48 protein-coding genes and 2 tRNA genes (1 of these 50 cut by a window edge) are annotated in these 57,388 nt (G+C 59.6%); 19 read left to right on the top strand and 31 right to left on the bottom strand.

Features of this window, described 5'->3' with window-relative positions; all coding sequences use genetic code 11:
- Positions 1 to 518: the 5' portion of an NEL-type E3 ubiquitin ligase domain-containing protein gene (locus FHL16_RS18760; protein ID WP_077748950.1), read on the bottom strand. It extends 4,768 nt beyond the left edge of the window; 518 of the gene's 5,286 nt are visible here — the first part of the coding sequence; its start codon is at positions 516 to 518; its stop codon lies off the left edge, out of view.
- Between the two features lie 237 nt (positions 519 to 755).
- Between FHL16_RS18760 and FHL16_RS18755 the strand changes: the two genes are divergently transcribed.
- Positions 756 to 1,883, top strand: coding sequence for a sensor histidine kinase (locus FHL16_RS18755; protein WP_077748949.1), 1,128 nt, complete (start codon positions 756 to 758; stop codon positions 1,881 to 1,883).
- Between the two features lie 141 nt (positions 1,884 to 2,024).
- Here the strand turns inward: FHL16_RS18755 and FHL16_RS18750 are convergent, their stop codons facing one another.
- Together FHL16_RS18750 and FHL16_RS18745 are read right to left on the bottom strand one after the other, a co-directional pair.
- Positions 2,025 to 2,330: a chaperone modulator CbpM gene (locus FHL16_RS18750; protein ID WP_077748948.1), complete on the bottom strand. Its 306-nt coding sequence runs from the start codon at positions 2,328 to 2,330 to the stop codon at positions 2,025 to 2,027.
- 23 nt (positions 2,331 to 2,353) lie between these two features.
- A complete protein-coding gene (locus tag FHL16_RS18745) occupies positions 2,354 to 3,301 on the bottom strand; it encodes a DnaJ C-terminal domain-containing protein (RefSeq protein ID WP_010464109.1) in 948 nt (315 codons plus the stop codon).
- 294 nt (positions 3,302 to 3,595) lie between these two features.
- On the opposite strand from FHL16_RS18745, the gene FHL16_RS18740 reads away from it, so the two are divergent.
- Positions 3,596 to 4,870: an Hsp70 family protein gene (locus tag FHL16_RS18740; protein ID WP_077748947.1), complete on the top strand. Its 1,275-nt coding sequence runs from the start codon at positions 3,596 to 3,598 to the stop codon at positions 4,868 to 4,870.
- A 59-nt stretch (positions 4,871 to 4,929) separates the two neighbouring features.
- Here FHL16_RS18740 and FHL16_RS18735 read toward each other — a convergent pair whose 3' ends face one another.
- From FHL16_RS18735 to FHL16_RS18720, 4 genes are all read right to left on the bottom strand, one after another.
- The gene (locus tag FHL16_RS18735) at positions 4,930 to 5,943 is read right to left on the bottom strand and encodes an AI-2E family transporter (protein WP_010464112.1); all 1,014 of its coding nucleotides are present in this window, start codon (positions 5,941 to 5,943) and stop codon (positions 4,930 to 4,932) included.
- Between the two features lie 246 nt (positions 5,944 to 6,189).
- Complete coding sequence (locus tag FHL16_RS18730; RefSeq protein ID WP_010464113.1) at positions 6,190 to 6,495, bottom strand: PsiF family protein; 306 nt, start codon at positions 6,493 to 6,495, stop codon at positions 6,190 to 6,192.
- Positions 6,496 to 6,593: 98 nt separating this feature from the next.
- Positions 6,594 to 10,994 (bottom strand): dermonecrotic toxin domain-containing protein, encoded by a 4,401-nt coding sequence (locus FHL16_RS18725; RefSeq protein ID WP_238706182.1) that lies wholly within the window; start codon positions 10,992 to 10,994, stop codon positions 6,594 to 6,596.
- Between the two features lie 148 nt (positions 10,995 to 11,142).
- Positions 11,143 to 11,925 (bottom strand): AraC family transcriptional regulator, encoded by a 783-nt coding sequence (locus FHL16_RS18720; protein WP_172962163.1) that lies wholly within the window; start codon positions 11,923 to 11,925, stop codon positions 11,143 to 11,145.
- Positions 11,926 to 12,022: 97 nt separating this feature from the next.
- Between FHL16_RS18720 and FHL16_RS18715 the strand changes: the two genes are divergently transcribed.
- Positions 12,023 to 12,910, top strand: coding sequence for a DMT family transporter (locus FHL16_RS18715; RefSeq protein ID WP_010464117.1), 888 nt, complete (start codon positions 12,023 to 12,025; stop codon positions 12,908 to 12,910).
- A 43-nt stretch (positions 12,911 to 12,953) separates the two neighbouring features.
- Here FHL16_RS18715 and FHL16_RS18710 read toward each other — a convergent pair whose 3' ends face one another.
- From FHL16_RS18710 to FHL16_RS18700, 3 genes are all read right to left on the bottom strand, one after another.
- The gene (locus FHL16_RS18710) at positions 12,954 to 13,844 is read right to left on the bottom strand and encodes an esterase/lipase family protein (RefSeq protein WP_077748945.1); all 891 of its coding nucleotides are present in this window, start codon (positions 13,842 to 13,844) and stop codon (positions 12,954 to 12,956) included.
- Between the two features lie 108 nt (positions 13,845 to 13,952).
- Positions 13,953 to 14,258, bottom strand: coding sequence for a DMT family transporter (locus FHL16_RS18705; RefSeq protein WP_077748944.1), 306 nt, complete (start codon positions 14,256 to 14,258; stop codon positions 13,953 to 13,955).
- The gene (locus FHL16_RS18700) at positions 14,258 to 14,896 is read right to left on the bottom strand and encodes an FMN-dependent NADH-azoreductase (RefSeq protein ID WP_010464126.1); all 639 of its coding nucleotides are present in this window, start codon (positions 14,894 to 14,896) and stop codon (positions 14,258 to 14,260) included. Before FHL16_RS18700 ends, FHL16_RS18705 begins: the two co-directional genes overlap by 1 nt.
- Positions 14,897 to 15,013: 117 nt before the next feature.
- Between FHL16_RS18700 and FHL16_RS18695 the strand changes: the two genes are divergently transcribed.
- Together FHL16_RS18695 and FHL16_RS18690 are read left to right on the top strand one after the other, a co-directional pair.
- The gene (locus FHL16_RS18695) at positions 15,014 to 15,916 is read left to right on the top strand and encodes a LysR substrate-binding domain-containing protein (RefSeq protein WP_077748943.1); all 903 of its coding nucleotides are present in this window, start codon (positions 15,014 to 15,016) and stop codon (positions 15,914 to 15,916) included.
- A 128-nt stretch (positions 15,917 to 16,044) separates the two neighbouring features.
- Complete coding sequence (locus FHL16_RS18690) at positions 16,045 to 16,575, top strand: ferritin-like domain-containing protein (RefSeq protein WP_077748942.1); 531 nt, start codon at positions 16,045 to 16,047, stop codon at positions 16,573 to 16,575.
- A gap of 102 nt (positions 16,576 to 16,677) precedes the next feature.
- On the opposite strand, the gene FHL16_RS18685 is transcribed toward FHL16_RS18690, so the two are convergent.
- A complete protein-coding gene (locus FHL16_RS18685; RefSeq protein ID WP_077748941.1) occupies positions 16,678 to 18,753 on the bottom strand; it encodes an AsmA family protein in 2,076 nt (691 codons plus the stop codon).
- A gap of 385 nt (positions 18,754 to 19,138) precedes the next feature.
- On the opposite strand from FHL16_RS18685, the gene FHL16_RS18680 reads away from it, so the two are divergent.
- The 7 genes from FHL16_RS18680 to FHL16_RS18650 all read left to right on the top strand — a co-directional run bounded on the left by FHL16_RS18680 (position 19,139) and on the right by FHL16_RS18650 (position 24,416).
- Positions 19,139 to 19,636, top strand: a complete 498-nt coding sequence (locus tag FHL16_RS18680) for a hypothetical protein (RefSeq protein WP_077748940.1) — start codon at positions 19,139 to 19,141, stop codon at positions 19,634 to 19,636.
- 174 nt (positions 19,637 to 19,810) lie between these two features.
- A complete protein-coding gene (locus FHL16_RS18675) occupies positions 19,811 to 20,443 on the top strand; it encodes a TetR family transcriptional regulator (RefSeq protein WP_010464134.1) in 633 nt (210 codons plus the stop codon).
- A 268-nt stretch (positions 20,444 to 20,711) separates the two neighbouring features.
- A complete protein-coding gene (gene ureE / locus FHL16_RS18670; RefSeq protein WP_010464135.1) occupies positions 20,712 to 21,212 on the top strand; it encodes an urease accessory protein UreE in 501 nt (166 codons plus the stop codon).
- Positions 21,209 to 21,883 carry an urease accessory protein UreF gene (locus tag FHL16_RS18665; protein ID WP_077748939.1) on the top strand — a complete coding sequence of 225 codons (675 nt, stop codon included), beginning with the start codon at positions 21,209 to 21,211 and terminating at the stop codon, positions 21,881 to 21,883. The genes ureE and FHL16_RS18665 overlap by 4 nt, the downstream gene beginning before the upstream one ends.
- 23 nt (positions 21,884 to 21,906) lie before the next feature.
- Positions 21,907 to 22,521, top strand: coding sequence for an urease accessory protein UreG (ureG, locus tag FHL16_RS18660; protein WP_077748938.1), 615 nt, complete (start codon positions 21,907 to 21,909; stop codon positions 22,519 to 22,521).
- 29 nt (positions 22,522 to 22,550) lie between these two features.
- Positions 22,551 to 23,123 carry a HupE/UreJ family protein gene (locus FHL16_RS18655; RefSeq protein WP_077748937.1) on the top strand — a complete coding sequence of 191 codons (573 nt, stop codon included), beginning with the start codon at positions 22,551 to 22,553 and terminating at the stop codon, positions 23,121 to 23,123.
- A gap of 165 nt (positions 23,124 to 23,288) precedes the next feature.
- Positions 23,289 to 24,416, top strand: coding sequence for an AGE family epimerase/isomerase (locus FHL16_RS18650; protein WP_077748936.1), 1,128 nt, complete (start codon positions 23,289 to 23,291; stop codon positions 24,414 to 24,416).
- Between the two features lie 133 nt (positions 24,417 to 24,549).
- Here the strand turns inward: FHL16_RS18650 and FHL16_RS18645 are convergent, their stop codons facing one another.
- The 8 genes from FHL16_RS18645 to amaB form a co-directional block, all read right to left on the bottom strand.
- Positions 24,550 to 25,317 carry an SDR family oxidoreductase gene (locus FHL16_RS18645; RefSeq protein ID WP_010464142.1) on the bottom strand — a complete coding sequence of 256 codons (768 nt, stop codon included), beginning with the start codon at positions 25,315 to 25,317 and terminating at the stop codon, positions 24,550 to 24,552.
- An 841-nt stretch (positions 25,318 to 26,158) separates the two neighbouring features.
- Positions 26,159 to 26,875, bottom strand: coding sequence for an ABC transporter ATP-binding protein (locus FHL16_RS18640; RefSeq protein ID WP_077748934.1), 717 nt, complete (start codon positions 26,873 to 26,875; stop codon positions 26,159 to 26,161).
- Positions 26,872 to 27,747: an ABC transporter ATP-binding protein gene (locus FHL16_RS18635; protein WP_077748933.1), complete on the bottom strand. Its 876-nt coding sequence runs from the start codon at positions 27,745 to 27,747 to the stop codon at positions 26,872 to 26,874. Before FHL16_RS18635 ends, FHL16_RS18640 begins: the two co-directional genes overlap by 4 nt.
- Positions 27,744 to 29,027, bottom strand: a complete 1,284-nt coding sequence (livM, locus tag FHL16_RS18630) for a high-affinity branched-chain amino acid ABC transporter permease LivM (RefSeq protein WP_010464149.1) — start codon at positions 29,025 to 29,027, stop codon at positions 27,744 to 27,746. Before livM ends, FHL16_RS18635 begins: the two co-directional genes overlap by 4 nt.
- A 3-nt stretch (positions 29,028 to 29,030) precedes the next feature.
- Entirely contained in the window at positions 29,031 to 29,945 is a 915-nt protein-coding gene (locus tag FHL16_RS18625) for an ABC transporter permease subunit (protein WP_010464150.1), read from the bottom strand.
- A gap of 168 nt (positions 29,946 to 30,113) precedes the next feature.
- A complete protein-coding gene (locus tag FHL16_RS18620) occupies positions 30,114 to 31,247 on the bottom strand; it encodes an ABC transporter substrate-binding protein (protein WP_010464151.1) in 1,134 nt (377 codons plus the stop codon).
- Between the two features lie 364 nt (positions 31,248 to 31,611).
- The gene (amaA, locus tag FHL16_RS18615; protein ID WP_010464152.1) at positions 31,612 to 32,895 is read right to left on the bottom strand and encodes an L-pipecolate oxidase; all 1,284 of its coding nucleotides are present in this window, start codon (positions 32,893 to 32,895) and stop codon (positions 31,612 to 31,614) included.
- Positions 32,896 to 33,051: 156 nt separating this feature from the next.
- Positions 33,052 to 34,542: an L-piperidine-6-carboxylate dehydrogenase gene (amaB, locus tag FHL16_RS18610; protein ID WP_077748932.1), complete on the bottom strand. Its 1,491-nt coding sequence runs from the start codon at positions 34,540 to 34,542 to the stop codon at positions 33,052 to 33,054.
- A 175-nt stretch (positions 34,543 to 34,717) separates the two neighbouring features.
- On the opposite strand from amaB, the gene FHL16_RS18605 reads away from it, so the two are divergent.
- From FHL16_RS18605 to nadE, 3 genes are all read left to right on the top strand, one after another.
- The gene (locus FHL16_RS18605) at positions 34,718 to 35,623 is read left to right on the top strand and encodes a LysR family transcriptional regulator (RefSeq protein ID WP_010464156.1); all 906 of its coding nucleotides are present in this window, start codon (positions 34,718 to 34,720) and stop codon (positions 35,621 to 35,623) included.
- A 236-nt stretch (positions 35,624 to 35,859) separates the two neighbouring features.
- Positions 35,860 to 37,095 carry a nicotinate phosphoribosyltransferase gene (pncB, locus tag FHL16_RS18600; protein ID WP_010464157.1) on the top strand — a complete coding sequence of 412 codons (1,236 nt, stop codon included), beginning with the start codon at positions 35,860 to 35,862 and terminating at the stop codon, positions 37,093 to 37,095.
- A 4-nt stretch (positions 37,096 to 37,099) separates the two neighbouring features.
- Positions 37,100 to 37,927 carry an ammonia-dependent NAD(+) synthetase gene (nadE, locus tag FHL16_RS18595; RefSeq protein ID WP_010464159.1) on the top strand — a complete coding sequence of 276 codons (828 nt, stop codon included), beginning with the start codon at positions 37,100 to 37,102 and terminating at the stop codon, positions 37,925 to 37,927.
- A gap of 178 nt (positions 37,928 to 38,105) precedes the next feature.
- Here nadE and azu read toward each other — a convergent pair whose 3' ends face one another.
- A complete protein-coding gene (azu, locus tag FHL16_RS18590) occupies positions 38,106 to 38,552 on the bottom strand; it encodes an azurin (protein ID WP_027921968.1) in 447 nt (148 codons plus the stop codon).
- Between the two features lie 344 nt (positions 38,553 to 38,896).
- Here azu and FHL16_RS18585 point away from each other — a divergent pair, with 344 nt between their 5' ends.
- The gene (locus tag FHL16_RS18585) at positions 38,897 to 39,484 is read left to right on the top strand and encodes an LOG family protein (RefSeq protein WP_010464168.1); all 588 of its coding nucleotides are present in this window, start codon (positions 38,897 to 38,899) and stop codon (positions 39,482 to 39,484) included.
- Positions 39,485 to 39,552: 68 nt separating this feature from the next.
- Positions 39,553 to 39,741 carry a hypothetical protein gene (locus FHL16_RS18580; RefSeq protein WP_007947526.1) on the top strand — a complete coding sequence of 63 codons (189 nt, stop codon included), beginning with the start codon at positions 39,553 to 39,555 and terminating at the stop codon, positions 39,739 to 39,741.
- A 135-nt stretch (positions 39,742 to 39,876) separates the two neighbouring features.
- Here FHL16_RS18580 and FHL16_RS18575 read toward each other — a convergent pair whose 3' ends face one another.
- From FHL16_RS18575 to rnr, 11 genes are all read right to left on the bottom strand, one after another.
- The gene (locus tag FHL16_RS18575) at positions 39,877 to 40,767 is read right to left on the bottom strand and encodes a transglutaminase family protein (RefSeq protein ID WP_010464171.1); all 891 of its coding nucleotides are present in this window, start codon (positions 40,765 to 40,767) and stop codon (positions 39,877 to 39,879) included.
- Positions 40,767 to 43,253: a circularly permuted type 2 ATP-grasp protein gene (locus FHL16_RS18570; RefSeq protein ID WP_077748931.1), complete on the bottom strand. Its 2,487-nt coding sequence runs from the start codon at positions 43,251 to 43,253 to the stop codon at positions 40,767 to 40,769. Before FHL16_RS18570 ends, FHL16_RS18575 begins: the two co-directional genes overlap by 1 nt.
- A gap of 88 nt (positions 43,254 to 43,341) precedes the next feature.
- Positions 43,342 to 46,617, bottom strand: coding sequence for a transglutaminase family protein (locus FHL16_RS18565; RefSeq protein WP_077748930.1), 3,276 nt, complete (start codon positions 46,615 to 46,617; stop codon positions 43,342 to 43,344).
- Positions 46,618 to 46,943: 326 nt separating this feature from the next.
- Entirely contained in the window at positions 46,944 to 49,247 is a 2,304-nt protein-coding gene (locus FHL16_RS18560; RefSeq protein WP_077748929.1) for a YgiQ family radical SAM protein, read from the bottom strand.
- A gap of 281 nt (positions 49,248 to 49,528) precedes the next feature.
- Positions 49,529 to 50,923, bottom strand: coding sequence for a replicative DNA helicase (gene dnaB, locus FHL16_RS18555; RefSeq protein WP_010464182.1), 1,395 nt, complete (start codon positions 50,921 to 50,923; stop codon positions 49,529 to 49,531).
- A 108-nt stretch (positions 50,924 to 51,031) separates the two neighbouring features.
- Positions 51,032 to 51,478, bottom strand: a complete 447-nt coding sequence (gene rplI, locus FHL16_RS18550) for a 50S ribosomal protein L9 (RefSeq protein ID WP_003197251.1) — start codon at positions 51,476 to 51,478, stop codon at positions 51,032 to 51,034.
- Between the two features lie 19 nt (positions 51,479 to 51,497).
- Complete coding sequence (locus FHL16_RS18545) at positions 51,498 to 52,391, bottom strand: hypothetical protein (RefSeq protein WP_010464187.1); 894 nt, start codon at positions 52,389 to 52,391, stop codon at positions 51,498 to 51,500.
- Between the two features lie 36 nt (positions 52,392 to 52,427).
- Positions 52,428 to 52,658, bottom strand: a complete 231-nt coding sequence (gene rpsR / locus FHL16_RS18540; protein ID WP_002551829.1) for a 30S ribosomal protein S18 — start codon at positions 52,656 to 52,658, stop codon at positions 52,428 to 52,430.
- Between the two features lie 28 nt (positions 52,659 to 52,686).
- Positions 52,687 to 53,109, bottom strand: a complete 423-nt coding sequence (gene rpsF, locus FHL16_RS18535) for a 30S ribosomal protein S6 (protein ID WP_003217491.1) — start codon at positions 53,107 to 53,109, stop codon at positions 52,687 to 52,689.
- A 315-nt stretch (positions 53,110 to 53,424) separates the two neighbouring features.
- Positions 53,425 to 54,192 carry a 23S rRNA (guanosine(2251)-2'-O)-methyltransferase RlmB gene (rlmB, locus tag FHL16_RS18530; protein ID WP_010464188.1) on the bottom strand — a complete coding sequence of 256 codons (768 nt, stop codon included), beginning with the start codon at positions 54,190 to 54,192 and terminating at the stop codon, positions 53,425 to 53,427.
- The gene (gene rnr / locus FHL16_RS18525; protein WP_010464189.1) at positions 54,189 to 56,819 is read right to left on the bottom strand and encodes a ribonuclease R; all 2,631 of its coding nucleotides are present in this window, start codon (positions 56,817 to 56,819) and stop codon (positions 54,189 to 54,191) included. The genes rlmB and rnr overlap by 4 nt, the downstream gene beginning before the upstream one ends.
- A gap of 226 nt (positions 56,820 to 57,045) precedes the next feature.
- Here rnr and FHL16_RS18520 point away from each other — a divergent pair.
- Positions 57,046 to 57,132 (top strand) — tRNA-Leu (locus FHL16_RS18520).
- Positions 57,133 to 57,298: 166 nt separating this feature from the next.
- A tRNA-Leu gene (locus tag FHL16_RS18515) sits at positions 57,299 to 57,385 on the top strand.
- Positions 57,386 to 57,388: the final 3 nt, after the last annotated feature.

The raw sequence follows: 57,388 nt of genomic DNA, 5'->3' as shown, positions 1-57,388 counted from the left end.
CTGATGAAGATGCCCGAGCCATCGCGAAACGCGCCCTCCTGCGTTTCGGGGGCCTCGAAATTATGCAGGGCCGCTTCCAGCAATGATGATTGCCTGAGCCGACTGGCATGGGTATCGATGCCAATGGCCAGATTGGCGGGGACGTACAGCCGAACCAGCGTCGCGTTGACGTCCAGTTCCAGGTTCAAATGCTCTTTCAATGCCTGGACCAGCAAGGGCTCGGCGAAGGCAAGAATGTCCTGCTGTACATTCTTCAGCGCCGCGTCCAATGGCCCCTGAAGGCGCCAGCGCTCGTCGATCAACTCCTTGAGGTACTGGCGATCAATGGCGCTTGAATTCAAATACCACTCAGGAAACTCCGGTTTCGAATGGGCAAAGGCAACCAGGCGTGAGGCGGGCGCGTCTTTGACCGGCGCGGGCAGTTTGCCCAGCAGATAATCACGATACACATTGTTATTCACTTCTCTTGCCTGCCCGGCAATGGCTGGCCGACCCGGGCTGTCCGAACGTTCACTCATTTCGCAAATCCTTATGCGACGAATTGAACCACCAGATTATTGGCTGGCGACGAAAACAAAAGCTCAAAAAACAACGCCAAAATCACGAATACATCAACGTCGCATTCGATTTAAGAATCTAAAAAACAGGCAATTACCACCCGAACCCCGTACAAAAGTGCTCCCCCGCGTAATGGTAGTTTTTAGCGGACAGCAAAGGGGCTAAGATGCGCCAGAATTCCCATCAGGAAACCGGACATGCGCCTACCCGATTTCATCAGGCAACACGTAGACCGTATCGTCGATGAATGGGAGCAGTTCGCCAGCACCATTACCCCGGCGGCCGAGCACATGGACAAGGTCGCCCTGCGCGATCACGCCAAGGTCATTTTGCTGGCCGCCGCGCGTGACATGACCACCGCGCAAACCTCCAGCGAACAGATGGCCAAGGCCAAGGGCGAAGGCCCGGAAAAAACCCCGAGCCTGGACGAGGCCGGTGCCAGTCATGGCGAACTGCGGCATACCGTGGGGTTTGATCTGGTACAGATGACATCGGAATTCCGTCATTTGCGTGCCTGCGTCATCCGTTTGTGGGTCGACAGCCTGGCGTCTCCGGACATGGCCTATTTCCAGGACATGATCCGTTTCAACGAAGCCATTGACGAAGCACTCGCCGAATCCACCGCGGCCTACGCCGAGCAGGTCAATCGTTCGCGGGATATCTTTCTGGCGATCCTGGGGCATGACCTGCGGGCACCCTTGCAAGCGGTGAGCATGTCCACCGAATTACTGCTGCGCAAAGCCAAGCTTGAAGGCGATGCGCTGACCTGCGCGGTCAACATCAAGCACGGCGCGCGGCACATGGCGGCGATGGTCGGCGATTTGCTGGAGCTGGTGCGCAGTCGCCTGGGTAAAAGCCTGCCGATCGAACGGGCACCCATGGACCTGGCCGATGCCGCCCATGCGGCGATTGCCGAAGCCTGCGCCGGTAACCCCGAGTGCGATCCGACGGTCCACGTAAAGGGTGACACCCGAGGCGCCTGGGATGCCGGACGAGTGAGTCAACTGTTGCAGAACCTGATCGGCAACGCCTTGCAGCATGGGTTGAACAAGCGTGACGTAACGGTGACCCTGACGGGCGAGCCGGACACGGTTCGCCTCACAGTGCATAACTATGGCGCTCCGATCCCTGAGGAAGCGATCGGCACGATTTTCGATCCGCTGGTGCGCAGCGCTGACGAGCAGCTCGGCCAACCCTCCACCAGCCTTGGTTTGGGGTTGTTTATCGTCAAGGAAGTGGTCGATGCACACGGCGGGACGATCGAGATCAGTTCCAGCGAAGCGGACGGCACGCTGTTTACCGTGGTGTTGCCGCGCAAGGTTTAATACCACGGACCGCGTCATCGTTCATCGCCAGCAGGCTCGCTCCCACAGTTGACCGTATTGCTTCTGGAAGAACCCGATCCAATGTGAGAGCGAGCCTGCTCGCGAAGGGGCCGTGTCAAACGACACAAAACCAGCAGAACACTACTCGACGACCAACCGCCCCAACCGCTGCTTGAGCATGCGATTCTCCGCCCGCAGCTGCTGGACCTCTTCAAGCAGGTCCAGCGCCAGGGCGACGCCTTCCCACTCCAGCTCCAGATCGCGCCGCAGCTTGGCGGCGCGCTTGGCCAGAGCCAGCTCGTAATCGTTGAAAACCCAATCCTTGGGCTGCTTGCCCTGAGGTTCGAGGATGCCGTGCTCGACGATTTCGATCACGTAGACGTCCGACAGCTCGGTCGCCTCACAGAATTCTGCCATGTCCAGTTGAACGATCAGGGGGTTGCTCATGATGGGCTACTCCGTCTCTTGGATCAGAAATTTTCTCTCGGGTCGAAAGCGGCTTTTTTCGCCAGTTCTTCCCACAGCGCCTTGACCTCGTCGCTCGAAGTCTTGGGCATCACGGCCTTCAATTGCACGAACAGGTAGCCACGCTCGCCCGCCTTGTTCAGCAGACCGTGCCCCTTGGCGCGCATGCGCTGGCCGTTCTGGCTGCCGGCCGGGACCTTGAGGTTGATCTTGCCGGTCAGTGTAGGCACGGCGACTTCGGTACCCAGCGCCAACTCCCAGGGCGCCAGCGGCAAGGTAATGATCAGGTTCTCGCCTTCAACGTCGAATTTTGGGTGCGGCGCAAAGCGAATGATCAGGAACAGATCGCCGTTGGCCCCGCCACCGATGCCCGGCGCCCCTTGGCCCTTGAGGCGGATGCGCTCGCCGTCGGTCACACCGGCCGGGATTTTCACGTTCAGGCTTTTGCTGGTGTTGCTGACGTGCTGGCCGGCCGCGTTGTACTGCGGCACCTGGAAGGAGACCTTCTTCGACTCGTTCGACAGGCTTTCTTCCAGAAAAATCGGTAGTTCCATTTCCACGTCTTGCCCTCGGCGCCCGGCACTGCGGCCCGACTGTCCACCACCAAAACCCGGACCACGGTTGCCGAAGATCGAACTGAAGAAGTCCGAAAAATCGCCCGTGTCCTGACCACCGCCGAACCCACCGCCGCCACGGCCCTGCCAACCCGGCGGCCCCTGGAACGGTTGGCCGTGCTGGCCGTATTTGCGCAAGTCGTCATATTCGGCGCGCTTGTCGGCACTTTTCAGCGCTTCATAAGCTTCCGAGGCGTCCTTGAACTTGGCCTCGGCGTCCTTTTCCTTGCTGACATCGGGGTGGTATTTGCGCGCCAGTTTCCGATAAGCCGCCTTGATCGTCTTATCGTCCGCGGTCGGTTCCACACCGAGAATCTTGTAATAGTCTTTGAAGTCCATCTAAGGATCACCATCCGTTATCGATATCGCGCCGTCACCGTAGTCTGCGCGTATTTCCAGGCGCCGGGTTGACCGATCTCAAGTTTGTGACCGGGTAGCGCGTCAGAAGTTTATCGGCAGCAGTGGGCGGTTCTTGCGACCGTCCGATGGCTGCCAGGCTCAATGCAGACAAGTTTGGGGCATCCGGCCATCTTATCAAGGCGCCATTGGTGTATTTAGCGGATAGTCGGCCTTCGAATCTGCGCCGCACTGACATACACTGCGCGGCCGTTTTTTAACCGGAACCTGAAAGTCATGAAAAACGCATCTCCAGCCCGTGCCTGTGGTATCGACTTCGGCACGTCCAACTCCACCGTCGGCTGGCTGCGCCCCGGCATGGAAACGCTGATCGCGCTGGAGGACGACAAGATCACCCTGCCGTCGGTGGTGTTCTTCAACATGGAAGAACGCCGCCCGGTGTACGGTCGGCTGGCGCTGCACGAGTACCTGGAAGGCTACGAAGGCCGGCTGATGCGCTCGCTCAAGAGCCTGCTGGGCTCCAAGCTGATCAAGCACGACACCAGCGTCCTCGGCACGGCGATGCCGTTCAAGGACCTGCTCGGGCTGTTTATCGGCCAGTTGAAGAAGCGCGCCGAGACGGCCGCCGGTCGGGAATTCGAGGAAGTGGTGCTGGGCCGCCCGGTGTTCTTCGTCGATGACGACGAAATGGCCGACCAGGAAGCCGAGAACACCCTGGTGGACGTGGCGCGCGCCATCGGCTTCAAGGATGTGTCGTTCCAGTACGAACCGATTGCGGCGGCATTCGACTACGAGTCGACCATCGAAAAGGAAGAGCTGGTGCTGATCGTCGACATCGGCGGTGGTACCTCCGACTTCTCGCTGGTGCGCCTGTCCCCGGAGCGCCGCACCCACGACAACCGTCACGACGACATCCTCGCCACCGGCGGCGTGCACATCGGCGGGACCGACTTCGACAAGCAGTTGAGCCTGCAAGGCCTGATGCCGTTGTTCGGCTACGGCAGCCGCATGAAGAGCGGCGCCTACATGCCCACCAGCCACCACATGAACCTGGCGACCTGGCACACCATCAACTCGGTGTACTCGCAGAAGTCGACCCTGGCCCTGGGCAGCATGCGCTACGACATCGAAGACACCGGCGGTATCGATCGCCTGTTCAAGCTGATCGACCAGCGCGCCGGACACTGGCTGGCCATGGAAGTAGAAGAAACCAAGATCCAGCTGACCCACGCCGACAGCCGCCATGTGCCGCTGGACCGCATCGAGCCGGGCTTGAGCGTTGAGCTGAGTCGCGCACTGTTCGAGTCGGCCATCGACAACCTGCTGGAGCGCGTGCGCAACAGCGTGACCCAACTGCTGAACGACGCCAACGTGCGGGTCGATCAGGTCGACACGGTGTTCTTCACGGGCGGTTCGAGCGGCATTCCGGCGCTGCGCCAAAGCGTGTCGGCGATGTTGCCGAATGCGCGGCATGTGGAAGGGAACATCTTCGGCAGCATCGGCAGCGGGTTGGCGATCGAGGCGATGAAGCGTTACGGCACGATGGACTGATTCGCAACCCGAGGAAGTGATCGTTCCCACCACAGAGCGTGGGAACGATCATGGGGTGGTTACACCATTCCCACCTGCTTCAACTCGCTCTTCAGGTACGCGTAATAAATCGGCCCCGCCACCACCCCCGGCAGGCCGAACGCGGCCTCGAACACCAGCATTGCCAGCAGCAACTCCCACGACTTGGCACTGATCTGCCCGCCGACAATGCGCGCGTTGAGGAAGTATTCGAGCTTGTGGATAAAAATCAGATAACCCAGCGCCGCCATGGCGACCCAGATCGACAGCGACAAGCCGACGATGGTGATCAGCGTGTTCGACATCAGGTTGCCGATCACCGGTAACAGACCGAGCAGGAAGGTCAGCACGATCAGGGTTTTGGTCAGCGGCAGCTGGACGCCGAACATCGGCAGGATCACCGCCAGGAAGATCCCGGTGAAGAAGGTGTTGAGCAGGGAAATCTTGATCTGGGCGAAGACGATGTTGCGAAACGCCTGGACCAGCAGGTGCAGGCGGTCGAACAACGCGGCAGCCAGCGGCTTACGCTTGGTCACGTCCGGTATGCGCTGCAAGGCGATGATCGCCCCGAGCACCATGCCGATCAGCAGCGTCACAAACATGTGCGCCGCGTCCTTGCCGACCAGTTGCAAGTCGCTCAGGTGCTTGCTCATCCACTCGCCGATGGCCACGCGAAACTCCGCGGCACTGGCCGGAAGATAGGCGTCGATGAACGGCGGCAGCTGCCCGCGCGCGCGGTCAACCACGTGCATGAATTTGTCGAGCGATGCGCCCGGGTTTTCCGCCTCGTGCAGCAAAAAGCTGATGGCGCCGGCAAAAATCAGGGTCAACACGCTGACCACTAACGTCCCCAGCAACGCCACCGCCAGCCAGCGCGCGCGTCGACCTTCGATCAGCCGCTGCAACTGCGGGGTGAGCATGTTGACCAGTTCGAACACCAGCAACCCGGCCAGCAGGCTAGGCAGCAGTCGCAGCGGGATCACCAGCAGCAAACCACCAAAGATGATGACCCAACTGATCAGCAGCAAAACGTGGCGTTGAGAAAACGTTGGCATACAGCCTCAAAACGAACGACGTAAAAGGATTGGCAGTCTGCCAGCGTTCGCAGGCCAGCACTAGGGATTGTGTAGGGCGACCTTAGTGGGGCGTGGGCGATTTTTTATAGCGACCATGCTGGCCCCTTCGCGAGCAGGCTCGCTCCCACATCAGTCCTGCGAACACAGTTCCATTGTGGGAGCGGGCTTGCTCGCGAAGGGGCCCTCACAGCCACCACAATCTGCCGCCCGTTATGACTCAGTTATTTATTTTTTCTTCAGGCAATCACTCATGAATGCTTTGCGCTCATCACCCTTAAGCGCTTTGGTCGCCGCATCGGCGTTGCAGGTTTTCATTTTCTCTTGCTGAGGGGTCAGAGTCTTGGCGTCATTGGCGGCCGGTGCCGCCTTGAGGCAGGTGCTCATGAAGGCTTTGCGCTCGTCGCCCTTGAGGCCTTTCGCGGTAGCGTCAGCGTTGCAGGTGGTCATCTTGTTCTGTTGCTCAGTGGCGGCGAAGCCCTGGGCACTAAGCAGCAAACCGATCATCAACAAAGGGACACGCAACATCATCATGGAGTTTTCTCCTTGTTGCCGCACCGAGGGGCGCGGCCTCAATCTGGAGTGTAGACAACCCCTGTTACACATTCATCCACCGACGCAACCGATGGCCCTCAATCAGCCTCCGATTCCAGAAGATCTTTAAAGGCTTCCCGGTATCGCTGATAAGCATCAACCCGGTTATCAATGACCGACGCGGGCATCCGCTCGAACAAGACCGGCGTGCCCCCCTCGACCGCATAAGTCTGTCCAAGCTCACGCAACGACGTCCATTGGGCATATGCCGCACCCTCCTCATAGAGCTTGTTGATTTTTATCTGCCGGAACGTGTTCGCCTCGGAAACCGCAGGCAATACCGCCGGCCCTGGCGCGGCTTCATTGATAAAGGCGTACTCGACCACGGCCGACCCGGGGGTCAGTGTGGTCACCGGCGGCATTTCGAAATTGAAGTGTGCATTGCTGGCCAAGTGCGCTGCGGGAAATTCCGGCCACGAGTCAGCGACGACCAGAGCATCGAGATTGCTCAGATCATCTCCTATCACTACATATTGATGATCAAAACGGGTGGCCCTGACAATGTGAATGCTGGACGTCCGGGGCTGGCTGGCGAGAATCGAAAACGTGACCTTCGAGTTCTCCGAACAATTCCCGCCCTTGATATCAATGGCTTTGCGAGCGGCCTCAGCGGTGGTCAATTTTGCAGAGAACCCGCCCTCCTCAAGGTCCATCCCTCGCAGGCCTTTGATTTTGGCAATCGCCGAACCGCCGTTTTCCCACATGCTTGGCAACTGATTCCCCGATAACGGCAGGAGCTCCTTGGCTCGATAGATCGCGTCCTGCGCCATTTTCAAGTTGGCCATGGTTTGAGGCGATACCTGAACCGGCCCTTCGGTCTCGACCACGGCCTGGGAAAACCACTCCCCATAGCTGCTTAAATCAGCCAGCTCCGGACTTGGCGTTACACCGTTCTCCCGGACTGAATGTAACAGCGCCTGGTAAGCATTGACCCGCCCGGTCTGTTCCAGATTGCGCGCATTCAACCCCAGGTTTCGTTCCAGTTCAGTGAGCGGCACCAGGCCCTCTTTGGTAAACAGGCGCCCGGTCAACGCGTTGAACTGCTCTGGCAGCATCAGCTTCTGCAGATCAGGCAACGCCTCGATACTTTGGACGATCCGCAGGCCTGGCCCGGCCTCTCCGGTCGCATTGGCTGCGTTCAGCGCCTCGAAAAGGTCGAAAAGATAATCCTGTGGAAGGCTGTCGTGAATCAGTTTCAGGCCGCGCAGATAATCGAATCGCTTGAATGCCGAAACAGAAGGATGGAACGCTACCGTGACCAGGTCGCTGTATTGGCCGCCGATGTCTTCCAGGACTGCACGTTCGCCGCCCGCGCCCGGCGAGCCACCACGCAGGCGCATCAATTGAGGATCGTAAGTGAGCGGGTCAAGAACCGGCAGACCGTCCAGCACCTTCAGCAACTGATAGGGCTGCAATGCGTTGTCGCGCAGGGCCAGCTTCAGTTTGGCCCCCTGGCCGATATAGATGTTCAGCGCGTTACGCTCGGCGTCCGGCAACGCCTGCAAAATAGCGGAAAACAGATCCATGCCCGAATGCAGGGCATTTGCGTCTTCGTCATAAGCGACGAATGTCGAGTCATGAAGCTCGACGAGCGTACGGCGAATCCCTGCGTCGTCCTGGCCGATACTGTCGAGCAGGGTTCCGTCGTACTCGAACCGTCGGACCTCAATGCGCACATCGGGATTCCAGCCGCGAAGATGCTCAAGGGAGTGCAGCGCCAGCCGGTCCATGTCGGGACTGTCGACCGAGTCGAGGTAAAAACCTTCATAAGCACGGCTCATGCGCACGTCTCGCAGCGCCCAACGCGCGAGGTTTTCCAGCCTTGCGGGCAACTGCCCGCGCTCAATCGCCTGGACTTCGGAGGGCGTGGCGATGGACAGCAACTCCCGGGCGACAGTACCAGGCAGGCCCGGCACTTGGGCCTGGATCGTTTTTGCGCTGTCACTCGTGGCAGCTTCGACACGACGATAACGTGCATCGAACAGCGACGTGCGCTTGCTCCTGGCCCGTATCGCCAACTCGGCCCGCAGATTTTTGGCGTTCAGTTCCAGCGTGCTGGGCGTGATATGAAACTCGACGTCCAACAAGGTGTTCAGTTGTGCTTCATCCAGGTGCGATAACAGCGTCTTGAGCAGATCGACGTCAGCCAGACGATTGCTGTTTATCTGGACACCCGGCCCGCCCGCGCGACCGATGACCCGAAGCACTTCGCCCCTGGCGTCTACCAGCTCAATCGCATTGCCGGGCCACAGACCATCGAGCAGCTGAAATTGCATCTCGGGATCGGCGCTTGAGTAATCTTGCGCACGCTCGCTGCCCATCTGCTCGATGAAGGTCTGGATGTCACGGTCGATACGAAACCGGGTCACGGTATCGCTGAGCAACGGCGATGGCCGCTCATTGTCGGCATACATTTGGCGGATCGCGCTGGCATCGGTCTGGCTGACCGTGCGGATGTCGCCGTAGGCGTCGGCCAGCTCACCCATGTCCGGGCCGAGTCGCGCCATCAAGGTCGAGTCATCCCACCTATGGGGTTGCTCGCCTTCAATCACGAAGGCACCTTCGCCGTTGCTCTCCACCACGGGTTGATAGGCGTCGGAGCGGGTCGGATGTTTAACCCTGTGTTTACCGTTCTGTGGATCTTTCGTCAGTTCGAAGTGCCGGGTGTCCAGCTTGAGAATCGGCTTGCCCTCATGCCGGTGCAGCCAGGTTTCATCAGGCTTTGAATCCGCAGTCAGGGTCAGGTTTTGTTTTTGATAGGGCTCAAGGTCGCGGCTCCACAGGCGTTTGGCGCCGTTGGCGAGCGTGACCGGTGTTGTCGACTCGATGAACGATGACAACTTGGGCAGTACCACCTCACTGCCGATTTTCATGCCGCCGGCGAAGGCCACCAACTGGACCAGGCTTTCGACAAACCCAATGATGTGCTCGGCCCCTTCCAGATAGAGACCTTCAGCCAGATCCACAATGCCTTCGACGACCTCGCTGACCAACTGATAAACCATGTAACCCATCATTACCTCGCCCACAAAGGGTATGAAAGGCCCCACCACCATTAACGCGGCATTGAAGACGTCGGAAAGCATTTTTTCCAGGTTGTCGAACCACGCCCAGCGCTCCATACGATCGGCATCTTGCGTCGAGATGACCATCTCCCGGGCATCGTTCAGGATTTTGTTTTGCTGTTGCTGGTAGAGATAAAGCCAAGGGTCGCCCGTAAAAAAGGTATGGATGTCGTTCTCGAACCGAACGTGCTCAAAGTGCAGGCGCGGATTCTCGATGGGCGTTTCGCGCCATACCGGCTGATCGACGCCCGGAATTTTGTCGTGTTGGGTTATTTCCACCAGCGCGGCATTGAGTGCCGAGAAGAAGCGCCCCCGTTGTTGATGGTCGACAAAACGGCTGAAGAACTGCTGATAACTGTTTGTGGAATTCCTTGGGGCATCCCGCAATTGGCGAGTGAGCTCACGGGCGAACTCGGCCTTCGAGGCGTACTCTTTCAGTGGATGCTCCGGGTCATGTGGCACATAGACAATGACTCGCCGGGCGGCGCTGTCGTGGATATGCAGATCAGGGGCGATCAGCACGATGCCTCTCAACTGGACATCGAGAATTTTCAGCTGATAGTAATGAACGGGAAGGCCATCCATCTTCCACGCTTTAATATCCTTGAGCAGGCTTTGTACGGCCAGGTAGCCACTGGCCGAGATGTCATTTTTAAGGCTGGCCAGATACAGGGCTGCTTTTAACGCAGCCTTTTGGCTTTTTATGACTGTTTGCTGCACCACACTACGCGCCAGCCCGTCGACAGGGCGCACATAGCCTTCAAGATGGGCTTTATAGTGAGCGCCGATATCCAGAGTGCGGCAAAGTGTCTTGAATTGGTCGACACTCATGTTGTTACGAACACCGGTTATATCGAATCGATTCGATTTGTCCGGCCGGGTAATAAACTGCGAATCAGAGGTTAATACTTCTTTATCCGAAAAATTATGTAATGCCGCATCCAGCAACGAAACAATGCGCGATTCCACGCCGTTATTGAAATTGTTGGCCCAAGGGGATAAATGGGGCGGAGAAAACAACTGCAAGAAAGTTTCCTTTACATCGACGTCTACACCGTATTGATCTTTCAGCGCCTGACGAAGCAGCGGTTCAGCAAAGGCGTAGACATCTTGCGTCTCGCTCAGCATCTGGTCGACATCGTTTTGAGCCCGCCAGCTTTCCTCCGAGGCGCGCTGCAGGGCTGCGAGCTGCATCGGTGAAGCGGTGCTAATCCATTCCGGAAGTGGGGCTATCACGGTTTTTAACGCGCTGATTCTGTGGGGTGAAGTTTGGCGCATCCATTCCGGGATAGCATTTTTTATAAGTTCGTAATGTATGCTTTTTTGTTGTATTGCGGTTGCTGATATTTCATCGATCCGGATTGAAGTGGTCACATTGATACTCTGCATAAGTTTGCTGAACAGAAACGGCTCATGCAACTAGCGTACAACGTTAATCACTCAATCAAATGAAGTTCAATTCCGATTAGCCTGTAAGAAACTTCACCACTTAAAACTTCTAACACCCACTGACTTCTTTATCTCAGATAATTCGTTGCCGACGATATTGCTCAGGCGTACACCCGGCCTGGCGTTGAAACATCGCAATAAATGCCGAACCGGTGCTGTAACCCATGTCGAAGGCAATGTTTTGAATGCTGCGTTGACTGTCCAGCGCTTCGATCGCCGCGAGGAAACGCAAGCGTTGCCGCCACTCGCCGAAACTCATGCCCAGCTCACGGACAAACTGCCGCGCCAAGGTGCGTTCGCTGACATGGATCTGCGCGGCCCAGTGCGCTAATGGCCGATTGTCCCCGGGTTCGGCTTGCAGGGCTTCAAGTATTACGAGCAATCCCGAGCTGCTGGCGTAAGGCAAATAACACTCCTGGATGGGTGCCAGTTGCAACTGGTCCACCAACACCTGCGCCAGACGTTTGTCCGCATCGTGGTCGGGAATTTTCACGTCGCGGGCGGCGAAGTCCTTGAGGATCGCCTTGAGAATGTCGCTGATTGCCAGCGTGCACGCTTGTTGTGGCAACGCGGTGCACAACACCGGCGCCAGGCAGACCGCGCGATAGTTGATCGGTTGATTGCTGTAGAAACTGTGCTCGGTCTGCGGCGGCACCCACACCGCGTATTGCGGCGGCGACATGAAGCGGCTGCTGCCAATTTCCATGTGCAACACACCGTTGGCCGAATACTCGAGAGTCCCCCACGGGTGACGGTGGGTCGAGGCATATTCATGGGTGTCGAAGTCGGCATAACGGAAATAGACCGGGGACGGCAATTCTGCGAAATCGAGCAGGTCGATGTGTTTACTGGTCATGCTGTCCGTCATCAAGGGCAGGTTGTCTGGATTGAAGTATAGGCTTGCATCCAGACAGGCGGATAATCGCTCCTCACTAACGTTGATGGTTTTTCTGATGCAATACGCTTATCCCCTGCTGGCCATTTTCATTTGGGCCGGCAACACCGTGATCAACAAACTGGCGGTCGGCGCGATCTTCCCCGCGGAAATCGGCTTCTATCGCTGGCTGCTGGCCGGGATTCTGTTCACGCCGTTCATGCTCAAACCGGTGATCGCGCATTGGCCCCAGATTCGCCCGAACCTGGGCAAGATTTTCATCCTTGGCGTGCTCGGCATGGCCGTCTATCAGAGCCTGGCGTACTTCGCCGCAACGCTGACTACAGCCACCAACATGGGGATCATCTTGTCGCTGATGCCCTTGATGTCGCTGGCCATGGCAATTGTCAGCCTCGGTCAGCGCCTGACTGCGGGCGCATTGGCCGGCGCGGTGTTGTCGTTCGCCGGCGTATTGGTGGTGGTGTCGTCCGGCAGCCTCGGCGCACTGCTTGAGCACGGCGTGAACCTGGGCGACGCGATGATGCTGATCGCCACGCTGGCCTACGCGATCTACAGCACGCTGCTGAAAAAATGGCAGCTGCGCTTGCCGCCACTGGTGTTGTTGTATTTGCAGGTGCTGGTGGCGGTGGTGGTGCTGTTTCCGCTGTTTGTCGCTTCACCGAAGGTCGGACCGACCTTGCAGAATATTCCGCTGGTGCTTTATGCCTGTTTGCTGGCTTCGATGCTGGCGCCATTGGCGTGGATGCAGGCCGTGGTGCGCCTGGGACCGAGCCGGACCACGCTGTTTTTCAATTTGCTGCCGTTGATTACGGCGTTGATTGCGGCGGTGGTACTGAATGAACAGTTGGCGATGTATCACCTGGTGGGTGGGGTGTTGACGCTGGGTGGGGTGGTGCTTTCGGAGCGCTGGACTACCGTGTTGGGCCGTAAGGTCAGCGTTGCCTGACCCGACTTGCCCGCGAAGAACGATAACGCGGTCCAACTGACGTTTACACGCCAGCCGCTTTCAATCGGGCCGCATGCTCGACAAACAACCGCACCGGATCCGCCCCTTTCCCCACCAGCCCCAGCGACTGATTGACGATGTCGAAGTGATCCATCGGATACTCATCGCCAATCACCGTCCCCAAGTGCGAGCTGTAACGCCCGACCATCCCGTCGCAATGCCCGGTTTCGCGCACAAAGGTTCTGGCAAACAGCCGGCAACTGCGGTTCGTGCCGTCGAACCGGTTACCGCCGCGGTCCGTCTTGCCCGGTTGCAACGTCCCGGACCAGGAGTAATAGCGCACGCCGTTGACCTCTTCCGGCCCGTGCCCGCCCCAGGTTTCAGGCAGGCCCTGTGGATAACGCTGATTGAACAGCGCCACGCCTTGAGTGGTCAGCGAATGGTGTGAAGCCGGGATATCCACAGGCAACTTCGGCCCGCGATAGCCGGTTTCCAGCAGGCTCATCAACGCGCCGATCCAGCGCAACAACACGCTGAGAACCCGTCCTTTGAACGTGTCGGCCGGGTAATGCTTTTCCAGATAATCCGCCAGCTCCGAGCCATGATTCGGCCCTGCGACCGACGTGACGGACGCCACGCGATCCGGACGTTTGGCGGCCGCGTAACGGGCTGTGAGCGAGCCTTGGCTGTGGCCGATCAGGTTGACCTTCTCGGCCCCGGTTTCCCGCAGAATCTCCTCGATCCGCGCCAGCAACTGCTCGCCGCGCACCTCGCTGGAGTTGAGCGGCGAGACCTGCACCGCAAACACCGTCGCCCCACCCCGGCGCAACGCCGAAATGATCCCGTACCAGTACGGATACAGCACCAGACGGATAAACCCGAGCATTCCCGGGACCAGCACCAACGGATAACGCGTGGCAGAACCTTGCGACATGGACGGACATCCTTGTGATCGGTGAGATGAAGCAAGGCGCGATGCAAGACGTCAGCCAAGCATCGTCACCCAAGATGACAACTCGACGACCAGTCTATGACATCCACCCTACTTCAGCCCCACCACGCCTGCCACGATCAGCCCCACCGACACCAGTTTGATCGCCGTCAAGCTTTCACCCAGCAGCGCAAAGCCGAGAAACACCGTGCCCAGTGAACCGATGGCGGTCCAGATCGGGTAGGCGATGCTTACCGGCAACTCGCGCATGGCCAGGGTCAGGAAGTAAATCCCGCCGACGGCGGCCGCCACCGTGATCAGCGATGGCCAGAGCCGGGTAAAGCCTTCGGCGTACTTCATGCCCATGGCGAAGGTAACTTCGAACCCGGCGGCGATCAGCAGAAACAGCCAGGCCATCAGAACTCCCGGGCCAGCGTCAGCAAGCGCTGCTCGGCTTCGGCCAGCGAAATCTCGAACGTGCGCTCAGCCGACTCTTCGCCTTCGGCAGCCACCACGGTGATGTCGGTGATGCCGATGAACCCCAGCGCGGTGCGCAGCAACGGATCGGCATGGTTCATCGCCTCCAGCTCGCCGCCCGGCCCGAAACCGAAGCCGCCGCGACTGGTGACGATCAGGGCTTTTTTGCCGTGCACCAACGGCTCGTACTGCGCCACGCCATTGTCCAGGGTGTGATTGAACGTCAGCCCGAGCCGCACAATCTGATCGATCCAGGCCTTGAGGCCGCTGGGTACGCTGAAGTTGTGCATCGGCGTGGAAATCACCAGCAAATCGTGACCGAGCAACTCGCCGACCAGCTCATCGCTGAACGCCAGGTCGGCCTGCATCGACAAGGGACGCGCTTGGGGCTCGGGGTAAAAGGCCGCGGCCACAAAGGCCTCGTTAACCGGCGGTATCAATGCCCGACCTATTTCCCGGCGAGTCAGCTGCGACTGAGGATGTCGCGCTTGCCAAGCACCAAGAAACACTTCCGCCAGACGCCGGGAATGGGAACGCTCGCCACGGGGGCTGGCATGGATCGCAAGAATCTTGCTCATCTGAATCTCCTTAAGGGCTAAACTGCCTGTGGCTTGCAGATTGAAGCTCACAGCCGCCCTTCTTCAACTGAGTAGAAATCAGTCTGGATGAATCCATTTCATCCATGGAGTATTTGAATGTTTGCCTCGTTGCCGCTCACCGCCCTGCGCGCCTTCGAATCCGCCTCGCGCCTGCTGAGTTTCAAGGCCGCCGCCGAAGAACTTTCGGTGACGCCCACAGCGGTGTCGCACCAGATTCGTTCGCTGGAGAACTGGCTCGGCGTGCCGCTGTTCGAGCGGCTGCCACGGCAGGTGCGCCTCACCGACGGCGGCGAACGGTTGTTCCGCAGCCTGCACGGGGCGCTGCTGGAAGTGGCGCAAAGCGTCGACACCCTGCGCCCGCAACGCAGCGGCGCGAGCCTGACGATCTCCACCACGGCGGCCTTCGCGGCGTTGTGGCTGGTGCCGCGTCTGGGTCGGTTTTACGCCCGCCATCCGAACATCAACCTGCGCCTGGACACCCACTGCGAAGTCATCGATCTGCATCAGGACGCCAGCGTCGATTTGGTGGTGCGCTACAGCCTGGGTGATTACCCGAACCTTTATGGACTGTGCCTGTTCGACGAATCGTTCGGCGTCTATGGCTCGCCCGGGCAGGTGGCCCTGGCGGCTGAGCGGGTACCCACGCTGATCAGCGTGCGCTGGCACAACTCCAAACTCTATGCCCACGGCTGGGCGGCCTGGTGCGCGCAGTCCGGCGAAAGTTGGCTGACAGGGCAACCGGCGGTCCGTGAATACGACGAAGAGCATTACGCCCTGCAAGCCGCGATCGCCGGGCAGGGGCTGGTGCTGGCGAGCAATATCCTGGTGTCGGAAAGCGTGGCCAACGGTTTACTGGTCGCCTACCGGGGCGAGGTCCAGGTCGATGGCGCCGGCTATAGCGCACTCTGTGTGCCGGGACGCGAACGGCATCCGCCGGTGCGGGCGTTTTTTGCGTGGCTGCGCGAGGAGGCGCTGCTGTCCGGGCATGGGTTGGCGTGACCATTTCGGGCGCTTTTTACGATGGACAAATGGCATAAAACTTTTCGCCGCGCTCATCACTCACACCTTAAGTAGCGATCACTTCCCCAGAAGGTGACGCAAACCGGATTAGCCTCCAGGAGAACGAGATGAGTGACATGCATTTGTCTGACGTAACCACCCTTCGCGAACGGGCCCGCAAGAACGTCGAGAACGGTGCGGTGACCGAAAGCTACAGCGCTGACCGTGAAGAAGTATTGCGCCTGCTGAACGAGTCGTTGGCCACGGAACTGGTCTGCGTGTTGCGCTACAAGCGCCACTACTTCATGGCCAGCGGCTTGAAAGCCAACGTCGCGGCCGACGAATTCCTCGAGCACGCAACCCAGGAAGCCGAGCACGCCGACCGACTGGCCGAGCGCATCGTGCAACTGGGCGGTGAGCCGGAGTTCAACCCTGACCTGCTGTCGAGGAACTCCCACGCGCAATATGTGGCGGGCAATTCACTGAAAGAGATGGTCTACGAAGACCTGGTCGCCGAGCGGATTGCCATCGACAGCTACCGCGAGATCATTCAGTACATCGGCGAAAAAGACCCGACCACCCGGCGCATCTTTGAAGACATCCTGGCTCAGGAAGAAGAGCATGCGGATGACATGGCCGACATTCTGAAAGATCTTTAGGGCCTTTCAGATCGCCTTCGCGGGCGAGCCTCGCTCCTACAGGTTTAGTATTCTCCTGAAGGAGCGAGACTTACCCGCGAAGGCAGCCACACTGACACCCCATTATTTCGTTGGTTTAACGGTCACCGGCGCCTTGCCTGCCTTCATCTGTTCCAACAATGGCGCACACTGATTCGGCTCACCCCCACTCGGTGCCACCAACGCCAACAGCCCCGCCGCTGGCGCTGCAATCACGCCCAATGCAACCATCCCGGCGCCACGCAAAATCAGCGGCACCGCCTTCACGCCCGCATCCGGCTTGATGAACTTGCCCCGCACGTACAGCGGCGAGCGCAACGAAATCAACCGCCAGCCTTTGGATTCCGGGGTGATCGTCAGGTCCAGCTGCTCCGTCGCCATGTTCGCCGTGCCGTCGATATAGATGATCGCGTTCTCGGTATCGAAGACAAACAGTCGGGTGGTGGCCAAACCGGTCTTGATATCGAAGTCGGCCGCCGCGCAATTGATCTTCACTTCCTTGTCGCCAAAGATCTTGCCCACCACATAGTTGCCGACGTTGAGCCCGGCCAGCTCCATCAACTCGCGGCTGATGGCGCCATCGTTGATCAGCATTTTCAGGTTGCCATTGGCGCTGCCCAGCAGCTTGGCCACCGAGTTGCCACGGCCGGTGATGTCAGCATCGCCGTTGAGTTCGCCGAAACTGGTTTTCATCGGTTCAAAAGTCGGGAACAGCTGCTTGAGCTTGAACTTGCGCGCGGTCAGTTTGGCCCGGCCTTCCAACGGCTCGGTGCGGCCATTGAGGCGAATCTGCGCATCCAGGTTGCCGCCCGCCACGCCGAAACGCAGAGGCTCCAGACTGAGAACGCCGTCGGTCAGCACCAGGTGCGTATAGAGGTCATTGAACGGCAATTTTTCGCTGTGGATGATGCGCTTGCCGGTGAATTCGACGTCGGCGTCCATGTCACGCCAGCGCTCGGTCTTGAACTCCTCGACCGGCAACACCTTGTCCGTCGGCTGCTTGCTTTCGCCGCCACGGGCCTTTTGCTTGGCGTTGGAGTCAGCGCCGATCAACGGGGCCAGGTCGGCGAACAGCAGTTGGTTGGAAACAAGCGAACCACTGAGTTTCGGCCGCGGCTGGCTGGCGACATAGGCCAGGCTGCCGTGGATGTCGCTCTCGCCGATCTTGCCGTTGAATGCTTCATAGCGGAACACCGCACCACCCGGCTCATGCAGTTTGGCGATCAAATGCCCGTCGGTCTCGTAGGGCGGCGTATCCGGCAGCGTCACACCGGTCAGCGGATAGAGATTGCCCAGGCTGGTACCGGCCAGTTTCAGGCGCAGGTCCAGGGCGCCGAGGTTCAGCGGATCGGTCAGCGTTCCGGCCAGTTCGACACTGGTATCGGCGATCTTCACTTGCGCCTGGAGCGGGAACGGCCTGGCCGCATCCTGCAATGCCAGCAACCCGCCGATCTTGCCTTCGCCCGCGAGTTTCTGATTGTGGTATTGGCCTTTGACCTTCAGCGTGAACGCGTAATCCTGGGGAGCCGCGCCTTTCTCCTGCGCGGTTTTTGCGGCTTTGTCGCCGACGATATCGCTGAATGGAATGGGTTTGCCCAACGGATCAATCAGCACATCGAGCTGAGTCTTGAGGTTCTGGTCGTCGAGGGTGACGTGGCCCTTGTCGAAGCCGATGGCACCGATATCCACCACCCAGCTCGAAGGCTCGGCGTTCGGGTCTTTGGGGTCGAACTGGAACGTCCAGTTGGCACGGCCATCGGCCAGGCGCTGAAGGTCGGCATTCGGCTCGGTCAGGTCAATACGCGGGATCACCACCCGTTGCGCCAGCAATGCCAAGGGTGAAATACGCAGCTCGACGCGTTTGAGGGTGACCATCTGTGGTTTTTTCGACCAGTCCGGGTTGCCCAGGCTCAGGTCTTCGGCCACCACGTGCGGCCACGGCACCCACGCCCGCCAACCGCCCTCGTCGGGCTCGCGCTGCCAGACCACCGCGAGGTTGCCATTAATGGCGAACGGACGATGCAGCTCTTCAGAAACTTTGGCGTTAAGGGGCGGTTTGATCCGGTTCCAATCGAAGAACGCGATGATCAGAACCAATACCGCCAGCAAGACAATCAGGCTGGCGAAGGTCCAGGTAACAATTTTACGAGTGCGCGTCATTGCACAGGGCTCCTGATACGACTGAGCGCCCTGACTGCGACGCACGTGTGAAACGACAGGCCAGAACCGGCCTGCCATGGAATCTACGACTGAAAAACGGCCCGCAGGTTTAACCGAAACATCGATTAATCCTCAAATAATCGACCGGGGAGAGACTGCCCCCGAATCCAGCGTTACCGCCCCGCACTTTTGTGCGGCATCAGTGGGTCGAAAATACCCACTCCAGTGCAAAAGCGATCGCCGGAGACACCCGTTCTAGAGCGCTTCGGCAGAACAATCAATTCCGTTGATTATTACCATTGCGTTTATGAACTTTTATATCGACTTATCGAGAGTAGCATTGCCCTCGTACCCACTTTATCGCCCTCCCAAGGAGCAACCCATCATGAAACGCCAATTACTGCTTAGCCTTACCCTCTCAATGCTGGCCAGCACCGCTTTCGCTCTGCCTGCTGCTGACCAGGCCACTCCACAAGTCAAAGACAGCCGCTCGGTGTTCAGCCAAACCGTCGCTGCCGATGGTTCCGACCGCACTCCACAAGGCCAGACCCTTGCCGAAGGTGGCAATGATCGCTTGAAAGAAAAAGGCCTGATCACTGAAGACGGTTATGACAAAACGCCACAAGGCCAGGTTCTCGCCGCTGATGGTTCCGACCGCACCCCAGGTCAAACACTGGCTGCCGATGGTTCCGATCGCACTCCAGGCCAAACACTGGCTGCCGATGGTTCCGACCGCACTCCAGGCCAAACACTGGCTGCCGATGGTTCCGACCGCACCCCAGGTCAAACACTGGCTGCCGATGGTTCCGACCGCACTCCAGGCCAAACACTCGCCGAAGGTGGTGGTGACCGTGTCATCGAACGCAACAGCGCTGTGAGCTGAGCCCATGGCGGCCCTGAAAAAAAGCCCAATCCCTGGATTGGGCTTTTGACTTTATAGGGTTTTGCCTCATTGGAAGTTGTACATCCCCGCTTGATCCCCCGATAGTCGTTCGACGCCAGCGAAGCCGATTTGCTAGAGTGCGCCGCTGTCCCTGTCCAGAAAAACACCCTTGCGATGCTGCCCCGCGCCGAACAGAAACAACAAACCCGCAACGCCCTGATGGACGCTGCCCGTCACCTGATGGAATGTGGTCGAGGATTCGGCAGCCTGAGCCTGCGCGAAGTGGCGAAAACCGCCGGCATCGTGCCCACCGGTTTCTACCGGCATTTCGCCGATATGGACGAACTGGGCCTGGTACTGGTGAGCGAAGTCGGCCAGACCTTTCGCGAGACCATTCGCCTGGTGCGCCATAACGAGTTCGTCATGGGCGGCATCATTGACGCTTCGGTTCGGATCTTTCTCGACGTGGTCTCGGCCAATCGCTCACAGTTCCTGTTTCTGGCCCGGGAGCAGTACGGCGGATCGCTGCCCGTGCGCCAGGCCATTGGTCGCCTGCGGGAAGACATCAGCTCGGACCTCGCGGCCGACCTGTCCTTGATGCCGAAATTGCAGCATCTGGACATCGCCGGCCTCAGCGTCATGGCGGACCTGATCGTCAAAAGTGTGTTCGCGACCTTGCCGGACATTATCGATCCACCGGCCGAGGCGCTGCCTGAGCACCTGACGCCACAGGCAAAAATCACTCAACAGCTGCGCTTCATCTTCATCGGCCTCAAGCATTGGCAAGGCCTCGGCAGCACTGAATAAACCCTGTAGGAGCGAGCCTGCTCGCGATAGCGGAATGTCAGCCACATCAAATGTTGATTGTGCCGACGCTATCGCGAGCAGGCTCACGTCCACAAAACCAGTCAAGGCATCAATTTGGTGCCACCGAAAAATCCCCGCACCATTCCAGTTCAAAATCCCGCAACAGCCTGAGCCACCCACTACGCTCCGACAGGTATTTCCTACGTATCGCCCGATTGGCAAGCCCCTTGCTCTAGCCTGAACATCGTCCATTGCTGGAAGCCTTCCGATGCTGGTGATTCATCGCAGAATCGACCCTCAACCCGTCTGGGCCGCCGAGTTGCACCTGACTTTCGAGGCCCGGAGCAAAAGCCGTTTGCGCTGTTTCAGTGCCGAAGGCGAGGACGTCGGTTTGTTTTTGGAGCGCGGTCAGCCGCCACTGTATGACGGTGAGTGCCTGCAAGCCGAAGATGGGCGCATCGTCCGTGTCTGCGCCCGCCCCGAACAATTGCTGCATGTTACGTGCGCCAACGCGTTCGAACTGACTCGCGCGGCCTATCATCTGGGCAATCGCCACGTCGCCCTGCAAGTCGGTGATGGCTGGTTGCGCCTGCTCGATGATTACGTACTCAAGGCCATGCTCGAACAGCTGGAGGCCAACGTCGACAACATCGAGGCACCGTTCCAGCCGGAACACGGCGCCTATGGGGGCGGCCATCACCATTCCCGCCACGGCGACGAGGACTTCAACTACCCGCCGAAATTGCACCAGTTCGGCGTCCGGTTATGAACCCGGCCTGGGCGCTGTTGCGCCTGGCCAGTCCACAACTGCCGATTGGCGGCTACAGCTATTCGCAAGGCCTGGAGATGGCGGTGGATAACGGCCGGGTGAACGATGCAGACAGCGCGCGACGCTGGATCAGCGATCAGTTGTTGCTGAACCTGGCACGCTTCGAAGCGCCGCTGCTGCTCGCCCATTGCACCGCTGCCGTTGATGAGAACTGGGGCCAGTTGCTGCAACGCTGCGAAGAACATCGTGCCAGCCGGGAAACCCGCGAGCTGCATCAGGAAAGCCGACAGATGGGCTATTCATTGCAACAACTGCTCAACGGCTTGCCGGAACTCGATGCGCCGGCCCGCGCCTTTCTCCAGCAGCGCCCTGAGCCGCATTTGGCCCTCGGCTGGGCGCTTGCCGCTCGCGCCTGGCAGATCAGCCCGCAAGATGCGCTGGCGGCGTGGCTCTGGAGCTGGCTGGAAAATCAATTGGCGGTGCTGATGAAAACCCTGCCCCTGGGCCAGCAAGCCGCGCAACGCCTGACCAGCGAACTGCTGCCACTGCTGCAACAAGCCCAGCAGGACGCCACCCGAATCAACCCCGAACACTACGGCAGCGCCGCGTTCGGCCTGTCCCTGGCGTGCATGGCCCATGAGCGCCAGTACAGCCGTCTGTTCCGTTCCTAGGGCCTTTTTACTTGGAGAATCACATGAACACACAACCCCTGCGCGTCGGCATCGGCGGACCGGTCGGTTCCGGTAAAACCGCCCTGACGCTGGCGCTCTGCCTGGCCCTGCGCGACCGCTACAACCTGGCCGTCGTCACCAACGACATCTACACCCGCGAAGACGCCGATTTCCTGGTGCGCAACGAAGCTCTGGCCCCTGAGCGCATCATCGGCGTGGAAACCGGCGGCTGCCCGCACACGGCGATCCGCGAAGACGCCTCGATCAACCTTGAAGCGGTGGATCAACTGAACCGCCGCTTTCCGGGGCTGGATCTGATTCTGGTGGAGTCCGGCGGCGATAACCTGTCGGCGACCTTCAGCCCGGAACTGTCCGACCTGACCATTTACGTGATCGACGTCTCGGCGGGCGACAAGCTGCCGCGCAAGGGCGGGCCGGGGATCTGCAAGTCCGACTTGCTGGTGATCAACAAGGTCGACCTCGCGCCGCTGGTGGGCGCGTCGCTGGAACTGATGGACAGCGACACCACGCGCATGCGCAACGGCAAGCCGTTTGTCTTCAGCAATCAGAAAACCGGCTTGGGCCTGGAAGCAATCATCGCCTTCATCGAACGCCAAGGCCTGCTGACCGCAGTCTGATCACGACTTATCAACAAGGAAGCTTATCCATGACACTGAAACGCATCCTGGGCACCCTGGCCCTGCTGCTGACCCCGGCCATCGCCTTCGCGCACCCGGGTCATGGCGACAACGGTTTGATCGCCGGCATCAGCCACCCGATTGGCGGCCTTGATCACTTGCTGGCGATGGTGGCGGTGGGTTTGTGGGCGGCGCAGCAAAAAGGCGCCGCGCGCTGGGCGCTGCCGTGCACCTTCGTGGGCACCATGCTGATTGGAGGACTGCTGGGTTTTGAAGGATTGAACCTGCCGGCGCTGGAAGGCGGCATTGCGGCGTCGGTGCTGGCGCTGGGCCTGGCCGTGGCCCTGGCCGTGCGTCCGCCGTTGAGCGTGGCAGTCGGTGCGACGGCTTTGTTTGCGCTGTTCCATGGTGTGGCCCATGGGCTGGAGTTGCCGGACATGTCGAGCCCTTGGGCGTATGCCGCAGGGTTTGTGGCGGCGACGGCGGCGTTGCATGCCGCGGGTTATGCCGTGGTGCGCGTGTTGCCGCAAGCGGCGGCGCCGTTGGTTCGATTGGCCGGTGCGGCTTCGGCGGCGACTGGTGCGTGGTTGCTCGCAGGTTGATCTTTTATTGCCTGTGATGGCCCCTTCGCGAGCAGGCTCGCTCCCACATTGGAATGCGTACACCTGTGGGAGCGAGCCTGCTCGCGAAGACGGCCTGACAGACACCGCATCTCTCAGGCCTGCTAACATGTCGCGCAATCAACCCTGCCGTGACGACGCCAGCCAATGCCGCCTGTTTCCCGCTCTGCCTCCCAGCCTGAATTGACCGCTCTGTTCGCCTCGGTGCAACAGCATTTCCAGGACGTGATCGTGCCGCTCTGGCAAGGCCCCGGCTGGAATGCCGACATGGCGTTGCCTTATGAAGCGCTGGACGCCGGGCATCAACCGCTGCCGCCCCAACGCTATCGAGCGATGGCCTGCGCGCGGCAGCTGTATCTGTTTTCCAGCCTGATCGGCCAGGTGCCGGCCGCCGAGGAACGCGCCGCGGCGCTATTCCGTTCCTTGCAACAGCATTTTCACGACGCCGAGCACGGTGGCTGGTTCTACAGCATCGACCCGCAAGGTGCGCCACTGGATCAGCGCAAAGACCTCTACACCCACGCCTTTATCCTGTTCGCCTGCGCCCATTACTGGGGCAAGGTGCGCGAGCCGCTAGTGGAATCGGTCCTCAACGCGACACTGGAAGTGCTGGCGCAGCGCTTCGCCACAGGCGACGGCCTGTACGAAGCCAGCCTCGACCGCGACTGGTCCTCGCTCGACTCCGGCCCCCTGCAAAATCCCTTGATGCATCTGGCCGAAGCTTTCCTCGCGACCCTGTCGGTGCGAGAAGACATCGCCGTACAGCGCGCGCTGGTCGAGTTATGCACAGCCATGCAGAAGCGTTTTATTGACCCGCACCACAGCGTGCTGATGGAAAAACCGCTGGGCGCTGTGGATAACTGGTTTGAACCGGGGCATCAGTTCGAGTGGTATTTCCTGCTGGAGTCTTCGCCACTGCTGCACGGCTCAAAACTGCATGCTTCGCTGGAGCGCGCGTTTGTACTCACCGAACAACTGGGCGTTGATCCACAAACGGGTGCGGTGACGGCGATGCTCGATCTGAATGGCTCTGCGAAGGATGCCACTCAACGCATCTGGGCCCAGGCTGAATACCTGCGCGCCCTGACCTTGCGTCCAAATAGCGAAGGCTCGGTGCAACGCCAGTTGCAGGCATTGCAGCAACGCTTTTTGCATGCGGGAGGGTGGTATGAATGTCGCGACGAGCAGGGCGAAGTCAGCCGCAAGGACATGCCATCGACCACGCCTTATCACTTGGCCACTTGCTATCGAGGGCTGGTCGATTATCTCGGCTGACTGACAGATAGCTATCGCGGGCAAATCGGATCGCCGCACCGCCGCTCCCACAGGTTTTTTGTCGTTCGCGAAATGACGATTCAACGCAAGTCTAGTGGGAGCGCGGCTTGCCCGTGAAAGCCGTTATGCGGTCTTAACCCTTGGCATTACGCTCAATCGCAAACCCGGCCCACGTCTGGCTCACCGGCATCAATTCCAGGCTGTTGATGTTGATGTGCGCCGGCGCATTAAGCACCCAGAAAATGGTATCGGCGATGTCCTGCGGCTGGATTGGCTCGGCACCGGCGTAGGTCGCGTTGTAGCGCTCCTGGTCACCGGCGAAACGCACCAGCGAGAACTCGCTCTCGCATAGGCCCGGCTCGATATTGCTGACACGCACGCCAGTGCCTTGCAGGTCGCAACGCAGGTTCAGCGAGAACTGGCCAACGAATGCTTTGGTCCCACCATAAACATGGCTGCCCGGGTACGGATAGTTGCCGGCGACGGAGCCGAGGTTGACGATACCGGCACCGCGGCCGTGGGCGATCAGGCGTGGCAACAGCAGGCGAGTGGCGTACATCAGGCCTTTGATGTTGGTGTCGACCATGGTGTCCCAATCGTCGAGATCGCACTTAGGTGCCGGGTCAACGCCCAGCGCCAGACCGGCGTTGTTGATCAGCCCGCGCAGCTTGGCAAAGGACGGCGGCAAGTTGGCGATCGCCTCCTCCATGGCCTTGCGATCACGCACGTCGAGCACCAGGCCATGCACCTCGGTCTGCTTCGACAACTCGGCGCACAGGGCATTGAGGCGTTCTTCACGACGGCCTGTCAGCACCAGTTTCCAGCCGGCCTCGGCAAAACGACGGGCACAGGCTTCACCAAAACCAGAGGTCGCGCCGGTAATAAACAGGGTGTTGGACATCGTGTTCTCCTTGCTTCGGCTGATCGACAGCCATTGGAATAGAAAATCAGCTGGCAGCATGCCCGGCCTTGCCCACAGCGGCAACCGCCGCAAAAACTGTACAAAAAACAACCAGACCTTCCAAAGCCACAGGCACCGTGGCTTGCAGCCATGTACACGCACCTTATCCACAGGCCGGCCCACAGTTTCCGGGGGCAAGTGGAAAAGCTGCAAGCCGCTATCCACAAGGCTTTGCGGGTAGATTACAAAGTTTTTAGCTTGACCCTCGGGTACCAGCTGTGTAGCCCATGGCATTTTGCACGATGTGATGGGCAAACCGACGATGGCGCCAAGCCAGTAACTACGGCCCTCAGCCGAGTCTTTCCAGAGTTTAACCACAGACTTATCCACAGGCTGGCCCATTGCATTTCCAGCCACTTTGCCATCCAACAAAAAGGTTGACAAAGCCTGTTCCGGGTCAAGCAAAAACGCCTGATCAAAAAACAACCACACCGCTGCAAGCCACGGATTCAAAGGCTCTCAGACAGCTACTCCCACGTTATTCACAGCCAGCTCCACAGTAAACGGGGACAAGTCAAAAGCGTGACAAAACAACTATTTGCAGCGGCTTTATGTCGCGCTTTGAGAGCTTGTGAATATTGTTTTCCACAATTTCCGGAAAGCACACTTGGCCCTTGCAGGAGCGGGCCTGTTTGCGAAAGCGGTGGGCCATTGAACACCTGTCGATTGGCACTCCGCTTTCGCGAGCAGGCTCGCTCCCACAGGGGGATTCGTGGTGTATTCGAGGTGTAAAAAAGCCCCGGCGATTGCTCGTCGGGGCTGTGGATATTTCGGCAGCGTGTCAGTGCCCGCCGAGATAGGCGTTACGCACTTCCTCGTTGACCAGCAGCTCCTTGCCGGTGCCCGTGATGCGGATCTCGCCGTTGACCATCACGTATGCCCGGTCCGACAGCTTCAACGCGTGGTTGGCGTTCTGCTCGACCAGGAAGATGGTCATGCCGGTACTCGCCAGTTCCCGCAGGGTCGCGAAGATCTGTTTCACCACGATCGGCGCCAGTCCAAGGCTCGGTTCATCGAGCAACAGCAGCTTGGGCCGACTCATCAACGCACGGGCGATGGCGAGCATCTGTTGCTCACCGCCGGACATGGTCATGGCCCGCTGGTTACGGCGCTCCTTGAGCCGTGGAAACAACTCGAACATGCGTTGCATGTCCTCGGAAGCGTACTTGTCACCGATAGGGATGGTGCCCATCAGCAGGTTTTCCTCGACGGTCATGTCGGGGAACACCCGTCGGCCTTCAGGCGACTGAGCGATGCCGTTGGACGCGATGTAGTGCGACGACTTGTGGGTGATGTCCACGCCCTGATAAATGATCTGCCCGCTAGCCGCTCGCGGCTGGCCGAAGATCGACATCAGCAAGGTCGATTTACCGGCGCCGTTGGAGCCGATCAGGCTGACGGTTTCACCTTCTTCGATATGCAGCGAGACTTTTTTCAGAGCCTGGATCGGCCCGTAAAACACATCCAGATCCTTGAGTTCGAGGATGGGTTGACTCATAGCACCACTTCCTCTTCATCAGCGCCCAGATAGGCCGCAATCACTTTCGGGTCGTTGCGAATCGCTTCAGGTCCGCCCTCGGCGATGACGATGCCGTGGTCCAGCACCACGATGTGGTCGGAAATGCTCATTACCATGCCCATGTCGTGTTCGATCAGCACCACGGTCAGATCGTGTTCGTCGCGCAGCAAACGGATCATCGCGCTCAGCGCTTCGGTTTCCTGAGGGTTGAGGCCGGCCGCCGGTTCGTCGAGGCAGATGATCTGCGGCCGGGTGCACATGGCCCGGGCGATTTCCAGGCGGCGCTGTTGGCCGTAGGACAGTTCACCGGCCAGACGGTTGGCGCAGTCCACAAGGTCCACGACTTCCAGCCAGTAGAAGGCGTGGTCCAGCGCGTCGCTTTCGGCCTTGCGGTAGCCCTTGGTATTGAGGATGCCGGCCAACATGTTGCGGTTGACCCACATGTGCTGGGCTACCAGCAGGTTTTCAAGTACCGACATTTCCTTGAACAGGCGAATGTTCTGGAAGGTGCGCGCCAGCCCGGCACGGTTCACCAGGTGGGTGCCGCCGAACATTTTGTAGCGCATCCGGGTGATGAAGCTTTTCGGCGAAACGAAATCCGTGGCTTTGAACGATTCGCCCAACAGCTGGATGACATCGGTGCGTTCGCCGCGGGTATTGAGTTCGATCCTGCCACCGGAGGCCTTGTAGAAACCGGTCAGGCAGTTGAACACGGTGGTCTTGCCGGCGCCGTTGGGGCCGATCAGGGCAAAGATCGAGTTGCGATGCACCTTGAGGCTGACATCGCTCAACGCCTTGATGCCGCCGAAGTGCATCATCAGCTTCTCGACCGAGAGTACGACTTCGCTCATGGCGCTACTCCTTTACGCGGGGTCACACCGGTACGGCTGATCCGAATCAGGCCGCGCGGTCGCCAGATCATCATCAACACCATCAACACGCCGAACAGCAGCACGCGATATTCCGCAAAGCCGCGCAGCAGTTCCGGGGCAACGGTCAGCACGAAGGCTGCAATCACCACGCCGATGGTCGAGCCCATTCCGCCGAGGACCACGATGGCGAGGATCAGCGCCGATTCGAAAAAGGTGAACGAGGTCGGGTTGACGAAGCCTTGATACGTGGCGAAGAACACCCCGGCCAGGCCGGCCGTCGAGGCACCGATGGTGAACGCCGAGAGCTTGACCAGTACGTGGTTCAGGCCCATGGAGCGGCAGGCGATTTCGTCTTCACGCAAGGCTTCCCAAGCGCGGCCGACCGGCATCTTGACCAGACGATGCTTGATGTACAGCACGGCCAGCACCACCAGGAACAACACCGCATAGATGAAGTAATACTTCACGTCCGGGTTATAGGCGATGCCGAAGAACTCATGGAACGGGACGCCCCCCTCCTTCGCGCGCTTGCCGAACTCGAGACCGAAGAAGGTTGGCAATGGAGCCGCCATGCCATTCGGGCCGCCGGTCAGGGACAACCAGTTGTTGAGGATCAGGCGAATGATTTCACCGAATCCCAGGGTCACGATCGCCAGGTAGTCACCGTGCAATCGCAGCACCGGGAACCCGAGGATGCAACCGGCAAGGCCCGCGGTGATAGCCGCCAGCGGCAGCACCGTCCAGAAACCCAGGCCGAGGTATTGATAACCCAGCGCCAGGCCGTAGGCACCGATGGCGTAGAACGCCACGTAACCCAGATCGAGCAGGCCGGCCAGGCCGACCACGATGTTCAGGCCCAGGCCGAGCAATACGTAGATCAGCCCGAGAATGACCACGCCCAGCAGGTAGGAGTTGGAGAAGAACGGGAACACCACGGCAACGAGGATCACCAGCGGGATGATCCAGCGCAGGCGGGATTTGTAATCAGGCGGCAGTACATGAACCCCGGAGCCGGTGCTTTCAAAGCCTTCAAGGATTTTCAGACCCTTGGGCGTTTGCAGGAACAGGCTCAGGGCAAACCGGCCAGCCATGACGATGGCGACAATCCAGGCCACCCGGGTCGTTTCCAGATTGAAGCCGTAGCCGTCGAGGACCACGCCGACAATCGGGCCGAACACAATCAGGGCGACAAGGCCGGCAAGAATCGCGTCAACCAGGCTTCTTTTGAGATCAATGGTTTTTTTAGTGGTTGAAGACATCGCTTACACCTTCGACACAAGAGGACGGCCGAGCAGGCCTTGGGGCCGAAAGACCAGAACGAGAACGAGCAGCGAGAAGCTGAAAACGTCTTTGTAGTCCGAGTTGACCAAACCTGAGAACAGCGACTCGGAGATCCCGAGAATGATCCCGCCAAGCATCGCACCAGGCAGCGAGCCGATGCCGCCAAGTACCGCAGCCGTGAACGCCTTGATGCCGATGATGAAGCCGGCATAGAAGTCGAATGTGCCGTAGTTCATGGTGATCAGCACGCCGGCCAGGGCCGCCATCGCTGCACCGATGATGAACACGTAGGAAATCACGCGGTCGGTGTTGATCCCCAGGATCGAGGCCATCTTGCGGTCTTGCTGGGTGGCGCGGCACATGCGGCCGAGCTTTGTGTACTTGATGATGTAGGTCAGCAGGGCCATGCCGGCGAATGCGGCAATCAGGATAAACACCTTGGTGTAGGTCAACTGCACGAAGCCGGTGCCGATTTCGACGCGCCAGGCCCCCGTCAACAAGGTCGGAACGCCCTGTTGCTTGGCACCTTGGGCGATCTGGGCATAGTTTTGCAGGATCAGCGAAATCCCGATGGCGCTGATCAGCGGTGCCAGTCGGGTGGAGTTGCGCAGGGGCTTGTAGGCGACGCGCTCGATGACCCAGCCATACACCGCCGTGACCACGATGGTGAAGATCAAGGTGCCGAGCATCAACAGCGGGAAGGATTCAATACCGAAGTACGCCAGCAGAGCCAGACTGATTGCCGCGAGGTAAGCGGAAATCATGTAAACCTCGCCGTGGGCGAAGTTGATCATGCCAATGATGCCATAGACCATTGTGTAGCCGATGGCGATCAGGCCATAGACCGACCCGAGGGTCAGGCCGTTGACCAGTTGCTGCAGGAAAATACCATCCATAACGCAATCTCACGCATTTGAGAGACTGCACAGAAGCCGGGTGCAACGGACCGGGGTTCAGCCGCCGGGGCAACACGGTTGTGTGCAGCTCTACGAGAAAAGACAGGTACTGCACGGACATGTTCATAGACTGCCCGGTGCAACAGGCACCGGGCAGATCAGGTCATATCACTTCTGTTTTTCCAGCTGGTGGTATTTGCCGTCCTTGTCCCACTCGTAAACGACGTAGTCGGAGACTTTCAGGTCGCCCTTGGCGTCCCAGGTCTTCTCGCCCATCACGGTTTTGACCGGGTTTTTCTTCAGCCACTCGGCGGCTTTCTCGCCACTGTTGGACTTGGCGCCGTTGAAAGCTGCGGCCAGGGTCTGGACCGAAGCGTAGGCGTACAGGGTGTAGCCTTCAGGCTCGGTGCCTTTCTTGCGGAACTCGTCCACCACGGTTTTGCTGTCTGGCAGCAGGCGTGGGTCGGCGCCGAAGGTCATCAGTACGCCGTCAACGAATTGCGGACCGCCAGCAGTGGTGACCAGTTCGTCGGTCACGATGCCGTCATCGGACATGAACTTGACGTCTTTGAGGCCTTGCTCACGCAGTTGACGGACCAGAGGACCGGCTTCCGGGTGCAGACCGCCGAAGTAGACGACATCGGCGCCAGCGCCGCGGATCTTGGTGACGATGGTGCTGAAGTCTTTCTCGCCACGGGTCAGGCCTTCATACAGCACAGGCTTCACGCCGCGTTTTTCCAGTTGGGCCTTGGTAGCGTCCGCCAGGCCTTGGCCGTAGGTGTCCTTGTCGTGCAGGACAACGACTTTCTTGCCCTTGAGCACGTCGACGATGTAGTCACCGGCCACGATGCCTTGCTGATCGTCACGCCCGCACATACGGAACATGGCACTCAGGCCGCGTTCGGTGACCGCTGGGTTGGTGGAACCCGGAGTGATTGCAATGATGCCCGCTTCGTCGTAGATCTCGGAGGCCGGGATGGTCGACGAGGAGCAGAAGTGACCGACTACGCCGGCGACTTTCTGGTTGGTCAGGTCCTTGGCGACCGTCACAGCCTGTTTCGGTTCGCAGGCGTCATCGCCCTTCACCAGTACGATTTTTTCCCCGTTAACGCCGCCCGCCGCGTTGACCGCGTCGGCTGCAGCCTGTGCACCCTTCATGTACTGCTCGCCAAATGCCGCGTTGGCGCCTGTCATCGGACCCGCCACACCGATTTTCACATCAGCCTGTGCAAACGCAGAAACACCCAACGCAGTTGCCACTGCGAGGGCCAGAAAGCCTTTCTTGTAAAACGTCTGGGACATGAGGTGGTGCTCCAAGGTTTTTTTTAGTTGGCACTGCGACTTCTCTGAATGCTCAGAGCAAGGGCCGTGCCATCGGTTTTTTATTCTGAAAAAAGTCGCTGCTTTATTGTTATTTCGACTGTTTCGATCCCATTTTCATTGGGCGTGCAACCGTCTAAACCGCAGAAGGTGAAACCATTTATTTTTAAAGGCGCAACCCGCGTGCGCCATCATTGCAACCGCGGCACCAAACGACGTGCAACCAGCCTGTAACAACGTGCGTCACCGAAGTGCACACTGCTGGTGCGGAACTGCTACAACCCGCACCTTTTACAGGCTAGTCGCTGCGCGAAAAAGCGCCGCTCCCAGCAACAAATTTCAACAATCAAATAACGATCCGCAAGCACTGGCCTGCGTGATACAGCGAGAAACCGGCCTCGTACAAACAACTGCGCAAACCCACCCCGGCCAATGGCTGCATGGGGGCAAAGGGAATGGGTAGCGCCTCAGGATTTCCGTTACACAGATAATCGGCAAAGGCTTTGCCGACCACCGTCCCCGTTGTCACGCCCCGGCCGTTGTAACCGGTGACTGCCACTAAACCGGGCGCCGGCTCGAACAAACGCATCAAATGGTCCGGGGTAAACGCGATGCAACCGGTCCAGGTGCATTCCCATTCCACGGGTTTGAGGTAGGGGAAATAGTGCTGCTGCACCCGATCGGCCCAGGCCTTGAGGAACCAGGCCGGTTTCTGATTGCCGTTACCGAGGCTGCCCAGCAACAGACGGCCGTCTTTGTCGCGACGAATACTGCTCAGTACCTGGCGCGTGTCCCAGGAACCCTGCCCGCCGGGCAGAATTTGCTGCGCGGCGTCTTCGGTCAGCGGGACCGACGCCACTTGATAGTAATAACCGGGGAAGAAATTGCGCCGCAACTCCGTCCAGTCACCTTCGGTATAAGCGTTGGAGGCGATGACCACTTGCTCGGCGAGCACTGATCCCTGAGCGGTTTGCACCGACCAGCGTTGGCCCTGACGTTCAAGTCGGGTCACCGGAGAATGATCGAACAGTTGGCCCCCGAGGCTGATGGCCGCTTTGGCCAGCCCCGTGGTGTAAGCCATCGGATTGATCGTGCCGGCACGCTTGTCGAGCAGCGCGGCAGCAATCTTTTTGGTACCCGTCGCTTGTTCGCAGGATTGCCCGGTCAGCAGTTCGACCGGTGCTCCGCGACGTTTCCATTGTTCTTCGCGACTGCGCAGATCGGCTTCGCCACGGGCGTTGTGCGCCATGTGCAGCGTGCCTTCGCGGCGTAACTGGCAATCGATGTTGTATTTGTCGACCAGGCTGAACACCAGCGATGGCGCTGCACCCAGCATGCGATTGAGCTGACTGCCCACCGCTTCGCCGAACCCGGCTTCGATCTCGTCCGGTGGAATCCACATCCCGGCGTTGACCAGACCGACGTTGCGCCCCGAACCGCCGTGACCGGCGCGATGGGCTTCGAGCACGCAGACCTTTTTACCTTTTTCAAGTAGATGCACCGCCGCCGACAGGCCGGTGAAACCGGCGCCAATGACGCAGACATCGACGGTAACTTCGCCCTTGAGCGCGGCATTGTCGGGCCTTTGCGGCGTCAGTTTTTCCCACAGACACTCTTCGCGTAACGGCATTGCCAGACTCCAACAGAAACCTAACCAACACACAGTTCAAAATGTAGGAGTGAGCCTGCTCGCGATAGCGATTTAACATTCAACATCTATGTTGACTGATAGACCGCAATCGCGAGCAGGCTCACGCCTACAGGGGATCACTGTTCGACTCGAGGATCAGTCGAACGTGATGCCCTGAGCCAACGGCAACTCCAGCGAGTAGTTCACGGTGTTGGTCTGGCGGCGCATGTAGCCGCGCCATGCATCGGAGCCCGACTCACGCCCACCACCGGTTTCTTTCTCGCCACCGAACGCGCCGCCAATTTCCGCACCGCTCGGGCCGATGTTGACGTTGGCGATGCCGCAGTCGCTGCCCACCGCCGACATGAACTGTTCGGCTTCACGCACGTCGGTGGTGAAGATGCACGAGGACAGGCCTTGTGGCACCGAGTTGTTCAGACGCAGCGCTTCGTCGAAGTCCTTGTAACCGACCACGTACAAGATCGGTGCGAAGGTTTCATTGCAGACCACATCGCTCTGCTCCGGCATTTCAACAATGGCCGGCGAGACGTAATAAGCGTTCGGGTATTTGTCTTCCAGCTGGCGTTCGCCGCCAAACACCCGGCCGCCTTCGCTCAGGGCTTGTTCCAGCGCGTCCTGCATGTTTTCGAAACTGTTTTTGTCGATCAGCGGACCGATCAGGTTGCCCTCGAGCGGATTGCCGATGCGGACCCTGGAATAGGCAGCCTTGAGGCGAGTGACGATTTCTTCCTTCACCGACTCATGGGCAATCAGGCGACGCAACGTGGTGCAACGCTGACCGGCGGTGCCGACGGCGCTGAACAGGATGGCGCGGACGGCCATGTCCAGGTCGGCGCTTGGGGCGAGGATCATGGCGTTGTTGCCGCCCAGCTCCAGAATGCTGCGGGCGAAACGTGCGGCGATTTTTGGCGCCACTTCACGGCCCATGCGGGTGCTGCCGGTGGCGCTGATCAGCGCGACACGCGGGTCATCGACCAGCGCTTCGCCGGCATCGCGGCCGCCGATGATCACTTGGCTGAGGTGTGGAGGTGCGTCGCTGAAGTTCTTCAGTACGCGGTCAAACAGCGCCTGGCAGGCCAGTGCGGTCAGTGGGGTTTTCTCGGACGGTTTCCAGATCACCGGGTTGCCGCAGACCAGCGCCAGCGTGGTGTTCCAGGCCCAGACCGCAACCGGGAAGTTGAAGGCGCTGATGACGCCGACGACGCCCAGCGGGTGCCAGGTTTCGCGCATGTGGTGGCCAGGACGCTCGGACGCGATGGTCAAGCCGTACAGCTGACGGGACAGGCCGACGGCGAAATCGCAGATGTCGATCATTTCCTGAACTTCACCCAGGCCTTCCTGTGTGATCTTGCCCGCTTCCCAGGACACCAGCTCGCCGAGGTCGGCCTTGTATTCGCGCAGGATGTCGCCCAGTTGACGCACCAGTTCGCCACGGCGCGGGGCCGGGACCTTGCGCCACAATTCGAACGCATGATCTGCACGACTGATGTGCTGCTCGACTTCAGCGGCGCCTTCCCAGTTCACGGCAGCGATCCGGCTGCCATCGATCGGCGAATGCACCGGCACTTTGCCGTTCTGGTACAGGGCCGGGTTCACACCAAGACGATCAAGCAATGCGGCAACCATGGGTCACTCCTCGAGCAAAAAACAGAAAACGTACAGCCGGACATTCACGGCTGATCAGACCTGTAGTTTTAGCTCCCCGGAGGTTACCCAACAAACGACCTTTAAGAGAGATATCATTCCGTTTATTCATGCTTTGAATTGCTGGCAGTAAAAGAAACAAGAAAAAGGACCGTCCATGCTGAATAAACGCTATTTGCCGTCGATCACCGCACTGCAGTGTTTCGAGGCCGTGACCCGGCATTTGAGCTTCACCCGGGCCGCCGAAGAGCTGAACCTGACCCAGAGCGCCGTCAGCAAACAGGTCGCGCAACTCGAAGAGTTGTTGCAGCACTTGCTGTTCCGCCGGGTGCGCCGACGCCTGCAAATGACCCCGGCCGGTGATTTGTACCTGGTGGAAGTACGAAAAATCCTCACCCAGGTCGAGATGTCGACCCATTACCTGCGTTCCTACGGCGGCGAAACCGAAGTCTTGCGGGTTTCGACGCCGCCGACCTTCGGCGCACGCTGGCTGGTGCCACGTCTGAAAGGCTGGCGCCTGCGCCACCCGTCAATCCATCTGGACCTGTGCAGCGAGCAGGAAGCCGACGATTTGCTGCAAGGTCGCAGCGACCTGGCGTTCTACTTCGGCCAAGGCTCGCGGCCCGGCACCGAATGCCTGAAGCTGTTTGGCGAGGAGCTGGTGCCGGTCTGCGCGCCGGGCAGCCTGCCGGACACGCCGTTCACCGACCCTACGCAGCTCGCCGACCTCGTCCTGTTGCAAAACGCCTCGCGGCCCCAGGCCTGGCACGACTGGTTCGACAGTCAGGGCTACCACACCGAACACAGCTACCACGGCCCGCGCTTCGAAACGTTTTATATGTGCATCCGCGCCGCCCAGGTCGGCTGCGGCGTGGCGCTATTGCCAAGGTTTTTGGTGGAAGAAGAGTTGGCGGACGGCAAACTGGTTATCCCCTGGAAACACGCGATGCCAAGCACGGATGCCTATTACCTGGCGTATCCCGAGCACTCGGCGGAAGTGCCCAAGGTGCGCGATTTTGTGAAGTGGATGCTCGAGCAGATCGACAGCCCGGACACGCCGTAGATTTGAAGCCCCGGCTAATTCTTGTGGCGAGGGAGCTTGCTCCCGTTGGGCTGCGCAGCAGTCCTGTATTGGGGGCGCTTCGCACCCCAGCAGGAGCAAGCTCCCTCGCCACAAGGATATGTACTGTCTAAAAAATCGCTGGCAATAACTGCCTCTGATATGCGCCACTAGCCCCATTCATAGAAACAGCTGAAACGTCGCGACCACAGGCCGCGGCCCGCCTGGAGAACCCCGTTATGAGCGAGAGCGTGTTTGGCGATCGCATTGTGCAGAACCTGCTCGACACCGATTTCTACAAACTGACGATGATGCAGGCGGTGCTGCACAACTACCCGAACGTGGAAGTCGAATGGGAGTTTCGTTGCCGTAACAGTGAGGATCTGCGCCCGTATCTGGCAGAAATCCGCTTCCAGATCGAACGCCTGGCCGAGTTGAGCCTGAGCGCCGACCAGTTGAGCTTCATGGAACGCATCAGCTTCATGAAGCCGGATTTCCTGCGTTTTCTCGGGCTGTTCCGCTTCAACCTGCGTTACGTCCACACGGGTATCGAAAACGGCGAGCTGTTCATCCGCCTGCGCGGGCCGTGGTTGCATGTGATTCTGTTTGAAGTACCGCTGCTTTCCATCGTCAGCGAAGTGCGCAACCGCTATCGCTACCGCGAAATTGTTCTGGAACAGGCTCGCGAGCAGCTCTACCGCAAGTTCGACTGGTTGACCGCCAACGCCAGCAGCGACGAATTGTCCGAACTGCAGGTAGCCGATTTCGGCACACGCCGTCGTTTCTCGTTCCGCGTGCAGGAAGAAGTGGTGAACGTGCTCAAGCACGATTTCCCCGGGCGTTTCGTCGGCACCAGCAACGTGCATCTGTCACGGGAACTGGACATGAAACCTTTGGGCACCATGGCCCACGAATGGATCATGGCGCACCAGCAACTCGGTCCCCGACTGATCGACAGCCAGATTGCCGCCCTCGATTGCTGGGTGCGCGAGTATCGGGGTCTGCTGGGGATCGCCCTGACCGACTGCATCACCATGGATGCCTTTCTCAACGACTTCGACCTGTTCTTTGCCAAGCTCTTCGACGGCCTGCGCCATGACTCCGGCGATCCGGTGATCTGGGCAGAAAAGGCGATCGCCCATTATCAAAAGCTGGGCATCGACCCGATGAGCAAGACCCTGACGTTCTCCGACAGCCTGACGCTGCCAAAATCCCTGGAAATATTTCGGGCGTTGCGCGGTCGGATTAATGTCAGCTTTGGGATCGGCACCAACCTGACGTGTGATATTCCGGGTGTCGAACCGATGAGCATCGTGCTTAAAATGGCGGCCTGCAACGGCCAGCCCGTGGCAAAGATTTCCGATGAGCCTGGCAAGACTCACTGCAAAGACCCGAATTTCGTCGCCTATTTGCGACACGTTTTCAAAGTACCTGCCGCCCTTTCCAGCACATCTGGCACCACTAGCAAGGAGTGAATTCATGCAAGCCGTACAGCGTGAGATTGCTGAGCAGCTCAAGGTTCAGCCGCCATTCGCCGACCACGCAGCCCTTGAGGCCGAGGTCGCCCGGCGGGTCAGCTTCATTCAGGATTGCCTGGTCAATTCCGGGCTCAAGACCCTGGTGCTCGGCATCAGCGGCGGCGTCGACTCGCTGACTGCCGGCCTGCTGGCCCAACGCGCCATGCGTGAGTTGCGCGAGCAAACCAGCGACAAAAGCTACAAGTTCATCGCCGTGCGCCTGCCTTATGAAACCCAATTCGATGAACACGATGCCCAGGCCTCGGTGGATTTCATCGCCCCGGACGAACGTCACACCGTGAACATCGGCCCGGCGGTGAAAGCCCTGGCCAATGAAGTGGCGGCTTTCGAAGGCAAGCACGCGGTCTCGGTGGATTTCGTGCTCGGCAACACCAAGGCGCGGATGCGCATGGTCGCCCAGTACACCATCGCCGGCGCGGCGCACGGGCTGGTCATCGGTACCGACCACGCGGCGGAAGCGGTGATGGGTTTCTTCACCAAGTTCGGTGATGGCGCCTGCGACCTGGCCCCGTTGAGTGGTCTGGTGAAAAACCAGGTTCGAGACATCGCCCGCAGTTTCGGCGCGCCGGAATCGCTGGTGGAAAAAATCCCGACCGCCGACCTTGAAGACCTGTCGCCGGGCAAACCCGACGAAGCGTCCCACGGCGTGACCTATGCCGAGATCGACGCGTTCCTGCACGGCCAGCCGGTGCGTGAGGAAGCGTTCAGGATTATTTGCGATACGTATAAAAAGACCCATCACAAGCGCGTGATGCCGTTCGCGCCTTGAAGCTGCGGCGCCTGTACTGACGCCATCGCGAGCAGGCTCGCTCCCACAAGGACAACGCTGTACCTGTGGGAGCGAGCCTGCTCCGGGCGGCGTTCCGACGAAGAACGATGACCCGGTCTTTCGTCAGGCACAAAAAAAGCGTCCCAATCGGGACGCTTTTTTTATGTACTCGAATCGATTACTTCAGGGTAACCGTACCTTTCATCATCGAGATGTGGCCCGGGAACGAGCAGAAGAAGCCGTAATCGGTGCCCGCTGTCAGCTTCGATACATCGATGGTCAGCGTATCCTTCTCTCCGGCTCCGATGATTTTGGTATGAGCAATAACGCGATCATCACCGTCTTTCAGATAGTTTTTGTCGATACCGGCTGCCAGGCCATCGGTAGCGATCGGCTGCATATCTGCCGCTTTACTGATCACCAGGTTATGGCCCATGACATTTTTCGGCAGGCTGCCGGAGTGGGTCAGTTCTACGGTAAACGTCTTGCAGCTTTTGTCGATTTCGATGGCCTTGGTGTTGAAGGTCATTTGATCGGTGGAGTCGACAGTGGCCTTGCATTCAGCAGCCATCAGTTGGCTGCTGGCCAGTGTCAGCAGGGATACCGCAACAAGTTTGGCAAACATGGTGAATCTCCAAGGCAGGGGTTAACAAAAGTGCGAATGGACAGAAGACTGCCTGAAAACTGCGCAAGTTCCTATGACCTGAATCAAAAATTGTATACAACTTTCGGGCTATGACACCTATCGAAACAATCTACCAGCCAGACGTCTGGCCCGGCCCTATCATCAGGCCGTCATCCCTGATCTGGAGCGCCTGTCATGTCCTTTAACAGCCTGTTGCGCAGTTTGCTCGCCGCTTATGCCTGTGGCGCCAGCGGCACCTACGAAACACCTGAACGCGAAGTTTAGACCTTGGAGCGCCGCCCGCCTGCCTTTACTCTATGGCCATCCTGACCGTGGAGTAAGGCATGTCTTTAGCGTCCGTTTGTGTATTTTGCGGTGCCAGCACCGGCACCAGTCCGGCTTATCGTGAAGCGGCTGTCGCCCTCGGGCGAGCACTGGCCGAGCGCAAGCTGACCCTGGTCTATGGCGGCGGCGCCGTCGGGCTGATGGGCATCGTCGCCGATGCGGCACTGGCGGCCGGCGGCGAAGTGATCGGAATCATTCCGCAAAGCCTCAAAGACAAGGAAATCGGCCACAGCGGCCTGACTCGTCTGGAAGTGGTCGACGGCATGCATGCGCGCAAGGCGCGAATGGCCGAGCTCAGCGATGCCTTCATCGCGCTGCCCGGAGGCCTGGGCACCCTGGAAGAATTGTTCGAAGTCTGGACCTGGGGCCAGCTCGGCTACCATGGCAAACCGCTCGGGTTGCTGGAAGTGAACGGTTTCTATAGCAAATTGACCGGTTTTCTTGATCATATCGTCGGCGAAGGCTTCGTTCGCGAAGCGCACCGTGACATGCTGCAAGTGAGCGAATCGCCGCAAACCCTGATCGATGCGCTGGACGCTTGGCAGCCGACAGTGGTGCCCAAATGGACAGAGCAAAAACCCAGCTAACGGCTCGGTCCCGATACAGGGCAGAATATGCGCCGCTCAACCTCACCTTCGACCCCAGAGGATCGCCCATGGCTAAACCTAATTATTCCTTCGCCAAACGTCAGAGAGACTTGGCCAAGGAGCAGAAGAAAGAGGAAAAGCTTCAGCGCAAGAAAGCTACAGCTGAAGAAGAAGCAGCAGCACTGAACCCGGATGCCGAAGGCGAAGTGGCTACAGACGAAACTGAAGCACCGAAAGATCAGGCGCCCGACGCCTGAGACCCTCAGGGCCCGATGATCTGATCAGGCCCACCGGATCTGTGTCCAGGGTCAGCAGTTCCTTGCTGACCCTCACAGGCCAATCTGAAACACCCCATCCCGAACTGACTTACACCGCTCCTACAGGGGATTTTGTTAGTCCAGGGGCATCACGGTGACTCGGACCTCGGGGTCGTGATTGCCGCCCCCCAGAATCACCCCACGCAACGGCGACACATCGGAAAAATCCCGTCCCCAGGCCAGGGTGATGTGCTCCAGCGCCGGTTGCACATTGTTGGTCGGATCAAAATCCACCCAGCCCAGCACCGGGCAAAACACCGAAACCCAGGCATGCGAGGCATCGGCGCCGATCAGTCGTGGCTGGCCGGGCGGTGGCTGGGTCAGCAGGTAGCCGCTGATGTAACGCGCCGCCAGTCCACGGGAACGCACGCAAGCGAGCATCAGGTGCGCGAAGTCCTGACAGACCCCGCGCCGACGCTCCAGCACCTCCACCAGCGGCGTTGCCACTTGAGTCGCCTCGGCGTCGAAGGTGAATTCGCTGAAAATCTTCTCCATCAACGCCTGGACGCCCAGCAACAAAGGCTGTCCCGGTGGAAAACAGCTTTCCGAGAATTCGACAAAGTTGCGCTTCAGATGCACATAGGGCGATTCAAACCGGTAACGGCACGCTTCCAGTAAATCTGTAGAAAGCGGCTGACTGCTGTAGGTCAGCGCATTGCGGGTTTCTTCCCACGCGGGGGATTGATTGAAATCCAGCGTTGGCCGGGCCAGCACCTCGACCGTAAGCCGGGCGTTGACCAGCAATTCATCATGCGGCCGCTCAAACGCCAACCGGGTGAGTGGATTGCCAAATACATCCAGCTCATCCCGGCGCGAGGTCGGGTCGGGACTGATCTGCAAGTGTTGTTCGGTGCAGCGCTGCCAGGCACAGGCCCGTGGCCACAGGTGCGCGAGTTGCTGGGCCAGGGACACCGGGCTGTCGTAGTGATAATGGGTGTCGTGGAGAATCTGGTAACGGGCGCTCATCAGACTGACACCGTGCGCTGGCTGACATCATCGACATGGGCGAAATGGCGCAAGGCCAGACGATCCGACACTTGCCCGCTGGCATCGGCGATCTCTTGCAGCAAATCGGCCAGACCGTTGATGGCGGCGCGAACGCTGGCTTCGCCGAACAGCGAGTTCTCCAGACAGCCCAGATCGAACCGCGCCAGGCGCTCCACCAGTTGCGGCAGACCGGCTTCGCGAGGCACGCCAAAATCATCGTTCAAGCGTTTCAGGGTGCGGGTCACCAGTTTTAACTGGAACAGCACCGCATGAGGGTTTTGCTCGTCGAGTAGCAACAGATCGAGCACCGGAATCAACTGTGCCACCGCCAGGTACCGCGAGCGGTATGTGATGCTGCTGTTGCCCAGTTCCAGCAGCCATTCCAGCCCAGCCTGATCGAAGGCACCGACACCGCGCAGAAACGCCGCCAGGCTGGCGCTGAGAAATTGCAGACGCTCGATCCGCCGACCGATCATCAGAAAACGCCAGCCTTCATCCCGGGTCATGTCGTCCAGGGCAAAACCGGACAGTGCCGCCAGGGACATCACCAGCCGGTTGAGGAAATCCAGTAACTCACCGAAATCCGGCTCTTCGGTTTCCAGCTCCATGGCTTCGCGCTGCAATTCCACCAGCGCCTGCCAGTTTTCCCGCGAGAGCTTGCCGCGCACTTGCGAGGCGGCCCACTGCAAGCGCTGCAAATTGGAGCGCAGGCTGAAGGGCCAATCATCGCCGAGTAACGCCGCCAACAACCGCTCGGGCAACTCACCTTCGTCTGGCAACAGATTGAGGCGCTCGCCGAGGTCGACCGCCGCGTCCAGGGCCTGCGGGTCATCGCCATCGACGTAGCGCGCCAGCATGATCCGCAACAATCGCGCGCTGTCATCACAGCGTTCGCAATAGCGGCCAAACCAGAACAGGTTCTCGACCACCCGCGACGGCAGGTACGGATCGCGCCGAACCAGGTCATGCACACCGATCGTGCGCTGGGTTTTCCATTGCTCGCCGCTCGGCGGACGATCCCCCAATACCCAGGTGTCCTTACTCGCACCGCCGCGCTGCATCGACACCACTTCCGCATCCGCTTCGGCGGCCACCCGGGTCAATCCGCCCGGCAACACCCGATAACCGTCTTGACTGGCCACCGCATACATACGCATCCCAATGGCTCGCGGTTGCAGCTGACCGTCCTCGGCCTGCCAGATCGGTGCCTGGGACAATTGCGCCAACTCTTGCGCAACATACGCATAAGGCCGCGCCTGCATGCGCTCAGCCAAGGCCTGACGCTGTTTTTCACTCAAATCGCGGCCAAATACAGGGGCGAAGCTTTGCGACGGGAAGGCGGGTTTGATCAGCAATTCCGGCAGTTTCTCCAGCGCCTGGGCCAGCACCGGCGCTTCGCCACACCACCACGTCGCAATGGACGGAAGGATCAGTTCTTCGCCGAACAGGAATTGATTGATCTTCGGCAAAAAGCCGAGCAACCCCGGCGACTCGAGTACTCCGCTGCCGAGGGCATTGGCCACCAGCACGCGCCCCTGCCGCACGGCTTCGAGCAAGCCCGGCACACCGAGTGCCGAGTCGGTACGCAGTTCCAGCGGATCACAGAAGTCATCGTCGAGCCGACGCATGATCGCGTGAACCCGACGCAGGCCACTGAGGGTCTTCAGGTAGACCGTAGCATCGCGCACCGTGAGGTCGCCGCCTTCCACCAGTGGATAACCGAGCTGGCGCGCCAGATAGAGATGTTCGAAATAGCTTTCGTTGAAACGTCCCGGCGTCAGCAGCACGATCAGTGGCGCGTCTTCATCGTTTGGCGCCTGGCGGACGAGGGTTTCCTGGAGCGTGCGGAAGAACCCGGCCAGGTGCTGCACCTTCAGGTCGCGATACAACTCGGGAAACGCTCGGGACACGATGGTGCGGTTTTCCAGCGCATAACCGGCACCGGAAGGCGCTTGAGTCCGGTCCGCCGTCACCCACCAGCGGCCATCCGGCGTGCGCGCCAGATCCACGGCGTACAAATGCAGAAAAGCCCCGTCCGGCGGCGTAATGCCCTGACAGGGCCAGAGGAAATTGTTGTGGCCAAATACCAGTTCCGCCGGCAGCAGCCCTTCGGCAATCAATCGCTGCGGGCCGTAAAGGTCTGCCAGCACGGCGTTCAACAACCGAGCTCGCTGGGCAATCCCGGCCGATAACTGCTGCCACTCATCAGCGGCAATCACATGCGGCAGCAGGTCAAGCTCCCACGGCCGATCCGCGCCCTTGGGGTCGGCGTAGACGTTGTAGGTCACGCCGTTTTCCTGGATCTGCCGGGTCAACAAAGCCTGACGCTGCACCAATTGCGCTGGCGTGCTGCGTTGCAATTGGTCGAACAACCGGCGCCAGTGGGGGCGCACGGCGCCGCTGTCGTCGAGCAGTTCGTGATAAGTGCCCGCCGTCAGCGGGTAGCGGTCAAGCAGGTCAGGCATGGAAAGCTCGGCAGACAGCAAAGAACGGTCAGACTAACGCAGGCTCATGACGCCCGGATAGACGAAAAATCCGAGCGTCGTGTACGGTTTAGAAACGTCGTAAATCGAGCGTCATCGGCAGCTCGTCATTAATTTCCAGAATCGGTATCGGAAGTTTCCCCGGGCTGTGTCCGATGCGGAAGAAACGCGCCATCCGTCGGCTCTCGGCCTCATTGGCATTCACCGGCAAGCTGTCGTAATTACGCCCGCCCGGATGGGCGACGTGGTATTGACAGCCCCCCAGCGAACGCTGCATCCAGGTGTCGAGCAGGTCGAACACCAACGGCGCGTGGACCGGGATGGTCGGTTGCAGGCAGTTGGCCGGTTGCCAGGCGCGGAAACGCACGCCGGCAACGAACTCGCCGACGCGGCCGGTCGGCTGCAACGGTACGGGAACACCATTGCACGTCAGCAAATAACGCTGCGGTGCCAGACCGGTGAGCTTCACCTGCAAGCGTTCCAGCGACGAATCCACGTAGCGCACCGTGCCGCCGACCGCGCCCTCCTCACCCAGCACATGCCAAGGCTCCAGCGCCTGACGCACTTCCAGCTCGATGCCGCTGACGGCGTAATCGCCGACCTTGGGAAAACGAAATTCCAGATGCGCGGCAAACCACTCTGCGCGCACGGGATAACCGGCGGCATTGAGATCGACGATCACATCGGCGAAATCCTGCTCGATAAAGTGCGGCAGCAGGAACCGGTCATGCAGCTCAGTGCCCCAGCGCGCCAGTTTCGGCGGCGCATACGGCTCGCGCCAGAACCGCGCCACCAGCGCCCGCAGCAGCAACTGTTGCGCCAGGCTCATGCGCGCATGCGGTGGCATTTCAAAGGCGCGCAACTCAAGCAATCCAAGCCGCCCCGTCGCGCCATCCGGCGAATAGAGCTTGTCGATGCAGAACTCGGCGCGGTGCGTATTGCCGGTCACGTCGATCAGCAAATTGCGCAGCAACCGGTCGACCAGCCACGGCGCACACTCCTCGCCCGGCTCCGGCATCTGGGCGAAAGCGATTTCCAGTTCGTACAAGGCATCGTTGCGCGCTTCATCGACACGCGGCGCCTGGGACGTCGGGCCGATGAACAATCCGGAAAACAAGTAGGACAAGGACGGGTGGTTATGCCAGTAACTGATCAGGCTGCGCAGCAGGTCGGGACGGCGCAGAAACGGTGAGTCAGCCGGCGTCGCGCCACCCAGGACGAAATGGTTGCCGCCGCCAGTGCCGGTGTGCCGGCCGTCGATCATGAATTTCTCGGTGGTCAGTCGGGTCTGGCGCGCTTCTTCGTAGAGGAACTCGGTGCGCTCGACCAGCTCATCCCACGTGGCGGACGGCTGCACATTGACCTCAATCACGCCCGGGTCAGGGGTGATACGGAAGTTGCTCAAGCGCGGATCGCTCGGCGGCTCGTAGCCTTCCAGCAGCACCGGGCAATGCAGTTCCTGCGCCGTGGCCTCGATCGCGGTGACCAGTTCCAGATAATCTTCGACCCGTTCCAGCGGCGGCATGAACAGGTACAACCGACCTTCCCGTGCCTCGGCGCAGAATGCGGTGCGGGTCAGCCAGTCGGCGGATTCATCGACTTTCAGTTCCCGCTCGACCGCTTCGGCCGGTGCTCCCGGACTGTTCAACTGCTGAGTGTCTGGTAGCGAGGGGAATGCCTGATTCGGATCGTTAGGATGGATGAACGGATACTCCGCCGCTTTTACCCATGGCTGCGAGCCCAACGGAAGCCGATAGCCCAGCGGTGAATCACCGGGCACCAGTCGGCAGTGCTCGTCACGCAGGTACCAGCGACCGCTCTGCCATTGATCACCCTTGGCGGTGCGCGCCAGCGGCAGGACCTGACCGATCACCTTGTCCAGGCCCTGGCTGAAGACTTTACGCAGGCGGGCCCGCTCCAGCGGTTCTTCAAGACGCGAGTCTTCGGCGCTGACGTTCAGCGGCAACGTGCCTTCGCGCCAGAGGTAATAGAAATTGTCTTCGTAGGCGGGGAAAACAAAGCGTGTCGGAATTTTCAGGCGTTCGGCGACACTCGACAGAAAACGCCCGGCCAGTTCGCCATCGGCACCGTAGTCTTCCTGCTCATCGGCAATCAGCGCGCTGTTGTGCCAGATCGGCACGCCATCGCGCCGCCAGTAGCAGTTCAGCGACCAGCGTGGCAGTTGTTCGCCGGGATACCACTTGCCCTGACCGAAATGCACCAGGCCTTTGGGCGCGTAGTGTTTGCGCATGCGCTGGAACAGCTCGGCGGACAGCCGACGCTTGTCCGGGCCAAGTGCGGCGGTGTTCCACTCGGCGCCGTCCGGATCGTCAATGGAAACAAACGTCGGCTCGCCGCCCATGGTCAGGCGCACGTCGCCCTCCAGCAGGTCGGCATCGATCTGCCGCCCCAGCGCCTGGATCGCCAACCACTGATCTTCGGTATAGGGCTTTGTTACTCGCGGCGCTTCCCAGATCCGCTCCACGGACATTTCGTGGGTGAACTCGCACTCGCACGATTCCACCAGGCCACTGATCGGTGCCGCAGAGCCCGGATCGGGGCTGCACGCCAACGGAATGTGCCCTTCACCGGCAAACAGCCCTGACGTCGCGTCCAGGCCGATCCAGCCGGCGCCAGGCAAATAGACCTCGCACCAGGCGTGCAAGTCGGTGAAGTCCACTTCCGTGCCCGAGGGACCGTCGAGGCTTTTGACGTCGGCGGTCAGCTGGATCAGATAACCAGAGACGAAGCGCGCCGCCAGCCCGAGGTTACGCAGCAACTGCACCAACAACCACGCCGAGTCACGGCAGGAACCGGACGCATGTTCAAGGGTGTGCTCAGGGGTTTGCACCCCCGGCTCCATGCGGATCAGGTAGCCGATGTCTTCGCTCAGGCGCTGATTGAGCGCCACGAGGAAGTCGACGCTCGGCAGCGGCGTGCGGTCGATGCCGTCCAGATAGGCCTTGAACTTCGGCGTCAGGGGCAAGGTTTCCAGGTACGGCGCCAGTTCCTTGCGCTCATCCGAGGCGTAGGTGAACGGGATCTTTTCCGCGTAGGGCTCAAGGAAGAAGTCGAACGGATTGAACACCGCCATCTCCGCCAGCAGATCGACCTCGATGCGCAGCTCAGCGGTTTTCTCCGGGAACACCAACCGCGCCAGGTAATTGCCCTGGGGGTCCTGCTGCCAGTTGATGAAATGCTGCTCGGGGGAGACTTTCAGCGCATAGGACAGAATCCGCGTGCGACTGTGGGCGGCCGGGCGCAGGCGAACGATCTGCGGACCGAGCTCGACGGCGCGGTCGTAGCGGTAATGCGTGACGTGGTGCAATGCGACATGAATCGACACGGCGTGCCTCCTGCGAGCCTTAAGCGTATTGGGAAAGCGCGCAAGACTTATGCCATCCAGCAGCGCTGGCGCTTTCTTCGATTGCTTGAGGCAGTACAGCACCAAAATCGGGCGATGCGGGAAATTGGTTTGAGAGGATTGCACGCAAATGTGGCGAGATACCTACGATCGTTCCCACGCTCTGTGTGGGAATGCAGTCCGTGACGCCCCGCGTCACTGGACGCGGAGCGCCCCTTGGGGCATTACCACGCAGCGCGTGGGAACGATCAGCAGACAATAAAAAACGCCAACCCGAAGGTTGGCGTTCTGTTATCAGCGGTCAGCGTTTAGCGCGGCACTACCGGCTTGCGCGCAGGCTTCGGTCCCTTGCCTTTGGCCGCGTCCTTGCGATCTTTGGCCGCCTGTTGGTTGCGGGCGAATGCCGCCGCCTTGGCCTGTTCACGCTTGTCCCACGGATTGCCGCCATCGCTGGCACGTGGTGGCAGGCCGGTGTGCTGGGTCAGGATCTTGGTGGTTTTTTCCCCTGCAACCTTGTGACTGCCGGCCGGCGTCGAGTTCTTGCGACGGGCGCTCTGGTAGCTGTCGGTCGCCGGCTGATGCAGCGGGATCAACTGGTTCTTGCCCGGCCCGATCAGGTCGGCGCGGCCCATGCGGGTCAACGCTTCACGCAGCATCGGCCAGCCTTTCGGGTCGTGATAACGCAAGAACGCCTTGTGCAGGCGACGCTGCTCTTCGCTCTTGACGATGGTCACGGCGTCGCTCTTGTAAGTGACCTTGCGCAGCGGGTTCTTGCCCGAATGGTACATCGCGGTGGCAGTGGCCATCGGCGACGGGTAGAACGCCTGCACCTGGTCGGCGCGGAAGCCGTTGCCCTTGAGCCACAGGGCCAGGTTCATCATGTCTTCGTCGGTGGTGCCCGGGTGAGCGGCGATGAAGTACGGAATCAGGTACTGCTCTTTCCCGGCTTCCTTGGAGTACTTCTCGAACATGCGCTTGAACTTGTCATAGCTGCCGATGCCCGGTTTCATCATCTGGTTGAGCGGACCTTCCTCGGTGTGTTCCGGGGCGATCTTCAGGTAACCGCCGACGTGGTGGGTCACCAGCTCTTTGACGTATTCCGGCGACTCGACCGCGAGGTCGTAGCGCAGGCCGGACGCGATCAGGATCTTCTTCACACCCGGCAAGGCACGGGCGCTGCGGTACAGCTGAATCAGCGATGAGTGATCGGTGTTCAGGTTGGGGCAGATGCCCGGGAACACGCACGACGGCTTGCGGCACGCGGATTCGATTTCCGGGCTCTTGCAGGCGATGCGGTACATGTTCGCAGTCGGGCCACCGAGGTCGGAAATCACGCCGGTGAAGCCTGGGACCTTGTCGCGGATCTCTTCGATTTCGCGAATGATCGATTCTTCGGAACGGTTCTGGATGATCCGGCCTTCGTGCTCGGTGATCGAGCAGAAGGTGCAGCCACCGAAGCAGCCACGCATGATGTTCACCGAGAAGCGGATCATGTCGTAGGCCGGGATTTTTTCCTTGCCATACGCCGGGTGCGGAACCCGTGCGTAAGGCATGCCGAACACGTAGTCCATTTCTTCAGTGGTCATCGGAATCGGCGGCGGGTTGAACCAGACGTCGACTTCGCCATGCTTCTGCACCAGGGCGCGGGCGTTGCCCGGGTTGGTTTCCAGGTGAAGCACGCGGTTGGCGTGAGCGTACAGAACCGCATCGCCACGGACTTTCTCGACCGAGGGCAGACGAATCACGGTTTTGTCGCGGGTCATTTTCGGGCTGGCCAGGATCTGCACGACCTTGGCTTCGCTCGGGTCTTCAACCGGGCCTTTTTCCTGCTCGATCGCGCAGGCCTGGGTGTCCTGGGTGTTCACGTACGGGTTGATGATCTTGTCGACCTTGCCCGGACGGTCGATGCGCGTGGAATCGACTTCGTACCAGTCCTTCGGCGTGTCACGACGGATGAACGCGGTGCCGCGCACGTCAGTGATGTCTTCGATCTTGTGACCGAAGGACAGACGCTGGGCGACTTCGACGATCGCACGCTCGGCGTTGCCGTAGAGCAGGATGTCGGCGCAGGCGTCGATCAGGATCGAGTTGCGCACCCGGTCCTGCCAGTAATCGTAGTGGGCGATGCGACGCAGGGAAGCTTCGATGCCGCCGAGCACGATCGGTACATTCTTGTAGGCTTCCTTGCAGCGCTGGCTGTAAACCAGGCTCGCGCGGTCCGGACGTTTGCCCGCCAGGCCACCCGGGGTGTAGGCGTCATCGGAACGGATTTTCTTGTCGGCGGTGTAGCGGTTGATCATCGAATCCATGTTGCCGGCCGCGACACCGAAGAACAGGTTCGGCTCGCCGAGCTTCATGAAGTCGTCTTTGGACTGCCAGTTTGGCTGGGCAATGATCCCGACGCGGAAGCCTTGCGACTCCAGCAGCCGGCCGATGATTGCCATGCCGAACGACGGATGGTCAACGTACGCATCACCGGTGACGATGATGATGTCGCAGGAATCCCAGCCAAGCTGATCCATCTCCTCCCTGCTCATCGGCAGGAATGGCGCCGGGCCGAAACATTCGGCCCAGTACTTGGGATAGTCAAATAACGGCTTGGCTGTTTGCATGACGATGACCGGTGTTGAGATGAAAAATCGCGGGCGCGGAATATAGCACAAAAAACAACCAATTCCGACGGCTATGGTCGGAAATTGCGGCGCCCGTTTCGCGCAAAGATCCAGAGGCCAGGCGCAACCCTTGTGGCGAGGGAGCTTGCTCCCGCTGGGCAGCGAAGCGGCCCCAAAACCTTCGACCGAATTTTTCCAGACGGACCGCATTCCTCAGCTTTGCGACTGCTGCGCAGCCGAGCGGGAGCAAGCTCCCCACAGGCAAGCGTCCTGCCTGGGCGTTACTCGTCGTCGAAGTTGTAGCTGCCCGGTGCGAGGTTTTCGAAGCGGGTGTACTTGCCGATGAACGCCAGCCGCGACGTGCCGATCGGGCCGTTCCGCTGCTTGCCGATGATGATCTCGGCGATGCCTTTGTGCTCAGTTTCCGGGTGGTACACCTCGTCCCGGTAAACGAACATGATCACGTCAGCATCCTGCTCGATCGCTCCGGATTCCCGGAGGTCGGAGTTGATCGGGCGTTTGTTCGGTCGCTGCTCCAGGGAGCGGTTGAGCTGGGACAACGCCACCACCGGGCAGTTGAATTCCTTGGCGAGGGCCTTCAAGGAACGGGAGATCTCGGAAATCTCGTTGGTCCGGTTGTCACCGCCCGAACCCGGGATTTGCATCAATTGCAGGTAGTCGATCATGATCAGGGCGATGTCGCCGTGCTCACGCACCAGGCGTCGGGTACGCGCACGCATTTCCGACGGGCTGATGCCGGCCGTATCGTCGATGAACAGTTTGCGATCATTGAGCAGGTTGACCGCCGAGGTCAGGCGCGGCCAATCGTCGTCGTCCAGGCGACCGGCACGGACCTTGGTCTGGTCGATACGGCCGAGGGACGACAGCATACGCATGATCAGCGATTCGCCTGGCATCTCGAGCGAGTAGACCAGTACGCACTTGTCGCTGCGCAATACGGCGTTTTCCACCAGGTTCATCGCAAAGGTGGTTTTACCCATGGATGGACGGCCGGCGACGATGATCAGGTCAGACGGTTGCAAGCCACTGGTCATTCCGTCGAGGTCGGTGTAACCGGTGGACAGACCAGTAATGGCGTTGTCGGTGTTGAACAAGGTGTCGATGCGGTCGATAGCCTTGGTCAACAGGTCATTCACACTCACCGGGCCGCCGGTTTTTGGCCGGGCCTCAGCGATCTGGAAGATCTGGCGCTCGGCTTCGTCGAGAATCTCTTCAGCGGTACGGCCTTCCGGGTTGAAGGCACTGTCGGCAATTTCGGAGGCAATGCCGATCAGTTGGCGCAAGGTTGCCCGCGCACGAACAATCTGGGCATAAGCCTTGATGTTGGCGACGGACGGCGTGTTTTTCGCCAGCTCACCCAGGTAACCGAGACCACCGACCTGCGAGGTCTGACCTTCCTTGTCCAATTGCTCGGCAAGGGTCACGACGTCGATGGGGGAGTTCTGGTCGGCGAGCTTGGCGATCGCGCGGAAGATCAAACGGTGGTCATGCCGATAGAAATCGCCGTCCGACACTTGATCCAACACGCGTTCCCAGGCGTTGTTGTCCAGCATCAAACCACCGAGCACGGCCTGTTCGGCCTCGATGGAATGCGGCGGCACCTTCAGGGCAGCGGTTTGCAGATCGTATTGCTCGGGAGCGGAGATATCGTTCATGGCCACTAGAAATTGGGGGTTTCAGAAAGACAAAGGGCACGACCTGTAAACAGGATCGTGCCCGATGTTACCGGCAAGCACCCGAGGGTGCCAGCCGACAAGTGCTGCTTAAGCTGCTACCACGACAACGCGTACGGTGGCTTCAACTTCGGCGTGCAGGTGCACGGCTACGTCGAATTCGCCTACGTTGCGGATGGTGCCGTTCGGCAGACGAACTTCGCTTTTTGCCACTTCAACGCCAGAGGCGGTCAGTGCATCAGCGATGTCGTGAGTACCGATCGAACCGAACAGCTTGCCTTCGTCACCAGCGGTGGCAGTGATAGTCACTTCCAGCTCAGCCAGTTGGGCGGCACGGCTTTCAGCCGAAGTTTTACGGTCTGCTGCGGCTTTTTCCAGCTCAGCGCGACGCTCTTCGAACGCAGCCAGGTTGGCAGCGGTCGCAGCGGTAGCTTTGCCGTAAGGCAGCAGGTAGTTACGACCGTAACCAGCCTTAACGTTTACTTTGTCACCCAGGTTGCCCAGGTTGGTGACTTTTTCCAGAAGGATCAGTTGCATGTGAAAATCCTCTTAACTTTTAACCTTCACCGTTCGCGCTATCGACGTCTTTCGGCGTCGAACGACCGCGAAAATCAATCAGGCTGTCGACGATGGCCAAGACCACCAGCAACGGATAGATCAGCTGCATGAACAGCAACAGCGTGACGTACAACCCCACCAGCCAGAACCTGGCCAGTCGCTTTTGCGCCACCAGCCCGTGAATCAGGGCCAGCCCGGCGAACACCAGCGGTACGCTGCACAACGGCGTCAACATGGCCATCTGTGGACCGATGTTCGGTCCCAGAAGCATGAACGCCAGCAGCAACATCGCTGGTAAAAGCGGGAATCGGATGGCGCGAAACTCGCGACCAAAACCACCCGGGTTGTACAACAACGCCTGCCAGTAGCGCCCGACAATCAGGCTCAGCACACTGACGATTTGCAACAAGGCCGCAATCAGGCCGGTCAGGACCGGTGCAATCAGGGACGCAAAATGCGCTTGCTCGTCTACCGACAACTTCTGGTAGACATCACCGAGTAGCGACGGCATGACTTTTATCAAAGCCTGCGCCAGCATCTCGATTTGGGGAGCAAAAACTGTCCCCAGCACCACTGCAAACACCACTCCCATCGCTATGCTGACCAGCAGCACGCGGTTCCAGGACTCGCTTGCGCGCAAAACCAACGCAAGGCTCGAAGACCCCAGCAGCACCAGAAGTGCCCGCGGGTCATCGGAGTAAAGCCACCAGATCAACGCCGGCAGCAGCCCCAGAGCAAGTACGCCAATGGCGTCCTTCAATCCGCGCCGCAGGAGCACAAGGCATCCGGCGGCAGCACCCAACCAATACAACAACGGCAGTATTGCGCATCCAGCCACTACCAGAGTGGCCTGCATACGGCCGCGCATGATGAACTCAGCTAAGGCGCGCATGCATTCAATCCTTTGCTACGTGTCGACTGCCCGGTCTCAGCGGCCGTGGCTGTCGGTGTAGGCCAGCAGGGCCAGGAAGCGGGCGCGCTTGATAGCGGTGGCCAGCTGACGCTGATAACGAGCTTTGGTACCGGTGATGCGGCTTGGAACGATTTTGCCGGTCTCGGATACGTAGGCTTTCAGAGTGTTGAGATCTTTGTAATCGATCTCTTTCACGTCTTCAGCGGTGAAGCGGCAGAATTTACGACGACGGAAGAAACGTGCCATTTGATAGGCTCCTTAAAAGGTCCGTGGATTACTCGTCAGCGTTATCGCTGTTGTCGCTGTCATCACTATCAGCGCTTTCAGCGCCTTCGTGCTCAGGACGGTCGCGACGCTCACGGCGCTCACTGCGGTTTTCTTCAGCCTTGAGCATCTCGGATTGGCCGGTAACGGCTTCTTCGCGACGGATGACCAGGTTACGGATCACTGCATCGTTGTAGCGGAAGTTGTCTTCCAGCTCGGCCAGGGCCTTGCCAGTGCACTCAACGTTCAGCATCACGTAGTGAGCCTTGTGAACATTGTTGATTGCGTAGGCCAGTTGACGACGGCCCCAATCTTCCAGACGGTGGATTTTGCCGCCGTCTTCTTCGATCAGCTTGGTGTAACGCTCAACCATGCCGCCGACTTGCTCGCTTTGATCCGGGTGGACCAAAAAGATGATTTCGTAATGACGCATGAATGCTCCTTACGGGTTGTAGCCTGCCGTTCAAAAACGGTCAGACAAGGAGTGAATGACACTTATGGACTTGCTTGCGATAGACACGTGAGTGCCTGCCGTCACAGCAAGGGGCGCAATTGTAGAGAAGGGATAGAAGAGGTGCAAGGCAATTGGTGATTATTTGAACAGTTCGTTCGCACCGCAACTTTTCGCCCTGACACAAACCACTGTGGGAGCGAGCCTGCTCGCGAAGGGGGCATGACATTCAACATTGATGCTGAATGTTACTCCGCTTTCGCGAGCAGGTTCGCTCCCACAGGGATTACAACCGGCTTAAGACTTCTTGCCACCCGCCGCAGCTTTGACGCTGCGCTGGCGCTGGGCCTCGAACAGGCAAACGCCAGTCGCCACAGACACGTTGAGGCTGCTGACGCTGCCCGTCATCGGCAGATGCACCAGGTAGTCGCAAAGATCGCGAGTCAGGCGACGCATGCCACTGCCTTCCGCGCCCATGATCAGGATGGTCGGGCCAGTCATGTCTTGCTGATACAGACTCTGCTCAGCCTCGCCCGCCGTACCGACAACCCACAAGCCACGCTGCTTGAGTTTTTCCAGGGTTCGCGCCAGGTTGGTCACGGCGACCAACGGAATCACTTCCGCCGCACCACAAGCCACCTTCCGTACCGTCGGGGTCAGGGTGGCTGACTTGTCCTTCGGCACGATCACCGCCAGCGCACCGGCCGCATCGGCCGAACGCAGGCAAGCGCCCAGGTTGTGCGGATCGGTCACGCCGTCGAGCACCAGCAGCAGCGGCGCGCCTTCGGTGCGATCGAGCAACTCGTCGAGCATCGCTTCGCCCCAGACCTGGCTCGGGCTCACATCCGCCACGACGCCCTGGTGCACACCCTCAACCCAGGCATCCAGCTCACGGCGCTCGGCCTGGCCGACGGCCACGCGATTTTCCGCAGCCAGGGCGATCAGTGTCTGAACCCGCGGATCACTGCGGCCTTCAGCCAGCCAGATTTGCTTGACGCGTTTCGGGTGGTGACGCAGCAATGCTTCTACAGCGTGCACGCCGTAGATCTTTTCCAGATTACTCATGACTTGGCCTTAGGTTTACGCGCACCGCCGCTTTTGGCTGGGGCCGAACCCGCTTTTGGCGGGCCTTTACGGTGTTTGCTTGGCTTGCTGCCGGGGGCCTTGTCAGGCGCCGACCGTCCGGTCTTTCCCCCAGACGCCGCTTTACCGCCGCTTTTTGCTTCAGACAGTAACGCCTGTTTCAATTCACGGCTTTTACGCAGCTCGGCATTTTTCGCCGCAGCATCGCTTGGGCGATAGGCTTCGACAGCCTTTTCCTTGGCAGGACGACGACCGGTTTTTGCCGGTGCCGGTTCTGCTGCGGTTTTGGCCGATGTCTTGGCGGCTGGCTCGGTCTTTTCAGTTCCGCGCTTTTTGCGGCCGATCGGCGCGCTGATGGTTTTTTCCGCCATCTCGAAGTCGATCTTGCGCTCGTCGAGGTCAACGCGCATCACGCGCACTTCAACGGTGTCGCCAAGGCGGAAGCTGCGACCGGTACGCTCACCGGCGAGGCGGTGGTGCACAGGGTCGAAGTGGTAGTAATCGCCCGGCAGCGCGGTGACGTGCACCAGGCCTTCGACGTAGATGTCGGTCAGCTCGACGAACAGACCAAAACCGGTTACTGCGGTGATCACACCCGGGAACGATTCGCCCACACGGTCTTTCATGAACTCGCACTTGAGCCAGTTCACCACGTCGCGGGTGGCTTCGTCGGCACGGCGTTCGCTCATCGAGCATTGCTCGCCGAGCTGCTCCAGCGCCGCTTCGTCGTATGGATAGATGCGCGCTTTCGGAATAGTCATCGCGCCGGCACGGCGAACGTGTGGGGTGTTCTGCTTGGAATGGATGACGCTGCGGATCGCCCGGTGCGTGAGCAAGTCCGGGTAGCGGCGGATCGGCGAGGTGAAGTGGGTATAGGCTTCGTAATTCAGGCCGAAGTGGCCCTGGTTATCGGCGCTGTACACCGCCTGGCTCAACGAGCGCAGCATGACGGTCTGGATCAAGTGGAAATCCGGACGGTCCTTGATGCTGGCCAGCAAGGCCTGGTAATCCTTCGGCGACGGGCCGTCCTTGCCTTTGTGCAAGGACAGGCCTAGCTCGCCGAGGAAGGCGCGCAGTTTTTCCAGACGCTCCGGTGGCGGACCGTCGTGGACGCGATACAGCGCAGGGATTTCGTGCTTTTTCAGGAATTCGGCGGTGGCCACGTTGGCCGCCAGCATGCATTCCTCGATCAGCTTGTGCGCATCGTTACGCACGGTCGGACGGATTTCGGCAATCTTGCGCTCGGTACCGAAAATGATCCGGGTTTCCTGCGTTTCGAAATCGATCGCGCCACGCACGTGACGAGCAGCCAGCAGCACTTTGTACAGTGCGTAAAGCTGCTTGAGGTGTGGCAGGACGTCGGTGTACTCGCCACGCAGCTGACGCGCTTCTGTGAGTTTCGGCGTTTCCAGCATCGCGCTGACCTTGTTGTAGGTCAGGCGGGCGTGGGAGTGAATCACCGCTTCATAGAAGCAGTAGTCGGTCATCTCGCCGGTTTTGGAGATGGTCATCTCGCAAACCATGGCCAGGCGATCGACGTGCGGGTTCAGCGAGCACAGGCCGTTGGACAGCTGCTCCGGCAGCATCGGCACGACGCGCTCGGGGAAGTACACCGAGTTGCCGCGAACCTGGGATTCGTTATCCAGTGCCGAACCGATCTTCACGTAGCTGGAAACGTCGGCAATCGCCACGTACAACTTCCAGCCGCCGGAGAACAGGCGCAGCTTGCCAGGCTTGGCTTCGCAGTAAACCGCGTCATCGAAGTCGCGCGCATCTTCACCGTCGATGGTCACGAACGGCAGATGACGCAGGTCGATGCGCTTCTCTTTGTCTTTCTCTTCAACTTCAGGCTTGAGCTTGGCGGCTTCTTTGAGCACCGCCTCAGGCCAGACGTGAGGAATATCGTAGGTGCGCAGGGCAACGTCGATTTCCATGCCCGGCGCCATGTAGTTGCCCACGACCTCGACCACGTCGCCTTGCGGCTGGAAGCGCGGGGTCGGCCAGTGCGTGATCTTCACTTCGACGAATTGACCGATCTGCGCGTTGGCGTTACGACCCGGAGTGACCAGCACTTCTTGCTGGATCTTCGGATTGTCCGCCACCACGAAGCCGATACCGCCTTCTTCGAAGTAGCGACCGACGATGGTCTCGTGGGCACGGGACACCACTTCGACGATCATGCCTTCGCGACGACCGCGACGGTCGAGGCCAGACACACGGGCCAGGGCTCGGTCACCATCGAACACCAGGCGCATTTGCGCCGGGCTCATGAACAGGTCATCGCTGCCGTCGTCCGGGACCAGGAAGCCGAAGCCGTCACGGTGACCGCTGATGCGGCCCAGGATCAGGTCGAGCTTATCCACAGGCGCATAGGTGCCGCGACGGGTATAGATCAGTTGAGCGTCGCGCTCCATGGCGCGCAGGCGGCGACGCAGGGCTTCGATCTGGTCTTCCGTGGTCAGACCAAACTCTTCCACCAACTGCTCGCGGTTAGCAGGCGAACCCCGATCAGCAAGGTGCTGAAGGATCAGTTCGCGGCTAGGAATAGGGTTTTCATATTTTTCCGCTTCACGAGCGGCCTCGGGATCGAGGGACTGCCAATCGGCCATTAGAGAGTTTTCACCTTGTCTATATGCGGGTTAGTTTGGCATAGGCGTAATGAAACGGGAAATTTCAGGCTGCGACAGCCCATCTAAAGCCTTATATCGACAGCGCAAAGCTGATTTAAATGCCGCTGGTAAAATTTTCCAGGTTTTTTTGATGCCAGGGGTTTACAGTTAAAAAGACGCTCCGTATAGTGCGCGCCATCGACGACGCACTAGCGTTGCCGATACTGCCCAGATGGTGAAATTGGTAGACACGCCAGCTTCAGGTGCTGGTGACCGCAAGGTCGTGGAAGTTCGAGTCTTCTTCTGGGCACCAATTACGAGCTTGAGATTAGATCAATTTCAAGGCTCACACAAAAACCCGCGAAAGCGGGTTTTTTGCATTCTAAACATCTGATTTATTAAATCTAAATCAGGGGTTTACAGATCAAAACGCTCTCCGTATAGTGCGCCACATCAACAGCGGCGACGCTGAAGATTATGCCCAGATGGTGAAATTGGTAGACACGCCAGCTTCAGGTGCTGGTGACCGCAAGGTCGTGGAAGTTCGAGTCTTCTTCTGGGCACCAATT

It is taken from the genome of Pseudomonas sp. FSL W5-0299 (genome assembly GCF_005930655.1).
Taxonomy (GTDB): Bacteria; Pseudomonadota; Gammaproteobacteria; order Pseudomonadales; family Pseudomonadaceae; genus Aquipseudomonas; species Aquipseudomonas mandelii.
The sequence above is the reverse complement of the archived record's forward strand: the minus strand, read 5'-3'. Positions and strand labels throughout refer to the sequence as shown.

What these genes read in the sequence shown, in the direction of transcription:
- FHL16_RS18755 (WP_077748949.1), top strand. Translation starts at nt 756, where the DNA reads ATGCGCCTACCCGATTTCATCAGGCAACACGTAGACCGTATCGTCGAT.
- FHL16_RS18750 (WP_077748948.1), bottom strand. Translation starts at nt 2,330, where the DNA reads ATGAGCAACCCCCTGATCGTTCAACTGGACATGGCAGAATTCTGTGAG.
- FHL16_RS18745 (WP_010464109.1), bottom strand. Translation starts at nt 3,301, where the DNA reads ATGGACTTCAAAGACTATTACAAGATTCTCGGTGTGGAACCGACCGCG.
- FHL16_RS18740 (WP_077748947.1), top strand. Translation starts at nt 3,596, where the DNA reads ATGAAAAACGCATCTCCAGCCCGTGCCTGTGGTATCGACTTCGGCACG.
- FHL16_RS18735 (WP_010464112.1), bottom strand. Translation starts at nt 5,943, where the DNA reads ATGCCAACGTTTTCTCAACGCCACGTTTTGCTGCTGATCAGTTGGGTC.
- FHL16_RS18730 (WP_010464113.1), bottom strand. Translation starts at nt 6,495, where the DNA reads ATGATGATGTTGCGTGTCCCTTTGTTGATGATCGGTTTGCTGCTTAGT.
- FHL16_RS18720 (WP_172962163.1), bottom strand. Translation starts at nt 11,925, where the DNA reads ATGACCAGTAAACACATCGACCTGCTCGATTTCGCAGAATTGCCGTCC.
- FHL16_RS18715 (WP_010464117.1), top strand. Translation starts at nt 12,023, where the DNA reads ATGCAATACGCTTATCCCCTGCTGGCCATTTTCATTTGGGCCGGCAAC.
- FHL16_RS18710 (WP_077748945.1), bottom strand. Translation starts at nt 13,844, where the DNA reads ATGTCGCAAGGTTCTGCCACGCGTTATCCGTTGGTGCTGGTCCCGGGA.
- FHL16_RS18705 (WP_077748944.1), bottom strand. Translation starts at nt 14,258, where the DNA reads ATGGCCTGGCTGTTTCTGCTGATCGCCGCCGGGTTCGAAGTTACCTTC.
- FHL16_RS18700 (WP_010464126.1), bottom strand. Translation starts at nt 14,896, where the DNA reads ATGAGCAAGATTCTTGCGATCCATGCCAGCCCCCGTGGCGAGCGTTCC.
- FHL16_RS18695 (WP_077748943.1), top strand. Translation starts at nt 15,014, where the DNA reads ATGTTTGCCTCGTTGCCGCTCACCGCCCTGCGCGCCTTCGAATCCGCC.
- FHL16_RS18690 (WP_077748942.1), top strand. Translation starts at nt 16,045, where the DNA reads ATGAGTGACATGCATTTGTCTGACGTAACCACCCTTCGCGAACGGGCC.
- FHL16_RS18685 (WP_077748941.1), bottom strand. Translation starts at nt 18,753, where the DNA reads ATGACGCGCACTCGTAAAATTGTTACCTGGACCTTCGCCAGCCTGATT.
- FHL16_RS18680 (WP_077748940.1), top strand. Translation starts at nt 19,139, where the DNA reads ATGAAACGCCAATTACTGCTTAGCCTTACCCTCTCAATGCTGGCCAGC.
- FHL16_RS18675 (WP_010464134.1), top strand. Translation starts at nt 19,811, where the DNA reads ATGCTGCCCCGCGCCGAACAGAAACAACAAACCCGCAACGCCCTGATG.
- ureE (WP_010464135.1), top strand. Translation starts at nt 20,712, where the DNA reads ATGCTGGTGATTCATCGCAGAATCGACCCTCAACCCGTCTGGGCCGCC.
- FHL16_RS18665 (WP_077748939.1), top strand. Translation starts at nt 21,209, where the DNA reads ATGAACCCGGCCTGGGCGCTGTTGCGCCTGGCCAGTCCACAACTGCCG.
- ureG (WP_077748938.1), top strand. Translation starts at nt 21,907, where the DNA reads ATGAACACACAACCCCTGCGCGTCGGCATCGGCGGACCGGTCGGTTCC.
- FHL16_RS18655 (WP_077748937.1), top strand. Translation starts at nt 22,551, where the DNA reads ATGACACTGAAACGCATCCTGGGCACCCTGGCCCTGCTGCTGACCCCG.
- FHL16_RS18650 (WP_077748936.1), top strand. Translation starts at nt 23,289, where the DNA reads ATGCCGCCTGTTTCCCGCTCTGCCTCCCAGCCTGAATTGACCGCTCTG.
- FHL16_RS18645 (WP_010464142.1), bottom strand. Translation starts at nt 25,317, where the DNA reads ATGTCCAACACCCTGTTTATTACCGGCGCGACCTCTGGTTTTGGTGAA.
- FHL16_RS18640 (WP_077748934.1), bottom strand. Translation starts at nt 26,875, where the DNA reads ATGAGTCAACCCATCCTCGAACTCAAGGATCTGGATGTGTTTTACGGG.
- FHL16_RS18635 (WP_077748933.1), bottom strand. Translation starts at nt 27,747, where the DNA reads ATGAGCGAAGTCGTACTCTCGGTCGAGAAGCTGATGATGCACTTCGGC.
- livM (WP_010464149.1), bottom strand. Translation starts at nt 29,027, where the DNA reads ATGTCTTCAACCACTAAAAAAACCATTGATCTCAAAAGAAGCCTGGTT.
- FHL16_RS18625 (WP_010464150.1), bottom strand. Translation starts at nt 29,945, where the DNA reads ATGGATGGTATTTTCCTGCAGCAACTGGTCAACGGCCTGACCCTCGGG.
- FHL16_RS18620 (WP_010464151.1), bottom strand. Translation starts at nt 31,247, where the DNA reads ATGTCCCAGACGTTTTACAAGAAAGGCTTTCTGGCCCTCGCAGTGGCA.
- amaA (WP_010464152.1), bottom strand. Translation starts at nt 32,895, where the DNA reads ATGCCGTTACGCGAAGAGTGTCTGTGGGAAAAACTGACGCCGCAAAGG.
- amaB (WP_077748932.1), bottom strand. Translation starts at nt 34,542, where the DNA reads ATGGTTGCCGCATTGCTTGATCGTCTTGGTGTGAACCCGGCCCTGTAC.
- FHL16_RS18605 (WP_010464156.1), top strand. Translation starts at nt 34,718, where the DNA reads ATGCTGAATAAACGCTATTTGCCGTCGATCACCGCACTGCAGTGTTTC.
- pncB (WP_010464157.1), top strand. Translation starts at nt 35,860, where the DNA reads ATGAGCGAGAGCGTGTTTGGCGATCGCATTGTGCAGAACCTGCTCGAC.
- nadE (WP_010464159.1), top strand. Translation starts at nt 37,100, where the DNA reads ATGCAAGCCGTACAGCGTGAGATTGCTGAGCAGCTCAAGGTTCAGCCG.
- azu (WP_027921968.1), bottom strand. Translation starts at nt 38,552, where the DNA reads ATGTTTGCCAAACTTGTTGCGGTATCCCTGCTGACACTGGCCAGCAGC.
- FHL16_RS18585 (WP_010464168.1), top strand. Translation starts at nt 38,897, where the DNA reads ATGTCTTTAGCGTCCGTTTGTGTATTTTGCGGTGCCAGCACCGGCACC.
- FHL16_RS18580 (WP_007947526.1), top strand. Translation starts at nt 39,553, where the DNA reads ATGGCTAAACCTAATTATTCCTTCGCCAAACGTCAGAGAGACTTGGCC.
- FHL16_RS18575 (WP_010464171.1), bottom strand. Translation starts at nt 40,767, where the DNA reads ATGAGCGCCCGTTACCAGATTCTCCACGACACCCATTATCACTACGAC.
- FHL16_RS18570 (WP_077748931.1), bottom strand. Translation starts at nt 43,253, where the DNA reads ATGCCTGACCTGCTTGACCGCTACCCGCTGACGGCGGGCACTTATCAC.
- FHL16_RS18560 (WP_077748929.1), bottom strand. Translation starts at nt 49,247, where the DNA reads ATGCAAACAGCCAAGCCGTTATTTGACTATCCCAAGTACTGGGCCGAA.
- dnaB (WP_010464182.1), bottom strand. Translation starts at nt 50,923, where the DNA reads ATGAACGATATCTCCGCTCCCGAGCAATACGATCTGCAAACCGCTGCC.
- rplI (WP_003197251.1), bottom strand. Translation starts at nt 51,478, where the DNA reads ATGCAACTGATCCTTCTGGAAAAAGTCACCAACCTGGGCAACCTGGGT.
- FHL16_RS18545 (WP_010464187.1), bottom strand. Translation starts at nt 52,391, where the DNA reads ATGCGCGCCTTAGCTGAGTTCATCATGCGCGGCCGTATGCAGGCCACT.
- rpsR (WP_002551829.1), bottom strand. Translation starts at nt 52,658, where the DNA reads ATGGCACGTTTCTTCCGTCGTCGTAAATTCTGCCGCTTCACCGCTGAA.
- rpsF (WP_003217491.1), bottom strand. Translation starts at nt 53,109, where the DNA reads ATGCGTCATTACGAAATCATCTTTTTGGTCCACCCGGATCAAAGCGAG.
- rlmB (WP_010464188.1), bottom strand. Translation starts at nt 54,192, where the DNA reads ATGAGTAATCTGGAAAAGATCTACGGCGTGCACGCTGTAGAAGCATTG.
- rnr (WP_010464189.1), bottom strand. Translation starts at nt 56,819, where the DNA reads ATGGCCGATTGGCAGTCCCTCGATCCCGAGGCCGCTCGTGAAGCGGAA.